Raw genomic sequence first — 56,343 nt, 5'->3', positions numbered from 1 at the left:
GGCCGGACTCGGCAGCCTCGACAACCTCCTCGACCGCCTGGAGCGCGACGAGTTCGACCTCGTCGCCGTCGGCCGCGCCCTGCTCCAGGACCCGCAGTGGGCGTCCAAGGTCCTGGCGGGGAGGACCGACGAACTGAAGCCGTACGACGCGGCCGCGCTGAAGACGCTGAGCTGAGGCCCGTCCCGGAGCTCCGCGCGGCGGGGTTCAGCCCACCTTGTCGCCCGGAGCCGTCGGATGCGCCTCCAGTCCCGGAGCGGCCAACAGATCGGCGATCAGTTCCCGGGAACCGCCGATGTAGGTGCTGACCAGGTCCACGTCACCGCCCAGGCACCAGGCGCGGTCCTGCGGCCACCACAGATCGGGCAGTTCGGCGAACTCGTCCAGGGAGACCGGCGAGACGGCGTCGGCCAGCGTCCCGGCGAGCAGCACCTCGTCCCGGCCGGGGGTCTCGAAGGAGGGGAACCGGTCGAAGTCCCATCGCCCGTATCCGTTCCACAGACCGAACCAGCAGTGCTCCGGGGTTCGGGTGTGCCGGGCGAGGACGGGGATCAGGGCTCGGGCGACATCGGGCGGAGTCGGGCCTTCCGCCGGATGCTCGTCCCAGACGCCGGGCAGACCGTACTCGGAAGCGTCGTGGTGGTCGCGGTCCGACCCGATCAGCTCGTGCCAGTCCGTGCCCGGCGTCATCCCGCGCCCGTAGGCGGCGGCCACCGTCTCCCAGCGTACCGCCCGCTCCTCCAGGGAAGCCGGATGCAGGATCCTCGCGTAGGCGGCGAATCCGGGCGCGGCGACCCCCGCCACCGTCCCGAAGGCGCCGTGTCCCTGGGTGCGTTCGGTGAGCCAGCGGGCCGGGTCGAGATCGGCGGTCCGCACGTGCAGGCGTCCGTAGCGTTCCGGGGCGGGGTCCCGGTCCACCGGTCGATAGTCGTCCATCCCGCACAGTCTGCCCGGTCGCGGCGGCCGGCGGGCCCGCCGGCCGGCAGCGGCGCCCCACCGGGGCCGACCCGCTCCCGGCCGTGCGGTCCGCGGCGGAGGACCGTCCGAGGGGGCGCCGGTGCGGTGGGAACGGCGGCTCGCGCCGGGCCCGGGCTCGCGCGGTTCGACCGGAGCGCGGGTCTTCCGGCATACCGCCAGGAGAGCGGATTGCGGTGCCCGGCGGCACGAGCGGCGTACTCCGGCGTGCGGAGGGAGGGCGACGCTGGTGGAGTCTGCAGTGTCCCCGTCCTCCACTTCCCGGAGAGAGATCATGCTGTCCTTCCGCAAGACCTTCGTGGCCGTCGCTCTCGCCGCCACCGCGGTGATGGCCGGTTCCGGCGTCGCCTCGGCCGACCACCACCTCGCACGCGGGGAGGAGTCGGCGCCCCACGGGCTGTGCAACGACTTCACCACGCAGGTCGGCGCGGTGAACGTCAACCAGGGACCGGTCTGCATCGACTTCGGCCCCCTCGACGAGGCGGGCGAGAACAGGGGTGGCGGTGAGATGGACCTCACCTGCAACGGCGCCGCCACCCAGGTCGGCCTGATCAACGTCAACCAGGGACCGGTCTGCATCGAGTTCTGAGCCGCGCCGGAGAACGGGCACTCCCGCGTCCCGCGCGGGGGTGCCCGTTCGGCGTGAAGGCGCTTCAGACCTCGACGACGATCTTCCCCGGGGTGTGGCCCTCCCGGCTGAGGTCGAAGGCGGCTCCGAGTTCGGAGAGCGGGAACGTCGCGGCGACGTCGACCGTGAGCCGGCCTCCGTCCGCGAGCCGGCCCAGGGCCGCGAGGTCCTCGCCGCTCGGCCGTACCCAGATCCACTGGCCGCCCGCGCCGGTCACGGCGTCGTCGGCGATGGAGGCGTGCCGTCCGCCCTCGGCCAGGACGGCCAGGGTGGTGTCGAGGACTCCGCCCACGAAGTCCGCGACGACGGTGACCCCGTCCGGGGCCAGGGCGCGGACGCGTTCGGCCAGTCCGTCCCCGTAGGCGACGGGCTCACAGCCGAACCCGCGCAACCGGTCGTGGTTCCGCGGGGAGGCGGTTCCGATGACCCTCGCGCCGAGCGCCCGGGCGAGCTGGACGCCGAAGGACCCGACGCCGCCGGCCGCGCCGTGCACGAGGACGGTGTCGTCGGCGTCCGTGCCCAGACGCGTGAGGAGTTGGTGGGCGGTCAGGCCCGCCAGCGGCAGTCCGGCGGCCTGCGCCCAGTTCAGCGAGGCGGGTTTGGCCGCGAGGGCGCGCACGGGCACGCTGACGTACTCCGCGAAGGTGCCGCCGTGCACGTAGTCCTTGCGGGCGTAGGCCATCACCTCGTCACCGGCCGCGAACTCGGGCACGTCGATGCCGACCCGCTCGACGGTGCCGCTGACGTCCCATCCCGGGACCACCGGGTGGACCACGTCCATCAGGGCGTCGAGCCCGCCCGCCATGATCTTCCAGTCGACCGGATTGACCGCGGCGCACCGAACCTTGACGAGGACCTCGCCGGGAGCGACCTTCGGCAGCGGCAGCCGGGTCTCGCGGAGCACCTCCGTCCCTCCGTAGGTTTCGTAGGCCATCGCCCTCATGGTGGCTTCGGACATCCCTGCGACCTTCCTGTGCCGTCGGCTGCGTCCGCCCATCTGAGCACGGTTCGACGGGGGTGCGCCGGGAGACTCGCCCGCGCCCGGCGGTTCGCTCCGTGCGGACCGCGCCCGCGCCGGGGCCGTCCTCCGGAGCCGCACCGGCGCGTCGGGGAGGCGGGCCGGCTGCCGCACAGGCCCGCAGGAGCCGTCGGCACCCTTCCGGAGAAAGAGCGCCGACGGAGAAAGAATGACAGGTTCATGGCATAAAAGCTCTTCAAGGCCTACCATCACAAGGCTCGGGGGGTGCTCGACGGTCGCGTCCGGTCCCGCCGGACGCCCGCGCCACCCCTTCGTTCACCCGCCTCCACCAGGTGGGTTCCCCCACAGATGAAGGAGCAGCGATGCCCCTCGGCACATGGCTCAAGGCGGGCACCTCCGCCGCCACGCTCGTTCTCGCCGTGGCGAGCGCGGCGACAGCCGCCCCCGCCCCGGAATCCTCCGCCACGGAGGCGGCGGTGGTGACCCTCCGCTATGACGACAGCCGCGCCGGAGGCTGGGAGGCGGCGATCGCGGCGGGGGTCGCCTCGTGGAACGCGAACGTGAGCAACGTCAGGCTGGTGGAGGCGGCGCCCGGTGTCCGCGCCGAGATCGTGATCGTCGCCACCACGGGTTGGCCGCAGGCCACGCTCGGTCCCGTCCGTCCGGGCCGTCAGGTGCGTGTCGAACTCGGCGCCCAGGCCGTGAGCCAGGGCTACGACAAGACGCGGATCGCCGCTCACGAGCTGGGCCACAGCCTCGGCCTGCCGGACACCAAGCCCGGCCCGTGCTCACAACTGATGTCGGGATCGAGCGCCGGTACGGCCTGCACCAACGCCGTCCCGAACGCGACCGAGCGGTCCCGTGTGCAGTCCGCCTACTCCGGCGGCCTCGCCGCGCTCGTGCCCGCCGACGGCCGGATCCTCGTCGACGCGCCCTGAGCACCTCCCCGCCGAGCCACCCGGGCTTCCGGGTGGCTCGGTCGAAGCTGGGGATCCAGGACGGATCGCGGTCTCGGCCCCGGTACTCGGCGCCGACGCGCGGGACGCGCTTCGCCCGCCCGCGCCGGCTCCCCCACCCGTTCACCCGCCGGGGCTCAGCCCGGTCGGCGGACGGCGAGACGGGGTGCCGATCGGGTCAGAGCGGCCACGGACAGGCCGATGGCGGCGCCGGCGGCGACGTCGGAGGGGTAGTGCGCCCCGCTGTGAACCCGTTCGACCGCCACCAGAGCGGCGGCAACGGCGCAGGCGGCTCCGGCCCAGGGCAGGGCGGGTGCGACGGCTGCGGTGAAGGCCACGGCGGCGGCGGTGTGCCCGGAAGGAAAGGAAGAGCTGTCGGGGCGGTCCTCGACATCGTCGTGAGGGATCCACTCCTCGGGCGGCCGCCGCCGCTCGACGAGCTTCTTGACCACCCCGTTGGACACCAGTTCCGCCACCGCCATCGCCGCGATCCCGGTCACCGCCGCCCTGCGGCCCCGCAGGCCTCCACCGGCCGCCATCACCGCGGCTGCCGCCCACCACAACTTCGTGTGCTCGGCCGCCTCCTCCACCGGCGGCAGGAGCCGACGGGCCCAGGCGGAATCCCAGGCGGCCATGTGCCGGGTCAGCCGGTGATCGACGCTTCGCGCTGCAACCAGGGTTTCCATGCTTCGCCGTCTTCCCGGTCGCGGCCGTACGACACGGGGCTCGTCGCGGGCGGCGGACGAGCCCGGTGTCCTGCGGCTGCCCGGAGATGACCGCGTCGACCGAACGCCGTTGGCACCTCACGCAGATGCGGTGAACGTCCGCCGTCCGCTCCCGGAGTCCGTCACGCCTTCCGCGGAACCGCTGCGGGACGGCAAGTCCGTGCGCCGCACCCCGTCCTGGTCGGTTGCGGTGCCGACGGGATTCGAACCCGCGAGACAGCTGGGAGCAGGCCCGCCCCGTCCCCGTCAGTCGCCGTGGGAGGGACCTCGCCCACGGCGATCGCAATGGACCGCTCTGCCACGGCACCGCAACCTGCGGAAACGCGCGCACTTCCGCTCCGGCCAAGCGTAGGGGCACCGCTCTCCGCGGACGAATCCTTATCCGGGACGTGGAGGACGCCGCCCGGGGTCCGCGGAAGGTGCGCCGGAGCCCCCTTCCGTGAACGGACCCGGGCACGTGGCGCGGACGGGGAACGGCCGTGTGCGGCGAGGCCGTCGCCGGAGGCCGCGCCTCCGGGACCGGCGTCGATCCGGACCGGATCGGGTGGCGGGACGACCTCGAGGATCCCGCCGGGGAGGCGGAGCGGGCGAAGCACCACCGCCTCCGGACGAGGGTGCGGAAGAAGAGCGGCTCTCGCGGCGCAGGTCGGTCGTCGGCCGACGACCGACCTGCGCCGCGAGAGCGTGGTCAGCGCGCCAGGAAGGCGAGGATGCGCCGGTTGACCTCCTGCGGCTTCTCCGCGAGGAGGTGGTGGCCGGCGCCCTCGATCATCGCGCCGTCCGACCCCGGGGGCAGCATGGCGATGATGTCGGCGAGGGTCGCCTCGTCGACCACGGGGTCCTCAGTTCCGTGGAGGTACAGGGTGGGCTGGGAGGGCAGCTTGTCCAGCACGCGGGCCATTTCCCACTGCGGGGTGCCGAACGTCGCGGCCGGGAAGTTCTGCCGGTAGAGCTCCAGGCCGAGGTGCAGCCTCTCGGGCGTGCCGAGGCCTTCCTTCATGGCCTTGCGGTCCTCGGTGGAGTCGTAGCCGGGGACGTTGCCCGTCCAGTGGTCCCAGAGCCAGTCGAGGTAGGCGAGGTCGTTGGCGGCGACGAGCCGGTCGGCCATGGCCATCTGGAAGAAGTAGAAGTGGACGTACCGCTCGATCCTGCTCGGATCCGCGCTGTCGCGATCGTAGAACTCCAGGGGCGGGACGTCGTTGACGACTATCCTGGCCCACCGCTCGGGCGCGGCCGCGGCGGCGCCCCAGGTGGTGAAGCCGCCCCAGTCGTGCCCGATGAGGACCGCGTCGGACCCGCCGCCGAGCGCCTCGTGCAGGGCATTGGCGTCGGCGATCAGGTCGGGCAGGCGCATGCTGCCGTCCGGCGGCACCTGGGAGGGCGCGAAGCCCCGCATGGTGGGGACCACGGCGTGGTATCCCGCCTCGGCCAGTGCGGGCATGAGGTACCGGTAGAGCCTGGGCGTGTCGAAGCCGTGCAGCATCAGGGCGAGCGGGCCTTCTCCTGCCTCGACGTAGGCAAGGTCCAGGCCGTTGGCGGTGATCCGCTTGTGTTCCATCTCCAGCTCCTCGTTTCCGAACGTCACTAAAACGAACGTTCTAACTAGTTCCGGAAGCTAGCACGGCGCATGCATGGACCACAAGCTAGAACGAACGTTTTATCCAGTAAGCTCGGCCGCATGGCGAACACACCACAGCCGGGCACCCGGGAGCGCATCGTCCGTGCGGCCTCCCTGCTGATGCAGCGGCAGGGGTACGAGGGGACCGGCATCAAACAGGTCGCCCAGGAGGCCCGGGCCACGCTCGGCTCGGTCTACCACTTCTTCCCCGGCGGCAAGCAGGCCGTGGGCGTGGCCGCGGTCCGGCATGCCGACCACGAGTTCGCCGAACTGCTGTCGGCGTCCCTGTCCGAAGAGGCCGACCCGGCGAAGGCCGTCGCCGTCTGCGCCCGCACGCTCGCCCACCACCTGCGCGACTCCGGGTGGGTGGACGGGTGCCCCATCAGCGCGACGGCCCTGGAGACCACCGGGCGGGTCCCAGCCATCGAGCACGCCGTCGCCCAGGCCTTCCAGCACTGGCGGGACCTGGTGGCGGACAGGCTCCGCGAAGCCGGATTCCCGGAGGGCGACGCGGACGACCTGGCCACCACCGTCATCAGCACCCTCGAAGGCGCCGAACTCACCGCACAGGTCCTCAAGAGCGAGACGCCGCTGACGGTCGCGGGCGAACACCTGGCCCGGCTCATCGACTCCTACAAGCGGTGAGAGCCCGCCGCCGCGCAGACCTCCCGGGGAAGCGGACCGGAGGCGTGCGGCGACCGGCCCCCTCGCCGCCCCGGACCGGCGGCCGGCCGGCAGCGCCGGCTCCGCTTCCCGTCGCACGGAACCCCGCTGGTCACGGGAATGCCGACGCGTGGGCCGCAGGGGCCCACGCGTCGGCGTGCGGGTGGTCACCCGCGGTCCACGGGACGGTCAGTCGTCGAGGGCGTCCATGACCCCGCCGAGGTCGACGAACTTGAAGTTGGTCGCGTCCCGGTCGCCGTCGCCCGGGGCGTCGTGCCCGTCCTGGACGACGAGGAGGCCGTTGGGGTACTTGGAGCCGAGCGGGGCGTTGAGGACGGCGGCGCCGTCGCACTCCTCGGAGCCGTCGAGGGCGTCGTTCGCGGCGGCGACCCGGAAGCCCCCCTCGTACTCGTTGGCGTCCTCCACCTCGCGGTCGTACGCGGCGAAGGTGTCGTCACCCTGGCTGGAGGCGAGGACGTAACCGTCGCCGTCGGGCTCCGTGAGCAGCGTCAGGCCCTCGACGTCGGCGGAGATCCTCGTGCCTCCGAAGCCGGGGTCGGTGCCCGGCGTGCACTCCTCGGTCTCCTCGTCGTAGGTGCCGGGAACCCCGTACTCGCGGACCTTGTCGATCAGCTTCGGCGTACCGGTCAGGTCGGCGCGCATCCGCCAGACGCCGATGTCCTCCTGACCGGCGTAGAGCATGCCGTTGGCCGGGTCGACGACCATGCCCTCGACCTGCGGCAGCTCGCCGGGCTCGGCGCACGGGGACCACGAGGTGCCGTTGGGCAGCCGGAAGACGGAGGGCAGGTCCAGGGTGCGGAGCTTGCGGTAGGTGACCTTGCCGTCCGCGGTCGGCAGCAGTTCCAGGAGGGCGACGGTGGTGCGCTCGCGGCGGCTGACCAGGGCGTAGGACTTCCCGGTCGCCGGGTCCGTCCAGGTCGCCAGGCCGTAGGCGGTCCGCTGGTCGTCGACCTCTGCCTGGTCCCGGGAGAACACGCGCGGCGCGGCGGGGTCGGTGACGTCCGTCAGCGGGCCGCCGGCACGGTCCCGGTCGACGCGGTAGAAGCGCAGCCGGTCGTGGCCGCGGTCGCTGGTGACGGCCAGGTCGGCCTTCCCCGAGGAGAGCCGGAGGCCGTGGACGAGGTCCACGTTGTTGAAGCGGCCCGGGGCGTCGTCCTCACCCGGGGCAGGAGGCGCGGCTATCGACTGCACCGGACGCGCGTCCAGGTCGTAGACGCGCAGGCCGCCCTCCTTCGCGGTGGCGACGACGAGGCTGCGGCCGGGGGCCGCGGCGTTGCGCCAGATGGCCGGGTCGTCCGCGTCGGCGTTGCCGCCCTCGTCGTCGTCGTGCAGCACCGGCGTCTCCGCGCGGGGCGTCACGACCGGCAGGGTGTCGGCGTACGGGCGGTGCCGGGCCTCGGCGGGCACGGCCAGCGCCGCCACCGCGAGAGCCGTGGTCACGGTCAGCACGGTCGATCGGACGATGGTGGAACGGGTCACGCGAGTCTCCTCTGCGGGCGGATGGTCGGACCTGCGAGAGCCTGGCTCCGAAGAGTGTCCTCACGGCGGCGGCCGCACGGCGGGTAACACCGGATTCCGGTGTACGTGCGGTGAACGATCGCGCGTCATACATCGTCCGAGCCCCGGGGCGGGGTCCCCCGCTCGCCCCGGTGACGTCGACGGGCTTCCCGCTGGTCCTCTCCCGTCCGTGGACATGCCGGCCGGGTGCGCGTCCTTCGTGCCTGCGCGGGGGCGTTCCCCGGCGGGGAGCAACGACTCAGCGTTTCCTTCGCGTTCGCGAGGACAGGCCCTGCGTCATCTCGGCGAACCACCACGTACCGGCCACCACGCACGCCATCAGGAACCCGCTCACCACCGCCGTACGCCAGCTCGCCTGCTCAACCCGCCATTCCACGAACGTCAGCACCACGCATCCGACCACCAGCACACACGCGACCCGTACACGTCGATGTTTGAACATGTCCACCCGCTACCCGAGACGCCATCGGTCACACCACCATCCCCTTCGTCGGCCGCCGCACCGGGGACCGGGTCCCCCGACCGTGCCGGGTCGGGTTTGTACGCCTGCGCATCTGCGCACCCGAAAGAGTGGTGACGGGCGCATCCGGATGGCCACCGCGACCGGTAGGGGGAAGTAGGAGAGGTCTGCGCGGCGAGGAAGGCGCGGGCACGGACCGTGAACGGATCCAGCCGACACAGGACGGAGACCAGCGCATGCAGGAAGCCCGGACCGCCCGGATCACCCATGCGTTCGAGAGCGGTAAAGGCTCCGCCTCTCATGCCCGGAGCATCGCCGCCGAGTTCCTCGGTCGGCTTCCCGGACAACGCGGCGCGTCCGTTCCGCGGCACGTGGTGGAGTCCACCGAGCTGGTGGTCAGCGAACTGGTCACCAACGCCTGCAAGTACGCCCCGGGGCCGATCGTGCTGGAACTGCACGTGGAGGGCGGCCTGCTGGAGGTCACCGTCCGGGACAGCGAGCCTTCCACACCGACCGTCCGCGCGGCGGATCCGGACCGTATCGGCCGGCACGGCCTGGAGATCGTCATGGCCGTCGCCGAGAGCTTCGAGGCCCGGCGCGAGCCCATCGGCAAACGGGTCACCGCCCGCATCGTCCTGGACGCCGCGGACCCCGCGCGGACGTCGGGCGGCTGAACCCCTTTCGTTCGCCGCCTTCGAAGGCGGCGAACGGTGATCCGGGGACTGACGACGCACCCCGTGTTCACCCGTCGTGAAGACCCCGGACGATGCTGTCGCCGGAGTGGTCGGGTTTGCCGTTGTAGGTCTGGAGGGACACGTCCACGACCGAGTACTCGTCCAGATCGATGGTCGCGGGGACGGGCAGGACCGCGCGGCCGTCGGGTCCGAGGACCCCCATGGAGACGAGCTTGGTGTGGGTGCGGTCCATGAGCCAGACCTCGAAGTAACCGGCCGTCTCGGGAAGGCCCCTGACGGTGATCTCCAGTGAGCGCCGTCCGGTGTCGCCTTTCAGGTGTGCGTAACCGGCCGAGTCGGCGCGCAGGGAGTCGAGCCGTCTGCCGTCGGCCACGGTCTGTTCCACCGGTGCGTCCGGGCGCGTGAGCCACCAGGTGAGCGCACTGCCGGAGGCGGCGCCGAGCAGGGCTGCGCAGGCGGCGAGAACCACCGCGAAGCGACTCGTGCGCCGCAGGCGGCCCGGACCGGGCCGGCGTGCCGGAGCGGTGGTGCCGTGTGCCGGAAGGGGAGCGGGGGGACCGGGGGACCGCAGTTCGGCGGCGATCGAGTTCCAGACCTCTTCCGACGGCAGGACCGGCTCGTGTTCCGCCGGGGCGGGCGTCCTCATGGCGGTCACGATGCGCCGCAGGCTGTCGTACTCCCTGCGGCAGTGGTCACATTCGTGCAGGTGGAGGGAGGCCGCGGGGTCGGTCTCCTCACCGAGGGCCAGCATCGCCAGGGTCTCTTCATCGGTGTGCTTCACGGTCCGCCTCCAACCGCTTCTTCAGGCGCATCAGGCCGCGTCGGGTGTGACTCTTGACCGTTCCGAGCGGCATTCCGGTGCGTTCGGCGATCTGCGTCTGGGACAAGTCTTCGTAGAAGGCGAGCTGAAGCACGAGCTGCTGCCGGTCCGGCAGGCCTTCCATCTCCCGTATCAGCACCATGTGGTCCAGCAGTGTCTCGGTCGCGGGCGCGGGCCGGACCGATATGTCCGCGGCCGCGGTGGCGGCATCGACGTCGCGCAGATGGCGGGAGCGCCTGTCGAAGGCGTCGGCGACCTTCTTGTGCGTGATGCCCATGAGCCAGGTCCTCAGGGAACCGCGACGGGAGTCGAAGGAGCCGCGGTTGTTCCAGGCGCCGACGAAGACCTGCTGGGTGACGTCCTTCGCCTCTTCCGGATCGGCGAGCCTGCGGGCGGCGACGCCGTGGACGAGCGCGCCCCAGCGGCGGTAGGCCTCGTTCAGGCATGCCTCGTCGCCCCTGGCGAACCCCTCACCCAGCTCCTCCTCCGTCGCCGCGGCCACACCGGCTGCCGGCGCTGCCGCACCTTCCCGAACAGCTGTCATTCGGATGCCTCCACTGCTGTGACGACCAGGTTGTTCTGGTATCCGCCGTTGTCGGGCAGGTAGGGACCGGCGCAGGTGATCAGCGTCAGCACGGGGGGTCCGCCGCGGCGGAACGCACCCGATCCGGCCAGGTCCTCCTTGCCCACGGTCCGCCGGGCGACGACCCTGTAGGCGACGGCGCTCCCGTCCCGGCGCGCGATCACCACGCGGTCGCCCCGGCGGACTTCGTTCAGGCCGTTCAGAACGCCCAGGCCGCGTCCTTCGGCGTCGACGTGGCCGACGACGACGGAGGACCCCTCGGGAGAGCCGGGCTCCGGCGAGAAGCGGTACCACCCGACACGGTCGGGGTCCGGCGGTACCTCCGTCAGGCCGTCGTCGTCCACTCCCACCGGATCGACGGGAGCGCGCAGGCCCAGCCGGGGGACGGACAGTTCCTCCGGCGGCGAGGGGTCCGCCGGGCCGGAGGGGCCGGAGTCCGCAGGTGCGGTGCTCGGCCACGACGGCGGTGAGTCCCGCGCCGGCGCCGCACGGGTGGGGTCGGACGACGACGGCTCCGTCGTCGGCACCGTGCCGAAGTCGGCGGCTCGTGTGGGGTGTCCGCGCAGCGCGACAAAGGCGAACACGCCGCACAGGACGGCCCCGACCAGCAGGGCGGCGACTCCGAGGATCGTGCGGTGTCCTGTCCGCTGCGGACTCATCACGGTCGGCCTTTCCGGCACGAGGATGCTCCGGGTGTGCCCGGCCCGGTGGACGGGACGGGCACACCCGGAGATCCGTCTGGGTGTCGTGTGCTCGCCGTCAGGCGGCGTCGTCGCGACGGCGCAGCAGGTAACCACCGGCGCCGAGGGCGAGGACCGCACCCGCGGCGAGGGCGCCCAAGGCCGCGTCGCTGGTCCCGCTCGCGGCCTGGCCCGTTCCGCCTGCGGGAACGCCGCCCGGTGCGGAGTGCATGCCGGTGATGGTCTGGGTCTTCAGCGCGAGGTTCTTGTCCGCGGCGCTGCCCCACGCGTAGACGATCGTGTTGCTGCCCTCGGCCAGGTCCAGCTTGGCCGGGCCGATCGCCACGGTGTCGGTACCGGCGAGGACGACGTCGGCGTTCACCGTGCCGGCCGCCACCTCGGCCTCGGCCTCCTTGGGGTTCTCCAGTCCCTTGAACACCGGGGTGCCACCGGCCCGGACGTCGACGGCGGGGGCGGCCGCGACGTGCCGGACGGTGAGCCTGGCCTTGCCGGCCGGCACCTTGGAAGTGTCGTTGACGAAGGCGTCGAGCGTCGGCTTGCCGTCGGCCGTCAGGTGCGCGACCAGCGTCGCGTTCGCCCCGGCCGGCACCTCGACGGTCTTCTGGATCGCCGGAGTTCCCTTGGGGCCCTCCCCGTCCTTGAAGACCTTGATGTCGTAAGAACCCGCGTCCAGCTTGAGCGGGTCGGTGAGCGTGCCCGGCTTGAAGTCGGGCAGCAGTTCCTTGTCCCCGGCGAACACGTCCACGGTCAGGCCCGGCACGGCGTGCAGCACCGAGACGGTGGCCTGCTCCACCTCGGCCTGGGACTGGGACTGGGCGAACGCGGGAGCACCGGCGGTGACGGACAGTGCGACGGCGACACCGGTTGCCAGGGCCGCGCCTGCGGTGCGAGCAGTCATGGTGATCCTCTCCTTCAAAGTCCGACAAGGTTTCGAACTCCTTGTGGAAATGGGTTCCGTCGCCGTGGACCGATCGGTTTCACCGGATACTTGAAATCTTTACCTCGTCTTGATGGACGCCTGTGAGGGCGACTTCGGGGTCCTCGGAGCACCACGCGTGTCCGGGGACGCAGGCCTTCCGGTCCGACCGCGCCTCGCGGCCCCCGGCGCGAGGACGGGGGCGACGACCCGGATCAGGTGCTCCGCCGTGCTCCACGGCCGGTGAGGGCACCTCTCCGGGTTCACCGCCCCTCCCTCGTACTACCGCGCAGTACGGGTGTCGCGCCGGAGGATCCGGGCGCGCTTGCGAGCGGGTCTCCTCACGCTCACGAAGGGATGCGTACGCGAGGGGCACCGATCGCGGGTCCGCCGTCGCTCGACCGGCGCTCCCGGTCCGTCACGTCCGCGTAGTGTTCGGCCATCACGCGAGCCATCGCCACGGACGAGTACGTGGTCCGGACGAGGCGCCGTGCGCGAGAGGTCATCACGGCGGCCTCCTCGTCGCCGATCCGCAGCAGACGCTTCAGTCCGTCGCCGAGGCTTCGCGAGGTGGACGTGTCGAGCAGCAGCCCGTTGTCCCCGTCGGTGAGGTAGTGCGGGACGCCGCCCCTGACGGGGCCGGCCGTGACCAGTCCGGCCTCCATGGCCTCCAGGACGGCGAGGCCGAACTCCTCCTTCGCGCTGGAGCAGACGTACCGGGCGCGGAAAGGCCGTGCCGGGTCGGCCAGAGCCCGTTCGAGAAGCCGCACCTCCGCGTTGGGGAGGGCCGGCAGCAGGAGCAGCCGTCGACGGGCCTCGGGGCAGGCGGCGACGGCCCGCTCGATCCGTTCGCGCATCGAGCGCTCCACGGAGTCCCCCGTCCGCGGACTGCCGCCGACGATCACGAGGATCGAGTCGCGGTGGCAACCCGACTCCGTCCAGGCACGGACCAGGACGTCCTGCTGTTTGACCGGATGAAGGCGGCCGACGTTCAGCAGCACCATGGGTGCGGGGTCCCCGCAGGAGCTCGCCACCGCGTCGACCGCGCCGAGGAGCAGCTCGCGGCGCCGTTCCCGGTCGGGCGGCGGCTGATAGGGGGCGACGCCCTCCGGTGGCGCGCCGGGCGCCGTGCCGTCGGTCCGTTCCGCGAGCTGCGGGAAGTGGCTCAGCAGCTCGTTCGTCCCGCCGGTGCGTCCGGCGATGCCCACGACCCGGTCGGCCCGCTCGACCAGGCGGTCGGCGAGGAAGACCCGGTGCAGGTCGTGGCGCACGTGGGCGGGGTTCGCGCCGGAGGTGTCGTGCCGCTCGCTCATCTGGCGGTGGGGGTCGGGCGTGGCGGTGAAGACGAGGGCCGCGCCGACCCTTCGGGCGGCTTCCGCCAGGGCGAGGGAGCCGTCATCGGCGTAACGGACGTGCAGGACGTCGATCGGGTGCCGCAGCGACCCCAGCAGTTCGGCGGCCCACCAGGCCAGTGCTTCCCGGTGCCGGCCCATTTCCTCGGGGCCCACCGGGCGGTCGCTGTCCAGGGGGAGCCTGAGGATCCAGTGTCCCCGGCCCCGGCGGTGCAGCAGGACCGGATCCTCCTCCAGTTCCGGACGGCAGGCCGTGACCAGCGTGATGGCGGCGGCGATGCCGTCGGTGCCGGCGAGGGCGTCGCCGAGTGAGCCGAGAAGGACGCTCAGGCCTCCGCTGAGCCCCTCCCCCGGGCTGTCGAAACGGCCCATGAGCATGGACTGGGCGACGAACAGGCCGGGGCGGACCCCTTCGATTCCGGCTCCCGTGAGCGGTCGCCGCCCCAGGGCCTCCAGCAGTACGCGCTCATAGGCGTCGGTGGGGCCGTGTCCCCCGGCCCCGGGGAGCCGCCCGCGGCCGTACGCCGCGAGGAGGCGCCAGGCGGCATGCCTGACCCGCCGGTCGTCCCCCTCCGCGAACCGGAGGACTTCCGCGGGCGGCAGGGGGCGCAGGCCCGTGGCGGCTGCCATGTCGAGCAGGAAGGCCACCGCGTCCGGGTCCTCCGTCGCGCGCAGCCCGGAGCGTACGGCGGCGGTGGTCCACTCGGCCCCGTAACGGCGTGCGGTGGCCGGCCAGCTTTCGAACAGCACGGCCCGCGTGAAATCGCTTCCGGCCGGCAGCCGCACGCATTCGTCGGGATCGGGCACCTGCCCCGCCCGGACCCGGTGCCTGATCCTCGCCAGGGCCGTGTCACGGGCCGTGGCCCCGTCGGTACGGGCCCGCGCCCGGTGGTCGAGGTGGTACTCGGCCGCGAGCAGTTCTCTCAGCAGGCTGGACGACGACGGATCGTGCTCGTGCGGGCCGTGCGACCTCCTTCCGCCGCGCAGACGGTTCCAGTAGGCCGTCCTGGCCTCGACGAACGGATCGCGCTCCCTCCGCCCTTTCCTCGGGGTGCGGAGGCTGTCTCGCGCGGCGGCGACGGACGGAAAGTGTTCCACGGGGGCTCCTCACCGAAGGCTCTCTGCCTGCGGTGTTTCGCCGGCGGGGTGGCACGCGGATGCACAGCGCGTCGCGGCGGGGCCCGGGGTCGGGGAGACCCGTACGGGACCGGGACCCGGCGCGGCCACCGGCCGGCGATCCCCCTTTCCCGCGCATCCGCCGCGCCCTCCGGAGACGAAGACACGGCATGATCTCGCCACGTCACACCCGCGCGGCAGGACGTCCCCCGCGCGTGGTGGTCGTCAGTCCCCCGTTCCACTCGCACGCCCAGCCCCTGTCGGTGCTCGCGGGAGCCCTCGAGAGGGCCGGTGCCCGGGTCCGCTTCGCCAGCGCGCCGTCCTTCGCCCCGATGGCCGAGGGGGCCGGCGTCGGCTTCGTGCCGTTGACGGTGACGAGGAACGCGAACACCGGTGTCGCGCGGAGCACGCGACAGGGTGCGCGGGAGGCGGAGCGCCTGGAGGAGTTCCTCGGCTCGACCCGGAGGGGAGCGGTCGCCGCTCTGCTCGCACAGGCGCGTCACCGCGGCGAGGACCTGCTGTCGGATCCGGAGAGGGTGATGGCCGAGCTGAGGGCCCTGCACGAACGGCTGGCTCCCGACTGGTACGTGGTCGACCAGCTGAGCTATCCGGTGACGCTGGCGCTGCACTGCCTGGGGCTGCCCTTCGCCACGTTCTGTCCCGGGCACCCGACCTACGTGCCCCACCGGCCCGACGCGTTCTTCGGGGTCCCCTACGCCTGGCCGCGGGCGGTCCGTCCCGCGGCGGGGGCGCTGGCGGAGCTGCGGCGCGCGGCCAGGGCCAACGACACGGCCTTCACCGAACGGTTCGCGGAGGTCGCACGAGCGCACGGCGCCTCGGTCGATCCGCCGGGCCGAGCGTTCGCCCTCACCTCTTGTCGTGCCGTGGTGTTCAACTACCCGCGGTTCCCCTGGCTTCCGGAACACGCTTCGACCGGGGCCGAGTTCCTGTACGGGGGCCATTGCGTTCCCGCCGCGGAACCGGATCCGGGCGAGGAGTGGGAGGCTGTCGTCCACCGCCTGAGGTCGGCGGCCCGCCGGGTGGTGCTGATCGCTCTGGGGACCTTCCTGTCGGCCCGCAGCGACGTGCTGGACCTCCTGGTGCGAAGCGTCCTCTCCGGTGTTCCGGACGCGGCGGTGGTGGTCGCGGCCGGTGACAGCGCTCCGGCCCTCGCCCGTCTGTCGGGTCCGAGGGTGCACGTCGCCCGTGTCGTTCCGCAGCGGTGGCTGCTGCGCCGGGTCGACGTCATGGTGCACCACGGCGGGAACAACTCCTTCACGGAGTGCGTGGCGTCGGGGACCCCCGCCTTGGTCCTCCCCTTCTCCAGTGACCAGTTCTCGATCGCGCACGACGCCGAGCGGGCCCGGTTGGCCACGTGCCTCGACCCCTCCCGCCTGGATCCCGGGGAGGTGGGCCGGGCCGTGCGCGAGTTGCTCTCCCGCCCTCCCGAAGGGATGTCGCGGTGGACGGGAGAACTGCGGGGCCTCGGGCCGGACTGGATCGCCGGCCGACTTCTGCGTGCCATGAGACGACGGGACGACGTCGGCGAACCCCTTTCGTCCTGCGCGGGAGGATGAAGCGGGCCGGTCGGTCGCCCTGCCGGCGTCCGCATCCCTCGTGACGGGGCGCGTCACCGCCGACGTCGGCTGTCGCCCCCTCGACCCCGGCGGCGTCCCGCTCAGGGGTCGGCTGGCCCGAGGGCGGAAGCGGAGAGACGCTGGTAAGAGGGCTTCGGGCACGCCCCGTACGCCCGGACCGGGGGCGCCGGAGCCGGGAAGGCGGTTGCCATGCGCATGTTGTTGAAGGTTCAGATGGACACGCAGACGTCCAACGAAGCCATCAGGCAGGGGACACTGGAAGGGACGCTGGGCAAGGCGATGTCGGTGATCCGGCCGGAGGCCGCCTACTTCACCACCGAGAACGGCTGCCGGACGGCTTACATATTTTGCGACCTGGCGGAGTCCGCCGACATGCCGAAGACCGCGGAACCCTTCTTCCTGGAGTTGGGCGCCAAGGTTTCCTACACGCCGGTGATGAACAGGGAGGATCTGGCGAAAGGTCTGGGAGCGATGGAAACCGCCCGCTGAACGGGAGTGCGCAGACGGCGGGCGGCGGGCCCCGGGGCTCCGGACCGCCGGTCGCGGGGCTGTCTGAGCCCGGCGACCTCTGACGACCGGGGGCGGGGCCCGCCGTCCGCCGGCTCAGGCCGCGGTGGTGAGCTTCACCGGTTCGGTGCCGGTCGCACTGTGCCGTTCGGCCCAGCTCTCCAGTGCCGTACGGCAGGCGTGGTCGAGGTGGTGCAGTCCCGACAGGTCGAGCTCGACCGGGCGGTCCTGCGGGAGGGACTCCAGCGTGTCGAGGATCTTCGGCAGGCGGAGGAACGTGGCGTTGCCCGTCAGGTGCGCCTCGACCGGGCCCGCGCCCTTGTCGACGACTTCCAGTTTGACGTGCGAGGCCTCCCAGGCGGTCTTGACGACTGCCAGGGCCAGACCGATCAGGACGCCCTCGAACATGTTGACCACGACGATGGCGGCGGCCGTGACCACCAGGATCGCCGCCTCGCCCCTGTGCTCCCGCCACAGCACGGCGACCTGGCGGAACGGGATCAGTTTCCAGCCCGCGTGGACGAGGATGCCGGCGAGCGCGGGCAGGGGGATCAGCGCCAGGACGAACGGGAACGCGGCGGCGAACAGCAGCAGCCACACACCGTGCAGGACCCGCGACGCCCTGGTCTTCGCACCGGCGTTGACGTTGGCCGAGCTGCGTACGATGACCGCGGTCATGGGCAGGGCGCCGAGCAGGCCGCAGATCGTGTTGCCCGTGCCCTGGGCGACCATCTCCTTGTCGTACTCGGTGCGCGGGCCGTCGTGCAGCCGGTCCACGGCCGCCGCACTGAACAGGCTCTCCGCCGAGGCGATCAGCGCGAACGCGATGATCGTGCCCCAGATGGCGGGACCGGCCAGTTCGCCGAAGGCCTCGGCGCCGGGCGGCTGGACGACACCGAGCAGGCCCTCCACCTCGACGGTGGCGACCGGCAGCCCGAGACCGAGGGTGACGGCCGTCGCCAGCACCACCGCGGCGAGGGCCCCGGGCACGGCCTGCATCCGCTCGGGCAGTCTCCTCCACAGCACGATGACGGCGATGGTGCCCGCGCCGATCGCGAGGGAGGCCAGGGCCTCGGCGCTCCCGAACGCGTCGGCGAACGCGCGGGGCAGACCCGTGATCTTCCCGAGGCCGGTCTCCGGAGCCTTCAGACCCGCCGCGGCGTAGATCTGCCCGGCGATGATCACCAGGCCGATGCCACAGAGCATGCCCTCGACGACGGAGACGGATATCGCCCTGAACCAGCGGCCGATGCGGAAGAACCCCATGGCGAGCTGGAGCAGGCCGGCGATCAGCACGATCACACCGAGCGTGCCCACCCCGAACTCGCTGACCGCCTCGAAGACGATCACGGTCAGGCCGGCGGCAGGTCCCGACACCTGGAGACTGCTGCCGCGCATGAGGCCGGTGACGATGCCGCCGACGATGCCGGTGACGAGTCCCAGCTCGGCCGGCACGCCGGAGGCGACCGCCACCCCCACGCAGAGGGGCACCGCGACGAGGAAGACGACGACGGAGGCGAGTAAGTCCTGTCGCAGATGGGGGAACTTGGACAGCATGGCGTTCACCTGTTCCCTCAGAGCGTCTCGAACGTGTCGGTGTCCGCGCGGTGTTCGCGCACGAGTCCGGTGTGGACCTCGTAGTACCAGCCGTGCAGGCGGAGTTCGCCGGCTTGCAGGCGTCGTCCGACGCAGGGGTAGGAGCGCAACCGCAGGAGCTGCGTCAGGACGTGGTTCTGCACGGCCTCGGCGACCGTCGGGTCGGTGGGGTCGGAGCACTCGGGTTCTTTCGCGGCGTGCGCGAGCCAGTCCCGTACGGCGGGAACCGAGTTCAGGTCGTCACCGCGCACCACGGCACCGACCGCACCGCAGTGGGAGTGGCCGCACACCACGATGTCCTGGACGCCGAGGACCTCCACGGCGTACTCGATGGTCGCCGCCTCTCCGGTGGGGGTGGTGGAGCCGTAGGGGGGAACGATGTTGCCGGCGGTGCGCAGTTCGAACAGCTCGCCGGGCCGAGCGCCCGTGATGAGGGCCGGTACGACCCGGGAGTCGGAGCAGGTGATGAACAGGACCTCGGGGGACTGGCCCGCGGCGAGGCCGGCGAACTCCTCGGGTCGCTGTCCGAAGGTGCGCGCGTTGTCGATGAGGGGCTGCATGGTGTGGTGATTCCTCCTGGCGCGCCGTGACGGCACGTCGGGCTTGCATGACGGAGATGTGGGGGGCCGTTCCGCCCGGTCAGCGGCGGAACATCCGGAGTGGGGCCTCGTAGGGGGCCCCGGATCTGCTCGACGCGCGGACGTGCACGGCGCCGGGTGCGGCGTGGCCGGGTCCGGTCACCCGTCCTCCGTTCGGGATCTCCGACGAACGACGGGCCGGAAGCGTCGAGGTCCCGCCGTGCGGCGCCGGACCGGACGGGGTGGTCCCGGCTCGGCTGCCGACGGCGGGGTGACCAGGGGCGTGGGCGTGCGTGAGGGAAGCCGCGACGGCGAGGAACGGGGACGCGGGCGACGGGACGGCACGGAACGCCGATGTGCTCCGGGTCGTCGTGGCTCGCAGCACGTTCTTCCCTTCCGGCAGGCTCACACCTATGGATCAGACAAAGAGATGCCCAATCAATGGTCAAGAAAACCATAGGCGAGTAAAGTCGCACGCGGGGTCAACCGCACGTGTCGGCCGGGAAAGAGCCCAGAAAGTGAGGGCCGTTTGGCCGGATCCGCGTCCGTACCCGTGTGTCGTGAGCCGCTCGTCGGTCCCTCGTCCCGTCGATCACGCGGCCACCGGTCGCCCCGTGGGCGTCGCCTCTCTTTCCGCGGGAGGCACCGTCCTGGAGGCGCCCGCGTCCCGGGCCGCGCCGCACCCGGGGCGTCCCCTCCGGGTCCGGCGGCATCACGTCGAGCGGCATCGCGTCCAGCAGCAGGTCGTGCCGCCCCTCTCGGAGGAGTTCGAGCCCGGTCAGCCCGTGGGCGGCGACGAGCACGCGGTGGTCGTGACGTTCCGGACCGTCGCGACGGACCGCCGGATCAGCCCGTCGTCCTCGACGAGCAGGACCGTCACGGGTGGTGACGCGGGCGCCGGACCTCTCGTGTCCTCACCCGGTCGTCCGGGCCTTCACGTCGTCCGCCTCCGGGCGGCGGCGCCGCTTGGCCGCGACCACGGCGAGGACCACCGCCAGGGCGAGGACCGCCGAGCCGCGCAGCCACACCTCGGCCTCGATCTGGGTGGCGAGCAGCACGCACGAGGCGGCGCCGAGGACGGGCAGCAGGGTCGGTGCACGGAAATGGCCGGGCTCACCCGGGTCGGAGCGCAGCACGAGAACGGCCGTGTTGACGATCAGGAAGACCACCAGGAGCAGCAGCACCAGGGTGGACGCCAGAGTGGCGACGTTGCCGGTCAGGGCCAGCAGCAGGGCGGGAGCGGTGGTGGCCGCGATCGCGGTCCAGGGTGTGCGGCGGCCGGGCAGCACCCGGGTCAGGACGCCGGGCAGCAGCCCGTCGCGTGCCATCCCGTACGCCAGGCGCGAGGCCATGATGCCCGTGAGCAGTGCCCCGTTGGCGACGGCGACCAGGGCGATGGCGCTGAACAGCTTCGGGGGGACGCCGCCGGCTTCGCGGACGACCTCCAGGAGGGGGCCGCTGGAAGAGGCGAGGACATCGGTGGGCACGGCGGCCGAGGCGGCGACGCCGACCAGGACGTAGACGGCCCCGGCGGTGGCGAGCGCGCCGAACAGGGCGCGGGGGTAGGAGCGCCGGGGGTCCCGGGTCTCCTCGGCGACGTTCACCGAGGTCTCGAAGCCGACGAAGGAGTAGAAGGCCAGGACGGATCCGCTCAGCACGGCCGCCGCCACGCCCTTCTCGGACGTGCCCAGCTGGACGAGACGTGCCGGGTCGCCCTCTCCGCGCAGCAGCAGGACGGCGCCGAGCACCACGACGACCACCAGACCGCCGACCTCGACCAGGGTGGCGACGGTGTTGGCGCGGGTGGACTCCTTGATGCCCCGGGCGTTGACCAGGGCCAGCAGGACGAGGAAGAGCACGGCGACCAGTGCGACGGGCAGGGTGACGAAGGCACCGAGGTAGTCGCCGGCGAAGCCACGGGCGAGCGCGGCGACCGAGACGATGCCGGCCGCCAGCATGCAGAATCCGGCGACGAACCCCACCGCCGGGCCGAAAGCCCGGGTCGCGTAGTGGGAGGCACCGCCCGCCCGGGGGAACTTCGTCGCCAGTTCCGCGTAGGAGGCGGCGGTCAGCATGGCCAGCACCAGCGCCACGAGGAGCGGGACCCACACCGCGCCCCCGGACGCGGCGGCGACCTGCCCCACCAGCACGTACACCCCGGCGCCCAGGACGTCGCCGAGGATGAAGAAGTAGAGCAAGGGAGTGGTCAGGGTGCGGCGCAGCCCGGACGGGGACGCACTGTCCGTTCCGGCGCTCACCGCAGGACCGTCACGACGTGGACGGCGGCGGCACGGCGCGGCCGTACCGCTTCCACTTCGCGGACGCCGCACCCGCCGGCCTGCTCGTTCTTCTCTCGCATCGTGTCCCGCTCTCCGGAAAGGGATGGTCGTTTCCACCGTCGCCCCTACCCCCTCCGGCCGGTGGCAGCGACTCTCCGGGGGAGGAATCGGCAAGGTGGTCGTCCAGGAGGCGAAGGCGCCGGCTTCCGAGGTCCGGGTGCGGATCCCGAAGCTCCTCTCGCCGGGCGTTCCCGGCGTGGCCACCGATCGGGAGCGCCGGTCAGGTCGGGGTGAGGATCGCAACGCACGAAGCCCCCGTGCCGTCGGGGGAGGTGTTCGGCGTCCGACCCGCCGGCCCGGGAGCCCGGTCGGTTTCCCGTCCTGCCGCACCCGGCCTCCCTCACGCCCCGGCCGGGTGGGTCACCGTGCTCGCCGTCCGCGAGGGCGACCGCCGCCGCAGGCTCCCGGCGCACCGTCGACCGGGCCCGGGTCGCGGCCCGGACACCGGTCGTGGGAGTGCTCGCCCGCGACCAGGACAGAGGTGACGCGGACCGGGAGCCCCTGCGCGGTGCGGGGCACCTCTTGGATGGTCCGGCGGGTGAAGCCGAGGGAGACGCCGGGAACGAAGGGGTACTCGGGCTCGGTCGTGTCGACGGTCCGGCCGCGCTCGGCCGCCCGCCGGAAGAGGTCCTCGGCGGGGGGGGCGAAGACGTCGGCGATGTACGTGTCGTGCGTGCCGTACTCGGTGCCGAACTCGCGGCGGCGTTCGTCGACGTCCGTCTTCATCGCCGGGTCCCACCGTCCCGCGCCGGTCAGCGCCTTCTGATCGGCGCGCCGCTCGGTCGGCTTGTGGCCCGATCCGGTGCCGGTCGTCTTGCGGTGATCTCCGTGTCGACGTCCGCTCGCTCGACTACCTCGCCCGGCGGGCCGGGGATCGTCCGGTCGGGTGTCCTCCGTCCGGACCGTTCGTGGGAGGGGCGGGGCCGGCGGGGGAAGGTGTGGTGGGGCATCCGCGCGCCACCGTCGTCGAGGAGTTCGCACATGGCCCGTACGCTCGCCCTGGTCCTGGTCGGCGCCACTGCGCTCGCCGTGGGGCCGGCCGCCGCCGGATCCGAGCCCGGCAGGGCGGCCGCGGACAAGGCGGTCGCCTATCGGGCGACCGCTCCGTACCAGCACCATGCGAACGGTGTGCGGGCCGGCTACAAGCCCGATCGGTACTGCGTCTTCGACCGGGCGGGCGGGACGGGCGCGCTCGGATACCCGCACTTCAACCACGCCCACGACAACTCGACGGACCCGGCCAAGCCCACCGCCCTCTTCTACGAGGACGACGGCAGGGGCGGCAAGCGGCTCGTCGGCGTGGAGTGGCTGGTCCACGACCGCGACCAGAACCCGAAGACGGACGACGACCGGCCGAGCATGTTCGGGGTGCCCTTCAAGGGCCCCCACCGCGGCAACTTCCCCGGGCAGCCCGTCCACTACGCCCTGCACCTCTGGCTGTGGAAGAAGAACCCCGAGGGCCAGTTCACCACGTACAACCCGGCGGTCACCTGCCTCCCGGGGACGACCCGTCCGTAACCGCGCGCGTCTTCCTGACGGCTGGTGAGGACCGCTCGCATCCGGTGAGCGCGGCCAGAAGGGACACGGTCCTTGTCACCCGCGTGCCGGCCGAGGTCACGGTGCCCGGGGTTACGGCAGCTCCTGGCGCACCAACGCACGCGCGAACGGTTCACCGGTCCTTCGCGCGTACGCGATCCGCTCGCGGACCTCGCCGAGTGTGCGGGGACGGTAGCCGGGGCCGCCACAGCAGCTCTTGTGGAAGCGGACACCGGCGTTCAGGAGTACAGCCAGGGTTCGCCAGGCGGCGGTGTCGCGTCGCCGCGGCGTTGCGAAGGCCGACCCCACATGGATCAGGGGCTCGGCACAGCGCGGGCAGATCCGGTCGTGGTCACCGCGGTAGGGCTGCTTGTAGGAGGCCCGGCAGGGCAGGCAGACGTAGGAGGTCTTGGCGTGGGCCATGCCGGTCACAGTACGGCCCGTCCGGGGTGAACTCGACGAGTTTTTGGTGGGGTTCGGCAAGGCCGAGGGGCGGCCCGAGGTCGGTCGGCGTCCTGTCCCGGTCCGCGACCGCCGTCACGCGTCGGCCGATGAGGCGCGCGTCCGGTCCGGCCGTCTCATCGGTCGCGCCTGACCGTGCGGCCTCCGCCGGTCGGTGCTCCGCGACCGATATCCGGGTGAGGGCCGGCGCACGGAGGTGGCACGGTCACCGTCGTGACCTTGACGAGCCTGCTTGTCGACTTCGCCCGGACGGGCCGGATCGGGCCCCTTCACTGCGGCATGCCGCTGTCCGAGGCCGAAGACCTCCTCGGCCCGGGGCGTCCGCATCCCGCCATCCGCCTCCTGGGGCCCGACGTCGACGGTTACCCCTACGCCTGGGGCGGTCTGGAGCTGGTCGTCACCCGGCACAGCGTGAGCGGACCGTGGATCAGGCTCTCGCCGGGCGCGGTGGTCAGGCTGCCGCCCCCGGTCCTGCCGGATTCCGAGTCGTACCCGTCCACGGTGCTCCGCGAGGAGCTGATCGCCGACCTCGACTCGGTCGGTTGCCGTCATGACGTCAACGACCTCCTCACGTTCGGGGAGCAGTCCAGCGTCCTCACCCGGCCTGCCGGCGTCTGCGCGGTGTTCTTCCCGCCGCGCCGGGGCGACCACGTGTCCGGTCCGGAGCAGCACTGTCTGGGTGTGCTCCACAAGCGCGGCGCGTGACTTCGTCGCCCCGGGGGTGTCCTGGCGGGCTCGACCCCGACGTCCCGTTCGAAGGAAACGGCTCAGCCCAGGTGTCGGGACACCGCCTCCTCGATCGCGGACGCGTCCTCCGCCGCCCAGGCCACGTATCCGTCGGGCCGTACCAGGACGGTCGTCCGGCGGTCGCCCGCCCAGCGCTCCACGGTCAGCCGCCCCTCGCGGACAGCGGGGCCTTCGTACGTCCCAGGTGTGATCAGTACGAACCGGCCGCCGCGCAATGCCTCATGGAGCCGGCCGCCCCTCAGGGCGACGTCGGGGACGCGGGTGCCGGTGAGACGGTGGGCGCCGCGGGGGGCCGGGTAGGCGTAGCCGATTCCGGTGATCCGGCCCAGGGCCTTGCGCTGGACGGGCGGGGCCATGGTGACGAACGCCGAGGTCAGGGCGCGGGCGGCGCGCAGGAGCGGGTTCCGCGTGCGGGCCAGCCGGACCAGTCCGCCGCTGCTGCGCAGTACCGACCTGCCGACCGGGTGGCGCTCGGTCTCGTAGCTGTCGAGGAGCCCTTCGGGCGCCCGGCCCCGGACGGTCATGGCCAGTTTCCAGCTCAGGTTGGCGGCGTCCTGGAGGCCGGTGTTCATGCCCTGTCCGCCGGCCGGGGAGTGGATGTGCGCGGCGTCCCCCGCGAGGAAGACCCGCCCGACCCGGTAGTGCGGTGCCTGGCGCTCGTCGCTGTGGAAGCGGGAGAGCCAGCGGGCGTCGTGCATGCCGTAGTCGCTCCCCAGGGCACGGCGGGTGATGTCCCTGACCTCGTCGAGGGCGAGCGGGGTGTCGTCGGGGACCTCGTTCCGGCGGTTCCAGCCCATGATCCGGTACCAGCCGTCGCCGAAGGAGGCGATCATCGCGAAGGCGTCGCCGCGTCCGTCGACGGTGAGGACTCCCTCGGGCTTCTCGGCCAGCCGGACATCGGCGAGGATCAGCGACCTGATGACGGAGGAACCGGGGAAGTCCAGGCCGATCGCCTCCCGCACGGCGCTCCGGTGGCCGTCGGCGCCCACGACGTAGGCCGCCCGGCGGGTGACGACCGTCCCGTCCGCGCCGCGTACGTCGAGGTCGACCCCCTCCTCGTCCTGCCGCAGCCCCACGACCTCGCTCTCGTACGCGAACTCGACCCCGGCCTGCCGGGCCCGCCGCTCCAGGAGCCGCTCGACCTCGTACTGCGGGGTGATGAGCAGGAACGGGAAGCGTGAGGGCAGTGTGCTCAGGTCGAGCGAGAGGCGGCGGAAGAGCCGCAGGCCGGTGATGGTGTCGCCGGTGGTGAGGAGTTCGTCGGCGAGGCCGCGCGCGTCGAGCTGCTCCAGGGTGCGGGCGTGTACGCCGAAGGCGCGGGAGAGATTGCCGATCCCGCGCGGCCGCTTCTCCACGAGGGTCACGGTGACGCCGGCCGCGGCGAGGTCACCGGCGAGGAGGAGGCCGGTCGGGCCGGAGCCTACGACGATCACGGTGCGGTGGGTGGCGGTGCCGTCCATGGTGGCCTCCTGTTGCCGGTGCCTGCTTGCCATCGCCCATGCGCCAACGAATGTTGGCCAACGCTCGTTGACCAACGTACCGAAGGCTCGGAGAGGCGTCAACGGATGTGGGCCAACAGTTGTGGGCCTCTGTTTGTCGGCCTACGCTTGTCGTCATGAACGGCGGCGACAGCACCCCCACGGTTCCCGGCTCCGGCACTCCCCGCCGCTCCGACGCCACTCGCGGCGCGATCCTCACGGCGGCCCGCGAGCGCTTCGCGACCGACGGCTACGAGCGCGCCACCATCCGCGCCATCGCCAAGGACGCGAACATCGACCCGTCGATGGTGATGCGGTACTACGGCAACAAGGAGGGCCTCTTCGTGGCGGCCGTCGCCGTCGACCTCCGGCTGCCGGACATGAGCGGGGCGGACCGCCGGCGGGAGGCGGGGCGGATCCTCGTCGAGCACTTCCTCGACATGTGGGAGGACAACGAGGTCCTCACCGCCCTGCTGCGGGTCGGCGCGACCAACCGGGCGGGGGCGGAGCGCATGCAGGGCGTCCTGCGGGACCAACTGCTGCCGGCCGCCCGGCAGGTGTGCCCCGACCCCGAGCAGGTCCCGGCGCGGGCGGCGCTCATGGCGTCGCAGCTCCTGGGGTTGGCGCTCACGCGGTACGTGCTGCGCATGCCGCCGGCGGTGGAGCTGACGCGGGCGGAGATCGTGGCGTGGCTGGCGCCGACGATCCAGCGTTATCTGACCGCGCCGGGGCCCTGAGCTCCTTCTTCCCGAGGGGCGTTCGGGGGCCGAGGGGGCCGGACGCCTGCCTCCGTGCCGTCAGCGGGATGCGCTCCTCGCGTACTCCGTCCCCTCCCCGGGGAACACGGTCCGGGCCCGCTCCTCCTTCCCGGTTCCGGGCAGCCAGCGGAGGGCCAGGAGTCCGAGTACGAGGTGCAGGAAGGCGGCCACCGTCACGGCGGCGTGCAGGCCGGTGACGAAGGCCGACTTCGCGTCCGTGACCACCGTGGCCGCGAGGCCGGGGAGTTGCAGGGTCTCGTCGAGCGTGGGAGCCAGGCCGGGGCCCTGGAGCCGGAAGAGGAGCGCGGCGAGGGAGCCGATGAGCGCGATGCCGAGGGCGTTGCCGATCTCGTTGCCGGTCTCGGCGATCGCACCGGCCGCACCGGCCCGCTCGGCCGGGACGGCGCCGACCGCGGTGTCGGCGACGACACTGAAGGAGATGCCGTAGCCCAGGCCCGCGACGGACGTGGAGGCGACGTACCAGCCGATCCCGCCGGTGACGGCGGTGGGGAGCAGGAACAGCAGCCCCGCCGCGATGGAGAAGTGGCAGACGAGGAGGATCGCCCGCTTGCCGACGCGGTCGACCACCAGGGGTGTGACGACGCAGGACACGATGAGGACCACCGCGCCGGGCAGGGCCAGAAGCGCCGCCCGCAGGACGGGCAGGCCGAGGACGGACTGGAGGTAGACGCCCGACAGGTAGGCGGTCGCCGACCAGGCCGCCAGGGGCAGCAGGCCCGTGACGATCGCGATGGTGAAGACCCGGTCGCGGAAGAGCGAGAAGTCCACCAACGGGTGCTCCAGGTGCCGCTGCCGGCGCACGAACAGGGTGAGGAGCACCAGGCCGCCCGGTCCCACGAGGACGGAGAGCGGCGAGGGTCCTTCGGCGGCGGCGTGCTTGAGGCCGTACACGAGGGCCAGGAGGCCGATGGAGGAGGCCGCGACGCTGAGGGCGTCCACGCGGCCGGGGCGGGTCGTGCCGACCTCGCGGAGCAGGACGGGCGCGAAGACGAGGAAGAGGGCGATGACGGGCAGGTTGATCAGGAAGACCGAGCCCCACCAGAAGCGTTCGAGGAGGAAGCCGCCCACGACCGGGCCGATGGCGAACCCCGCCGCGAAGGCCGCAGCGAAGACGCCGATGGCCTGCGCCCGGCGCCGCGGGTCGGTGAACAGCTCGCTCAGCACGGCCAGGGCCGACGGCAGGAGGGTCGCTCCGGCCACGCCCATCAGCGCGCGGGACGCGATGAGGAGTTCCGGACTCGGGGCGAAGGCGGACGCCGCGGACGCGAGGCCGAAGACGGTCGCTCCGATCGTCAGGAGCTTCAGACGGCCGTACCGGTCACCGACGGTGCCGAACGCGATCAGCAGCGAGCCGACCGCGAAGCCGTAGACGTCCAGGGTCCACAGGGCCTGGTCGGCCGTGGGGGTGAGGTCCTGGCTGACCCGGGGCATCGCCAGGTACAGGATGGAACCGTCCATGGAGACCAGCAGGACGGGGCCGAGCACGACGAGGAGTCCCAGCCAGGCGCTCGGGCCGGAGGGGGTGCGGGGTGCGTGCCGTTCGGGTGTGTGCCGTTCGGGTGTGTGTTGTTCCGACATGCCTCGACCGTCGGTCGTCGGCCGGCCGGCAGCCAGTCCCCTGCCGTGGGTACACCCGGCAGGTATACCCGGCGGCGGAGGCGATCGGCTTACGCTTGCGGTCGTGGAGAGCCTCGGAGCGTTCTTGAAGAGCCGGCGTGACCGGGTCACGCCGGACGAGGTCGGGCTGCGCGCCCACGGGAACGGGCGTCGTGTCCCCGGGCTGCGGCGGGAGGAACTCGCCCAGCTCGCCGGAGTGAGTGCCGGCTACTACACGCGGCTGGAGCAGGGGCAGGCGGAGACGGCTTCGGGACAGGTGCTCGACGCGCTCGCCAGGGTGCTGCGGCTCGACGCGGACGAGACCGCGCACTTGCACAACCTCGCCAGGCACTCGTCGACGCCGCGGCTCGCCGAGCCTCCGGCGGAGGAGCCCCACAAGCGCGTCCTCGCACTTCTGGACTCCCTGGGCGAGGCGACGCCGGCGATCGTCCTGGGGCGTCGCGGGGACGTGCTCGCGTGGAACCGCAGCGGGCACGCCCTGCACGCCGAGCACATCGCCTTCGAGACACCGGACGATCCGGAGCGCCGTCCGTCGATCCCCCGGATGTTCTTCCTCGACCCGGTGACGCGTGATCTGTACGGCAACTGGCACGCGCTCGCCCGCGCCCACGTGGCGTACCTCCGGCTGACCGCCGGCCGCTACCCCACCGACGCGCGCCTGGCGGAGCTGATCGGCGAACTCACCATGCGCAGCGACGACTTCTCGGCGCTGTGGGCGAACCGGGACGTGGCGGACTGCACTACGGGGACCATGCGCATGCGGCACACGACCGTGGGCGCGCTGAGCGTCGACTACCAGGTCTGGCTGCAGCCCGACAGCCCTGACCACCGCCTTGAGGTCTACACCCCGAACGGTCCGGGTTCCGCCGACGCCTTGCGGGTCCTGTCTCGATGGAACGAGGTTCCACGGTAACGGTTGTCCGGCTGTCCGGCTGTCCGGCTGTCCGGCTGTCCGGCTGTCCGGTTGTTCTGACTTCTCCGTGACGGAGCGGCAGGTCGGGGGCGCGGAAGCGGGTGGTGCGGGGCGGGGCGACCGGGCCCGATCCGTTGGCACCGGCGTTGTCGGTCCCCGGTGTTAACGTCGCCGTCATGGCGAACCGTTCATATCTCTATTCCGCTGACTCGATGCCGAACGAGACGGAGATCCCCCAGGGGATCCGTTGCATATCCGAGCACAACTGGGACATTCCGCTCGCGCACAAGCTCATGGTGGGACGCGGGACGACGATCGTCCCGTCCATGATCTGGAACCCTCCGATCGGCATCGCCGCGGACTACGCCGGCGGGGCGGCCCTGCTCCTGGACCTCCTGGGTGCGGTCGGCAAGGGCCTGGAGGGCGATGCCGAGTTCGCCGAGTGCGTCGCCAGGACCACGGCGCACCTGGAGAAGCAGCAGGCGAAGCACTTCGTCCTGGAGACCGGGGAGATCGTCTCGATGACGGACGACGATCCGGTGGAGAGCGTGCGGCGTCTGGTGTCCGCGGACATCCCCGACGCCGTCGCCCGGGCGGAGGCGGCGATCGCCGGCCGGAACGACCACTGGCTGGCCGCGGTCCGAAACGACTGGCAGAGCCACTTCGCGTCCTTCTACAGCGAGGCGCTCTACTTCTCCTTCCCCGGCAACTGACGGGGCGTGGGGTGGGGTGCCGGGCGGTCACCGCCCGGCCCGAAAGGCATCCCCTGGGTCCCCCTCGCCGGTGTTGCCGGCGAGGGGCATGAACGTTCCCCCTGCCACCCGGAGATCTCCTTGAGCACAGACCCTTCTTCGCCTCTCCGAGGCAGTGCACCGGTCACGGCTTTCGAGGCGCCCGTCCGTACACGCGTCATCAGAGACTGGGCCAACGCCAACGGGTACGACCTGCCCGAACGCGGGCGCATCCCGATCGCCATCGTCGAGGCGTGGAAGCAGAGGGAGCGAGGGGGGCGGAGCGCCACCCGGTGAGAACCCCGGTCTGCGCCTCGGCGGCCTGAAAACGGGATCGCGGGCTTCGGTGTGGCTTTGGGGGGCGCCTGCTGATGGGATCACCTCATGGTGATACTTGTGCTCCTCGTCGTCCTGGCTCTCGTGTGCTTCGGGCTCGCCGGATACGGTTTCGGTCGTCTCGGGCAGGTCGGGGTGCGCCGGGCCGACCGGCAGACCCGGTTGAAGTGCGCGGCCGCGCTGACGGGCGCGGCCGCCGCGGCCGTGTACGGGTGGGGGCTGCTGAACCTCGGCCTGGCGGTGCTCGTCACCGAGGACAGTGGCGCCGACGCCTTTCCCGTCCAGCCCTGCCGTACGGCGGACGCGCCCCGGGCGGCGGACGTCGTAGGCCATCGGGTCGAGTACCTGCCGCCGCGGTACGTCTGTCTGCGGCAGGGCGGTGGGAGTGACACGACCGACGACGTGCCCGCCTTCGTGGGGCCGGGAGCGCTGGGGCTCGCGGCAGCCGCGGGCGTCTGTGTCCTTCTCGCCAACGCGGTGCCCTCCGCGTCGACCCCGGAGCGGAAGGCCTCCGCGAGGTGATCACGGGACATGCGGAGCGCAGGGGTCGTACGTGGTCGTCCGGAGCGCGTGACGGGGAGGTGCGGCGGCCGTCCTCTCCCCCCTCGGCCACACCCTCACCCTCGGCCACACCCTCACCCTCGGTCTCACCCTCACCCTCGGTCTCGCCCTCACCCTCACCCTCGGCCTCACCCTCCGCCACGCCGACGTCGTACGTGCTCGGGCCGTGACGGAGGACGGCAACCGGTTCTGTGCTCGTGCACGGCCCCGGCCCCGGCCCACGAGCGGTTCGGCCGCCGTACCGGGGAAAGGGAAACCCGTGGCCCGTACCCGTAGCACCGACGCCCGGAGGAGACCGCCGATGACGCCCGGCACCGTGACAAGGAAGGACGACGCGTGGTGGAGGTCCGCGGTCGTCTACCAGATCTATCCCCGCAGCTTCGCCGACTCCGACGGCGACGGCATCGGTGACCTGGACGGCATCACCGGCCGCCTGGACCATCTCGCGGAGCTCGGCGTGGACGTGCTGTGGCTCTCGCCCGTCTATCCGTCGCCGCAGGACGACAACGGCTACGACATCAGCGATTACCAGGGCATCGATCCCGTCTTCGGGGATCTCGCGGCCTTCGACCGCCTGCTCGCGGCGGTGCACGGGCGCGGCATGAAGCTGATCATGGACCTGGTCGTCAACCACACCTCCGACGAGCATCCCTGGTTCCGGGAGTCGCGGGACCCCGGGAGCCCCAAGCGGGACTGGTACTGGTGGCGGTCGCCGCGCGACGGCCGGGAGCCCAACAACTGGGGTTCGTTCTTCTCCGGCCCGGCCTGGACGCGCGACCCCGCGAGCGACGCGTACTACCTGCACCTGTTCTCGCCGAAGCAGCCCGACCTCAACTGGGAGAACCCCGAGGTGCGCGAGGCCGTGTACGCGATGATGCGGTGGTGGCTGGATCGGGGCGTGGACGGCTTCCGGATGGACGTGATCAATCTCGTCTCCAAGGACCCGGCGCTGCCCGACGGGGAACTGCGCGGTGACGGCCCGTACGGCGACGGGTCGCCCTCCTACGTCTGCGGTCCGCGCATCCACGACTACCTCCGGGAGATGCACCAGGAGGTCATGGCCCGCCACCCCGGCCGGCTGCTGACCGTCGGGGAGATGCCCGGCGTGACCGTCGAGCAGGCCCGGCTGTTCACCGACCCTGACCGGGCCGAGCTCGACATGGTGTTCCAGTTCGAGCACGTCGGACTCGACCACGGCGCCCACAAGTTCGATCCGCGGCCGCTGCGGCTGACCGACCTGAAGGCGTCCCTGGGCCGCTGGCAGGCCGGCCTCGCGGACGTCGGCTGGAACAGCCTGTACTGGAACAACCACGACCAGCCCCGCGTGGTCTCCCGGTTCGGCGACGACGGCCCCCGGCACCGGACGCGGTCCGCGACCATGCTGGCCACGGTGCTGCACCTGCACCGCGGCACCCCCTACGTCTACCAGGGGGAGGAACTGGGGATGGCCAACGCTCCCCTGCGCACCATCGAGGACTTCCGGGACATCGAGTCCCTCAACCACTACGCACAGGCGCTGCGCGCGGGGGCGGCGCCCGAGGACGTCCTGCCCGGGCTGCGCGCCATGGGACGGGACAACGCCCGTACGCCCATGCAGTGGGACGCCTCCCCGGGGGCCGGCTTCACCACGGGCACCCCCTGGCTCCCGGTCAACCCGGACCACACCGAGGTCAACGCCGCCGCGGCCCGTGCGGACCCCGGCTCCGTCTTCCACCACTACCGGCGGCTCATCGCCCTGCGCCACGCCGAACCGGCGGTCGTGCACGGCGACTTCACCATGCTGCTGCCCGACGACGAGCGCGTGTACGCCTTCACCCGTCACCACGAGGGGACCACGCTGCTCGTCGTCGGCAACTTCACGGGCGACACCGTGGCGGTGGACCTTCCCGGTGGGTGGGAGGGTGCCGAACTCGTCCTGGGCAACGGGCCGTCCCTTCCGGCGGAGGACGGACGCACGGTCCTCGCGCCCTGGGAGGCGAGGGTGCACCGGCGGGTCGGGTGAGGTGCCGTCACCTCGCGGAACGCGCCGTCTGTTCCCCGCACCCCGGGGTACACGCGGCCCATGACCGTCTACGGATTCCACGCCTCGCACGAGCAGGTGCCGCCCGCGGACCTCCTGGCCGCGGCCGTCCGCGCGGAGGAGGCCGGCTTCGGCGCCGCCATGTGCTCGGACCACTTCTCGCCCTGGAGCGTCCGGCAGGGCGAGTCCGGCTTCGCGTGGTCCTGGCTCGGCTCCGCCCTCCAGGCCACCGACCGCATCCCCTTCGGCGTCGTCAACGCGCCCGGGCAGCGCTACCACCCCGCGATCGTCGCCCAGGCCGTCGGCACCCTCGCCGCCATGTACCCGGGCCGCTTCTGGGCGGCCCTGGGCAGCGGCGAGGCGTCCAACGAGCACATCACCGGCGACCGCTGGCCGCGCAAGGACGTGCGCAACGCGCGGCTGCGCGAGTGCGTCGACGTCATCCGGGCGCTGCTGCGCGGCGAGGAGGTGAGCCACGACGGTCTGGTGACCGTGGACCGCGCCCGCCTCTGGACGCTCCCGGAGACGGTGCCGCCGCTGATCGGCGCGGCGTGCAGCGAGGCCACCGCGGCCTGGTGCGCCGACTGGGCCGACGGGCTCATCACCGTCAACGCCCCGCACGAGCGGCTGCGCCGGATCGTGGACGCCTACCGCTCCGCCGGGGGCGCGGGCCGGCTGCACCTCCAGGTCCATCTGAGCTGGGACCCGGACCCGGACACCGCGCTCGCCGTCGCGCACGACCAGTGGCGCACCAACGTGCACGGTCCGCCGGTGAGTTGGGACCTGGACACGGCCGAGCTGTTCGACCAGGCAAGTGAGCACGTGACGCCGGAGCGGGTCGCGGAGGCGGTCAACGTCTCGGCCGACCTGGGGCAGCACGCGGCCTGGCTCCAGGAGTACGCCGATCTCGGCTTCGACACGGTCATGCTGCACCACGTCGGCCCTGAGCAGAGCGCGTTCGTCGACGCGTTCGGGGAGAAGGTGCTGCCCCGGCTCGACGCGGCTCCGGCGGGGCCCGTGCGCGCGGAGGACGTCCGATGAGGCTGACCCGGACCTCCGACCTGTGGTGGAAGAACGCGGTCGTGTACTGCCTGGACGTCGAGACGTACCAGGACGGCGACGGGGACGGGATCGGGGACTTCGCGGGCCTGATCCAGCGGATCGACCACCTCGTCCGGCTCGGCGTCACCTGCGTGTGGCTGATGCCGTTCTATCCGACCGCGGAAAGGGACGACGGCTACGACATCACCGATTTCTACGGCGTCGACCCGCGCCTCGGCACCCTCGGGGACTTCACCGAGTTCGTGCGGACCGCCCGCGACCGGGGCATCCGTGTCATCGCCGACCTGGTGGTGAACCACACCTCCGACCGGCACCCGTGGTTCCGGGAGTCCCGCTCCAGCCGTACGTCCGCCCGCCGCGACTGGTACGTCTGGTGCGACGAGCCGCCCGAGGACGGGCCGAAGGGCGTCGTCTTCCCCGACGCCGAGCAGAGCCCGTGGGAGTACGACGAGGAGACCGGGCAGTACTACCTGCACCGCTTCTACCGGCAGCAGCCCGACCTCAACGTGGCCAATCCCGCGGTACGGGACGAGATAGCCCGCATCATGGGCTTCTGGACGCAGCTCGGGCTCTCCGGCTTCCGCGTCGACGCTGTCCCCTTCCTCCTGGAGACCGACGGCCAGGAGGACGCGGGACAGTTGCCCGATCCGCACGACTACCTGGCCGATCTGCGGTCCTTCCTCGGGCGCCGCAACGGCGAGGCGGTCCTGCTCGGCGAGGTCAACCTGCCCTATCCCGACACCATGAGGTTCTTCGGCGATCCGGAGGCCGGCCGGTGCGAGGAACTCGACATGTGCTTCGACTTCATCGGCATGCAGAAGATGTACCTGTCCTTCGCCCGCGGGGAGGCCGGGCCGCTGGCGGCGGCCCTGCGCGAGCGTCCGGAGGCCCCGCGCGACGGGCACTGGGCGACCTTCGTCCGCAACCACGACGAGCTGACGCTCGACAAGCTGGACGACGGCGAGCGCGCCGAGGTGTTCGCGGCCTTCGGCCCGGACGAGGACATGCGCCTGTACGGCCGGGGGCTGCGCCGCAGGCTGCCCCCGATGGTCGGCGGCGACCGGCGCCGCGTGGAGCTGGCCTACAGTCTGCTGTTCACCCTGCCCGGCACGCCCGTGCTCTTCTACGGCGAGGAGATCGGGATGGGCGAGAACCTGGCCGCCGAGGGCCGGCAGGCCGTCCGCACCCCCATGCAGTGGACGGCGGACGAGGGCGCCGGGTTCTCCACCGCGCCGGGCGGCGACTTCCCCAATCCGATGACCGAGGGCGCGTACGGGCCGGAGCGGGTGAACGTGCGCGACCAGGCGGGCGACCCGGATTCGCTCCTCAGCCGCGTGCGGTCGCTGGTCGAGCGGTACCGCGAGGCCCCCGAACTCGCCTGGGGCCGGACCGATGTGCTCGACGCGGACGACCCCGGCGTCCTGGCCCACTTCAGTTCGCTTCCGGAGGGGGCGGTGCTGGCGCTGCACAACTTCTCGGACCGGCGGGTCGCCGCGGCCACGACCGTGCCGGGCCTGGAGGGCGGCCGCCGGCTCACCGACATGTTCACCGGGGACGTGGTCGAGGCGGCGGCCGGCGGCCGTGTCGGCGTCGAGCTGGCACCGTACGGCTACCGCTGGCTGCGGGTGGACACCCCGCTGGACGATCCGGAACGCACGGGCGGCGTCTGACCGGGGCGCGGGGGCTTCCGGGTCCGCCGCCCCCGGGACAGGGCGCGGCACGACACGCCCGCTCGCGCCGACGCCGTCGTCCTCGGCCCGCCGCATACCGTTGCACCGGCTGTGCCGGAGGCGTTCGCCTCCCGGACGGAAGGTGGATGACGTGCGAGTACTTCTCGTGGGTGCGGGCGGCGTCGGTACCGCCATCACCCGTATCGCGGCCCGCAGGGGGTTCCTCAGCCACATGGTGGTCGCCGACTACGACCCGGCCCGCGCCGAGGCCGCCGTCGCCTCGCTGGGCGAGTGGGGTGAGCGGGGTGAGCGGGGCGGTGGTCGGTTCAGCGCGCTGCGGCTCGACGCCTCGGACCGGGAGGCGGTGGGCCGGGCCCTCACCGAGCAGGACTGCGACGTGCTCCTGAACGCCACCGACCCGCGGTTCGTGATGCCCCTGTTCCGGGCCGCCCTGGACGCCGGCGCTCACTACGTGGACATGGCGATGTCCCTGTCGGTGCCGCATCCGGAGCGCCCGTACGAGGAGTGCGGCGTCAAGCTCGGTGACGAGCAGTTCGAGCTGGCCGGGCAGTGGGAGGGGGCGGGCCGTCTCGCGCTGGTCGGCATGGGCGTGGAACCCGGCCTCTCCGACGTCTTCGCCCGGTACGCCGCCGACGAGCTCTTCGACGGGATCGAGGAGATCGGCGTCCGCGACGGGGCGAACCTCACCGTCGAGGGGTACGGCTTCGCCCCGTCCTTCAGCATCTGGACGACGATCGAGGAGTGCCTCAACCCGCCCGTGATCTACGAGAAGGACCGGGGCTGGTTCACCAGCGCGCCCTTCAGCGAGCCCGAGGTCTTCGACTTCCCCGAGGGCATCGGGCCGGTGGAGTGCGTCAACGTCGAGCACGAGGAGGTGCTGCTGATCCCGCGCTGGGTGGAGGCGCGCCGCGTCACCTTCAAGTACGGGCTCGGTGACGACTTCATCGCCAAGCTGAAGACGCTCCACGAGCTGGGGCTGGACTCCACGGCCGAGGTCACGGTGCCCGGCGCGGACGGCCCCGTACGGGTCTCCCCGCGTGACGTCGTCGCCGCCTGCCTGCCCGACCCGGCGAGCCTGGGCGACCGGATGACCGGCAAGACCTGTGCCGGCACCTGGGTCAGGGGCACCAAGGACGGTGCGCCGCGGGAGGTGTACCTCTACCACGTGGTCGACAACCGGTGGTCGATGCGGGAGTACGGCTCCCAGGCCGTCGTCTGGCAGACCGCGATCAACCCGGTGGTCGCCCTGGAACTCCTCTCCACCGGTGCCTGGCGCGGTACCGGCATCCTCGGCCCGGAGGCCTTCCCGCCCCGCCCCTTCCTCGACCTGCTCACGGAGTACGGGTCGCCGTGGGGGCTGCGCGAGGGCGCGTGACGGGCGGCCCACGACTCCCCCGTACGGCCCCCCGCCCCGCCCGCGTCAACTTTGGTTGACGCAACCGGGATGTCAATGTAAGTTGACACCATGACCGACGCAACCGATCTCGCCGAGCAGGCCGGCGACCGCGATCCACGGGTGGGACTGCGTGCCGTCGCCGCGCTGCGGCGCCTTCTGGAACAGCTGGAAGCCGTTCAGGTGCGCAGCGCGCGCGCCCGGGGCTGGTCGTGGCAGGAGATCGCGGCCGAACTGGGCGTGAGCCGCCAGGCCGTCCACAAGAAGCACGGGAGGCATTGATGTTCGAGAGGTTCACGAAGGGGGCCCGGGCGGTGGTGACCGGGGCCGTGGCGGTGGCCGGGCGCGAGGGCGCGCCCGCGGTCACGGAGGAGCACCTCCTGCTGGCACTGCTCGACGCGGAGGACACCGGGGCGGCCCTCGCGCTGCGGGCGCTGGGGGCGACGGAGCGGCGCGCGTCGCTGGAGGCCGCGCTCGCGGCGGCCCGCCGCAGGGGCGGCCTCTCGGCGGTCGAGGTGGACGCGCTGGCGGATCTCGGCATCGACGTGGCGCGGATCGTCGCCCGGGTCGAGGAGACCCACGGCCCGGGCGCGCTCGCCGCCGGGTCCGACATCCGGTCCCGGAGTCCGAAGCGGCGGCCCTTCACCCGGGAGAGCAAGAAGGTCCTCGAACAGTCGCTGCGCGTCTGCCTCGGCCGGCGGGAGAAGGAGATCGGTGACGAGCACCTGCTCCTGGCCCTGACGGCCCGCCCCGGGATCGTCTCCGAGGCCCTGGCGGACCACGGGGTCACCTACACGGCGGTGGAGCAGGCGCTCGATCGGCCCCGAGCCTGAGGGGCCGGGGCCCTGAGGGCCCTGCGCCAGGCGGGTCGGCGGATGCCCGGGAGCGCGGCCGTCGTCGGCTTCGACGCCATCGGGGCCGCCGCGTACACCGCGCCGGCACTCGCCTCCGTACGCGGCCCGGCCGATCCGGTCGTCGCCGCGGTCCACCCCCCTCCCCGGGCTCGTCGAGGGCGGGCCCGGGAAGCCGGTCGGCCTCCCGGACGAACCGGTGGTCCGCGAGCCGGCCTGATCACGCGTCGCGCCGCCGACGCGGCCGGCCGGCCGGCCCTGTCCCGTCCTGTCCGACCCTGTCCTGCCCTGCCCTGTCCTGTCCGGTCCGGTCCGGTCCGGTCGAGGGAACCCCCGCAAGATGCCGACTCGCCTGTGCGCGGGCGCTCCAGGTGCCACTATGTCCTCCTGGTCCGGCGATGGCACCACTTCGCCGGTCGTGCGCGAGGGGGAATGACGATGGCTGACGGGCCGTCCGCGGCGCTGGACGTCGGCGCCTTACTCGACGGGCCGAGGCTGCCCCTCGGCAACGAACGGGCCCGGGCCCGGCAGGAGCTGCTCTCGGCCTCGCAGCCCGCGCTCGCGTACCTGTGCGCGCGGGTGGCCGCCGAAGACGTGGCCGCCCTCCGCGTCCTGCGGGACGGACGGACCCAGGTGCACGCGCTCCTGACGCCCCGGGCGGCGGCCCGGACCGGCGTCCTCGCCCTGGCGGACCATCCTCCGTACCGTCCGGCGAGGGAGTCGGAACCGGGCCTCTCCCAGGCGCTGCGGGCCTCCGCCGCGATGGGGCTCGCCCTGGTGGACGACGCCGACCGCGCCCCGGAGGAACTGGCCGTCGGTGTGCGCTGGCTGCGGCACTCCTGGACGGTGCTGCCGTCCGCCGACGGCTCGGCGTCCGCGCTGCTCGACCGCGTGCTGTCCGGTCCCGGCCCGGGTGCGGCGGCCGGACACCCGGCGCGGATCCGGCGCCTGGTCGAGGGACTCGGCGCGGAGGACCGGGACCTGGCGCTGCCCGTACTGCTCCGGCTGCTGACGCTCGACGGGGCCCTGCCCGGACTCCGGCCCGTGGCGTCGGCGGGCGTGCTCTTCGACGGCGGGAACACCGGGGTGCGCGGCACGCTGGGCGTGGCGGTGCTGCCGGAGGGGCCGCCCGCGCTCGTCCCGGACCCCCGGACCATGTCGGGTTTCCGCGCCGAGGAGAAGTTCCACGGCTCCCTGCGGAACGCCTGGGCGGCGGCGGGCGGCAAGATCCGCGGAACCGTCCTCTGGTCGCTCACCGACAACGAGGGCGTCACCGCGATGGTCTCCGACTCCTCCCTGGGCTGCGCCTTCGCCGTACTCCTGGACGAGGTCCGGAAGCAGGGCGGAGGACGCGTCCGACGCGCCGTGGCCGTCCGGCGGATCAACCCGCGGACCGCGCTGGTCGGCGCGGTCGACGGGTCCCCCGAGGGCCGGCTGGTCGGCGTCGGCGGCTACGAGCAGAAGCTCCGCGTCGCCGCCAACGGCCAGACCGTCGTCCTCCCCGAGGACGACCTGCCGAAGGCCGGGGAGGTGTGGGAGGACGACCGGGCGGCCCTGCTGAAGGGCGCCGGGACGGTCGCCGAGGCCGCGAAGGCCGCCCGTGCCCCGGACCTGCGCGCCCTCGTGCGGTCCGGGGCGTCGGCCATCGCCGTCCTCGTCGCCCTGGTCCTGGTCGTCGGCTCGACGGCGTACTGGTTCTGGGACCGCGGCAGGGAGCGGGAGCGGCGGGCGCTCGCCGCCGACCTCGTCGCCGAGGCCCTGACGCGGCGCGCCACGGAACCCAGGCTGGCCGGGCTCCTCGCGCTGGCCGGGCAGCGGATCGACCCCGGGACCCCCAACGCCGAGCAGGCCATGCGGGACGTCCTGGAGACCAACTCCGGTCTGCGGCTGGCCTGGAAGGCGAGCCCCGGCAGCGTGGACAGCGTCGCCGTCGACGACGAACGGCACCGGGTGTACACCACCGGGGACGACCCGTACCTCAAGTCGTGGGACCTGCGGACCGGCAAGGCGCTGGGCCGGGTCCCCGGCCGGGTCGGCGGCCTGGTGTACAGCCCGGAGGCCGGGCTGCTGGCCGCCGGGGCCGAGGACGGCATCCGCCTGTACTCGGCGCAGGGCCCCGTGCCCGAGCCGATCGCCACCCTGCCGGAGCCGAGCTGCGCGGGCCCGGACACGCACCGGGTGGCGACCGCGTTCACCGAGCGCGGGGGCCGGCTGGTCGAGGTGCGCAACGACGGCACGATCGCGCAGTTCGACGTGCTCACGCGCGAGGAGTCCGACTGCCGCAGGGCGGGACCCGGCGGCTCGTCACGGGCCCGCTGGCGGGTCGTCGACGCGGCCCTCGCACCGGCCCCGTGGCACTCCGGCCGGCTGCCGGGCGAGGAGCGGGCCGTCCTGCTCCTCGACGAGAACCGGGTGGTCTCCGTCGGCCTGGACACCCACGGGGTCGAGTCCGAGATCGGGAGCGAGGACGTACCGGGCCGGGCCTCCGCGGTCGGGGCCGACGACGAGCTCGTGGTGCTCGCCACCCCGCGCGGCGTGTTCGCCTGGGACCGGCAGCGGAAGCGTCCGCTCGACTACCCCGTCGGCGGACTGGCCGACCCCCCGAAGGTCATGATCGAACACAACGGGAGCGTGGTCGTCGCGGGTGACGCCGGCACCGCCCTCGTCCCGCTGGGCACCGGGGGCAGCGCGGCTTCGAGCCGGGGACTGGAACGGCCCCGCGGCGGAGCGGCGGGCGCCGCCGCGGTCGGCGAACTGTTCACCGTCGTCGCCGCCGGACGCGACGGCTGGGTCGGCGTCCTGGACCGCCGGCCGGGACCGCTCGGCATGCTGCCCGGCGAGGCGTCGAGCACCGCCACCTTCGACGCGGACGGATCGCTGCTGCTCACGGACGTCAGCGGGAACCTGTCCCACGGGCTGCGCAGGGTGCGCCCGGATCCGCTCGCCTACCAGCGGAACCCGGCGACGGCGGAGTACCCGGTCCTCACGGAGTACAGGTCGAAGGGCCACTACATCAACGACGCGGCCTCCTCCCCCGCGTACGTGGCCGCGGCCGGGCAGCTCGGCGGGGCCGCCAAGATCGTCGTGTGGCGGAGGGACGGGACGTTGCTGCAGGGTCTCGAACCGCCCGGCGCCGACCGGGGCACCGCCTCCGGCGCCCATCGCATCGCCGTCGGCGTCGGGTTCGTACCGGGTGAGGACCTGCTCGTGGCCCGGCACGTCGACGGGCCCCTGTACCTGTGGTCCACCCGCACCTGGAAGCCGGTCGGCACGATCCCGCTCGGCGCGAGCGAGGGACTCGGGCTCACCCTGCACGAGAGCCGGCCGCTCGCCCTCGCCCTGGAGCGGCCCGGCGCCGACGACGCCCGTCTCGTCCTCGTGGACCTCGTCACCCGCACCACCAGGGCGGTCGACGCGCCGGGGGTCCACCGGTTCGCCTGGAGCCGGGACGGTTCCCGGGTGGCCCTCCTCGGTCTGGACAACACCGTACGGCTCCTCGACGCCGACCTCCGCGACACCGGGGCGCCGCTGCGCCTCACCGGCGCGGTGAACGCGCCGTCCTCGATCGCGCTGTCGCCCGACGGCGGCCGGGTCGCGGTCGGGTACGCCGACCGGGTCACCGTCCGGGACACGGCCACCGGCGACCTCGCCCTGCCCGAGCTGCGGGTCTCCGGCGCGGACGGGATCATCCACCTGCGCTGGTCGCCGGACGGCGAGGTGCTGGCCGGGATCACCCGGACCTCTCGCGGCCGCGAGGGCGACCGCCCGCCCGGGCCGGTCGAGTTGTGGCGGGTGGGCACCGTCGACTGGGGCGAGGTGCTGTGCCGCTGGACCGGGTCGGGGCTCACGCCCGAGGAGTGGAACGAACACGTCGGCCCGACCGAGGACTACACCGATCTGTGCGAAGAGAAGAAGTGAGGCCGCCGCCGTGCCACGTGTCCGCCTTTTCCGTCTTTCCGGCCTCCTCCCTCCGCCGCCTCCGCGTCCGCCGGCCGGGCGCCGGGCCGGGCGCCGGTCGGTGCTCCTCCTGCTCGCCGGGGTGATCGCCGCCGCGGGCTGCACGGCGACCGGTGACACCGCCGGCCCCCGGCCGTCCGGCGGTGTCACCGGTCCCGGGCCGGACCGCACCCGTCCCGTCCTCGCCTTCGTCCAGCCGGAGGAGCGGGCCGTGATGCTGGCCGACGCGGCCGGCCGCACCTGGCGCGCCGCCCCGACCGGCGCGGTCCCGCCCTCCGAGGTCGTGTGGTCGCCCGACGGGCGCCGTCTGGCCTGGCTCGACGAGGAGGACGAGAGCGGGACGGGCGAGCTCCACGTCTACGACGTGGCCAAGGGCACCCTGCGCTCCGAGGCGTGTCCCTGCCACGGCATCGGCTTCCTCGGCGAGGACCTGGCGACCCTGGCCGTCGACGGCGCCTCCCTCGCCCTCTTCCCGCCGGGCTACCCCGCCGAGCGCGCGCGTCGCGTCCCGCTCGGCAAGAACAAGGGGACGTACGCCCGGCTCGCCACCGGCGGGTCCGACGACGTCGTCGTCTTCGGCGTGCTGCCCGAGGGCCCCGGTGTCTTCCGGGGCCAGGGCACGGTGTCCGCCGTCGACCGGCGCGGCACGGTCCGCGAGCTCCTCCCGCCGGGGAAGCCCTCCACGTTCACCGACGCCCTGCGGGCCCCCGACGGCAAGGCCCTCGCCTGGGGCACCTCCGACAGCGGCGGCGCCTGCTGGACGAGGTCGACCCTGCTCACCCACTCCGGCGGCACCGCCGGGGAGCCCGTACCGCACCTGCCGGACGACGCCGCCTTCCGGCGGGCCCTGATCGGCGACCGGCAGCGCTCCCTCACCTCCTTCGCCTGGGCGGGCGACGGACTCACCGTCACCTACGGGCCGTTCGGAAGCTGCCAGGTCCTCTCCCCCGAGCGGTTCGTCTCGTACTACGTGCGGGACGGGGTCCGCACCTTCCTCGGCAGCGGCATGCTCGGGATCGCGCTCGGCGCGGACGGGCGCGTGGCCAGGCTCACCGGGAGCGTACCGACCACCGGCCTGCCCCGGTCGCCTTCCGGCGTCGCCTACCACACCGGGACGCTGACCCTGACCTCGGAGGGCCGGGAACTGCCGCTGGGGAAGGGGGTGTCCGTCTTCGTCTTCACCCCCGCCGAGAGCGCCGCGGCCCGGCCGCCGGCCGCCGCCCCGCAGCCGCCGGGCGCGGCCGTGACGACCGTGGACGACCACGGCGGGAAGCTGCCCGAAGCCGTGGTCCGGCTGGCCCGGCAGATCGAGGAGGCGGCCGTACGGGGGGACACCGAGCGCCTCGTCGCCCTGTGCGGCACCTGCCGGCCGGGGGTGCACGAGTGGATCCGCGGCGAGGGCGGTGCGGCGGCCGTCCTGCGCGCCGTCCGCACGCATCCCGGGCGCAACGGCGCGGAGGGGCTGATGTATCCCGCCCTGAGCAGTTGCGTGGACCAGCCCGGACAGGACATCACCTGTACGCCGCAGCAGCTCGGCGACGTCGCCCTGCTCGGCCTGCGGCCCGACGAGGACAACGTCGATTACGACGGTGTCGTCTACGGCACGTGGAACGGCGGCCCCGCCATGGTCCCGCTCCTGGTGCGGATCGACGCGAAGGGGGAGGCGCTGTGGACCGGCCTGGCGGCGGGATGAGCGACCGGACGGCGACGGGCTCCGCGGTACCGGCGCCGAGGGGGGCCGAGGCCTGCTCCCGGCGGACGGACGGCGGGCCGATCATGACCGGCGACCTCGTGGACGGCCGTCGCGTACTCGGCTTCGGCCATGCCGACGGGACCGTGTCCTGGGCGGACGGCACCGGGACGGGTGGCGCCGGAAGGAGCGGTGCCGGAGGGGGTGGTGGCGACTCCGGGGACCGGTTGCTGCTCGACGGCGACGAGCGGGCGAGCGGGCCGCCCGCGCGGAGCGCCGACCCCGACCGCCATCCCGCCCTGGAGCGGACGGGCCCTCCCCCGTACCGGCAGATCGACGCCGGGAACGTGCACCACGCGGACGCCCTCGCCCCCGGGCTCGTCGCCGCCTTCGAAGGGCTGCTGTACGGGCCGGACGCCCCCGGCTACCTCGGTGCCCTCCTCGACCGGCTCGACGCCGAGGGCCACGGCGTCTGGCTGGTCGGCGGGGTGCCGCGCGACCTGGTGGCCGGAGCCGCCGTCGGCGCGGCGGGCGGCCCGGCCGCCGAGGGCGGGACGCACGACCTGGACACGACGGGCACCGCGCCGGCCGGCGTCTTCCGCACCGTGGCCGACGAGGTGCTCGCCCTCGACGGCGCCAGCGCGGAACTCCCCCGGCTCTTCAGTCCGCGCTCCCTCGTCTGCTCCGTCCTCGCGGTCCGGCGCGGCCGGCGGACCCTGGACTACCGGGGCCTCGGCCTCACCGGCATGCCGTACCCGGCGACCGGGACCGACCTGCTCCAGGACGCCCGGCAGCGCGACCTCACGGTCAACACGCTGCTGTACGACCCCGTACGGCGGCTCGTCCTCGATCCCCTCGGGTGGGCCCTCGCCGATCTCGGGCACGGCAGCGGGGCCGCGCCGCCGCCGCTCCGGATCGCCCTGCCGGAGAGCCCGACACGGCCCGACGTCTGTGCGGAACTCCTGCTGCGGGCGGCCAAGTTCCTCATCCGCTGGGAAGCACGGCCCGGTCTGGACACCGCCGCGCTGCGGTCCTGGGCCGCCGCTCTGCCCGCGGACCTCGCCGTGCGGCTCGACGGCGGCCCGGAGGGGTGGTCGCGGCTCGCGGAGCTGTGGAAGGCGTGGGTGCCGGGCGGGCCGACGGCCGCCCAGGCGAAGTCGCTCCGGGAGTACGGGCCGGCCATGTCCGGCCTCCTCGACCGGCTCGGCGCACGGGAGCGGTCCGACGTAAGGGGAGAGCCCGATGTACGGGAGCGGTCCGGCGTAGGGGAAGAGCCCGGTGTACAGGAGTGGTCCGACGTACGGGAAGAGCCCCATGTACGGGAGCGGTCCGACGTACGGGAACGGCCTGACGTACGGGAACGGTCCGGCGCGCAGGGGCTGTCCGGCGGGTCCTTCGGGTCCGGTCCGGCCGACGGGGGAGGCGCGTGATGTCCGGAGCCGGCCCCGACGTCCTCCCCGCGCACCGTCCCCTGAGCGGCTGGGTCGCCCGGTTCGAGCCGGGCGGTGCCCCCGGCGCGCCCGGCCGGCTCGGTCCCATCAACGACGGCGACGAGCGCGCCGACGCGAGGGCGGCCGCGCGCTTCCGCGCCCACGGCTGGACCCGCGCCGACGCGACCGTGCGGCGGACGGCCGGCGATCCCGTACGAGCGCTCGCCCTGCGCGCGCCGGACGGCTCCCTCCTGGTCGAACTGGACGACCGGGGCGCCCCCGTGGAGGTCTCGGCGGACGGCGCGGAGCTCGTCGCGCGCCTTGAGGAGCGGTGGGCCGACGTCCCCGCCGATCCCGCGACCGTGGAGCGGCTCGCCCGCGAGAGCCTGGAGCTGCGGTACTTCCTGCTGCACCGGCTCGACCTGGAGACCGACGCCCCGGCGGCCCTCTTCCACTGCCTGCCGTGGCAGCGGGTCGAGGCCGCCGCCCGTGCGACGGCGGCCCTCCTCGACGCGCCCGGTCCCGGGGCCGGGCAGGGGCCGCGCACCGCCCCGTACGGCGAGCTGCGCCACTGGTTCACCCCGGCCGCCACCTCGCTCGCCGGGCCGCTGTCCGTCCTCGAAGCCGGACTCCGCACCGTACGCCCCGGTCCCTGGTTCGGCCGGGAGGCGTCCGCCCTGCTCGCCGGGCTGCTGGCGGTGGATCCGGAGCGGCTGCCCGCGCCGGCCCGCGCCGCGCTGGCCGGGCTCGCCCTGCGGATCGGCGCGGACCCGGCGCTCCACCACAGCGCGCGGCTGGCCGCCGCCCGGCTGACCGCCCCGGAGCCCCGGGCCGCGGTCGACGCCCTGGCGCTCACCGCCCGGCTCGACTCCGCCTTCGTCCTCCGCGCCGCCGACGGCGAGGACGACGGGTCGGCGGCCACGTCGCTGGGGCGGGGGCCGGTCGAGGCCGAGGTGACCGTCACGCGCGGCGGACGGGTGACCGTCGAGATGGAGATCGACGTCTTCGCGGCGGAGGCGTCCGGGGCCGGCGGCGGCCGGGCCGTGGACGCCGCCGAGGGCCCGCCGTGCCAGCCCGTGCGGTTCGGGCCGGTGGACGGGGCGGCCGGAGCTCCGGAGGGCGAGCGGTACTGGATGCTGCTCGACGATGCCGGTCCGGTGCTCCACGGCCGGATCGCCGTGCCCGCTCCGACCGGGCAGTTCGACGTGGACCTGGACGGGCCGCCGGTTCCGCTGCTCTTCCTCGACCGGGTGCCGCCCGCGGAGCTGCTCGCCTCGCTGCGGGCCAACGAGCGGATCGGGCCGGCCCGTTGGCACGAGCTGGTCGACGGGCTGCCGCCGCGCCATCCCGCGCACGTGGCGCTGGCCGCGTACGAGGAAGAACTCCCGGCGTAGAAACGGGCATTCCGCCCCGCCGGTGCCACCGGCCCGGCTACCGTGGGCGGGTGGACACCACACCAGCCGACACGGCGCCGGACCCGGCCTCCCCCGCCCCGGAAGTCCCGTCGGGCGGGGCCTCCGCGCCCGGTGCCGACGGCGGGGCGAGCCGTCGTCAGGCCCTCGACGCCGAGTTCCGCCGGCTGGAGGAGAGCGCCATGTGGAGCGCGCAGTGCCAGTTCGAGGAGGGCAAGCGCTGGCGGGCGACGCACTGGGCACTCGGCCTTCCCGCGACCCTGCTCGCCGCCGTGGCGGGGACGACCGCGCTCGTGGAGTCCACCGGCGCGACCGCCGCCGGCATCCTGGCGCTGCTGTCGGCAGGCCTCGGCGCGGTCCTCACCACGGTGAACGCGCCCCAGCGGGCGAGTCAGGCGGTCGCCGCCGCCAACGTCTACCTGTCGATCCAGACGGCGGCCCGGCAGCACCGCGAGATCGACCTGCCCGACTGGTCCCCCGCCGAGGCCCGCGAGGCCCTGGCCGCGCTGACCGCCCGCCGCGACGAGCAGAACGCCGGCGTCGACCCGCCCAGCCGCCGCGCCTACCGCAAGGCACGGGCCAACCTGGACGCCGGCGGCCAGACCTACGCGGTCGACGGGTCCGTGTCCCCCTGACCGGGCCCCGGGCGCCTCGGCGGCGCCGGATGAGGTGCGGGCGGCGTCTCCTGCGGGCAGAGTAGGGAAGGTCCTGTACCCGTAGAGGTGGCCCCATGGTCCTGTGCGCCGAGAACGGAGCGAATCGATGCGAGGGACTCTCGCGACGCCGGAGTGATCGATGTTCCGCAGATGGCCGGCCGACAGCAGCGACGAACTGCTGCTCAGACTCGGGTCCCTGACCGCCCGGGCGAGGGAGCTGGCCGAGACGCAGCGCTCCCGCGTCGAGCTCGCCGTCGCCCTGCAGCGCGGCATGCTGCCCCCGGACCTCCCCAGCCCTCCGGGCGTCCGGCTGGCCGTCGGCTACATGCCCGCCAACCACGGGCTCAACGTGGGCGGTGACTGGTACGACGCCTTCACCCTGCCCGACGGGCACATCGGCATGTCCATCGGTGACGTGCAGGGGCACAACATCGAGGCGGCCGCCTTCATGGGGCAGGTCCGCGTGGGGCTGCGCGCGCTGGCCTCGGTCACCGGGGACCCGGGGGAACTGCTCAGCCGCACCAACGACCTGCTGGTCTCCCTGGGCGCCGACCTCTTCGCCACCTGCACCTTCCTGCGGCTCGACCCCGCCGCCGGCACCCTGGAGTGCGCCCGGGCCGGTCACATCCCCCACATCTGGGCCACCGCCGACGGACGCTCCGGGATCGACGACGGCGAGGGCGGGCCCCCGCTCGGGGTGCTCCGCGGGGTCGACTACCCCGTCACGTGCCACCGGCTCACCACCGGCGGTGTCTTCGTCCTGCTGACCGACGGGGTGGTGGAGGGGCCCTCGCTCCACCTCGACGACGGCCTGGACCAGGTGGTGCGTCTCGCCGGGATCACCGCCGTCGCCGGACTGGACGTCGACGCGCTCGCCACCGCCGTCATGAAGCTGGCCGGCACGGTGGGGCACGAGGACGACGCCGCCGTGCTGGTCGTCGGGCACGACGGCGGTACGGCGTGGCCGAAGAGGAGGCCGGGGGAGGGAGAGTAAGGGAAGGGAAGAGGGGGCGCGGTCCTGCGCTCCTGCGGTCGTCGCCCCGTACGGCTCGCCGCCGAACGGGTGACGGCCGGTGGCGGTGCCGGGAGCGGGCCGGGAACGTTCCGGGCGGCGGCGTCCGACACGCAGGGGGTTCTTGCCCTGCCGGGGCGGCCCGGTCGGTGTCTGATGGCCGGTGTGTTGGTTACTCGGCAGTTCCGGCCCTCGACGGAAGCGGTCCTGGCCTCGCTGGCCGTGGCCGCCTGCTACTACGCGGTCGGACGGCTCGGCCTGCTGGGCCGCCTCGTCGTCGAAGGGGTGGTCGTCACCCCGATCTGGCCGCCCACCGGTGTCGCCGTCGCCGCCCTGCTGCTGCTCGGCGTGCGGGTCTGGCCCGGTATCGCCCTCGGTTGCTTCCTCGTCATCGCCTCCCTCACCACCCCGGGGCTCACCACGGTGGTCACCGTCGTGAGCAACACCGCCGCGCCGCTGTGCGCCTTCCTGCTGCTGAGACGGGTCGGCTTCCGGCTGGACATGGCGCGGCTGCGGGACGGGCTCTGCCTGGTCTTCCTCGGCGGCTTCGGCGCCATGCTGATCAGCTCGACGGCGGGGGTCGGGCTGCACGTGGCGACCGGCTCCCTGGAGAGGAGCGAGTTCTGGCCCGTCTGGCTGGCCTGGTGGGCGGGTGACACGATGGGCGTGCTGCTCGTCGCCCCGCTCCTGCTCGCGTTCGCGGGGGCGATCGGACGGTTCCGTACGCGGCGCTGGGCGGAGGCGGTCTGCCTGGGTGTCGCGGTCCTGGTCATCGTGCCGGCGGCCGTGCTCAGCCCGATGAGCCTGCTCTTCCTCGTCTTCCCCCTGCTGATCTGGGCGGCGCTCCGCTTCCAGCTCGCCGGGAGCGTGCTGTGCGCGCTCTTCGCGTCCGTGCTCACCACCTTCGAGGCGACCGGCGGGAAGGGCGCGTTCCTCCACCTGTCGGACGTCGAGATCATGGTCAAGCTCCAGGCGTTCAACGGCTCCGCCGCCCTGACGGCCCTGCTTCTCTCCTCCGTCATCACCGAGCAGCGCGCGACGCGCCGGTCGGTGCGCCGCGCCTGCGAGGAACTGGCGGAGGTCCTGGAACACCTCGCGGCGGGCGAGCCCTCGCCGGCTCCCCCCGCCGCCGGTCGTCCGCCCGGCGGCGGGGGGAGCCGGGCGGTCTCGCCCAACGAGCGCCGGGACCCGTGAACCGGCGCCCCGGAGCCGTGGTGCGTCCCGCGTCCCGTACGTTTGCCCGCGGGGAGCGGTGGAAGAGTTGATTCCGACGACCGGTCGGCCGGGGCGCGGTCGGGGCGGCCGGACTTCCCCGCCGCCACGACTCGAACGGGAGCCCTCCGTTGCGCTTCTACGCCCAGACGCCCGTACGCCGGAACCGCCAGGTGCTCGTGGACCTTGTCGCCGTGGCCCTGATCGCCGTGGCGGTGTGGGTGGCCCTGGCCGTCCGCGAGACGATCATGCTGCTGGCCGAACCGGGACGGAAGGTGGAGAGTTCCGGCGACAGTCTCGCCAGGGAGCTCGACCAGGCGGGGGACGCGGCGTCGGACCTGCCGCTGATCGGCGGCGTCCTGGAGAGGCCGCTCCGGTCCGCGGCCGACGCGGGCTCCGGGTTCGCCGACGCGGGCGCCTCGTTCCAGGAGACCGTCGGCCAGGTCGCCGATGTGATCACGGCCGCCCTCATCGTGATCCCGGTGCTCTTCGTCCTGCTGCTGTGGCTGCCGCCGCGCCTGCTCTGGATCCGGCGGAGCAACGCCCTGCGCCGTCTCGCCGGGGCTCCCGGAGGCGCCGATCTGCTCGCCCTGCGCGCCCTCACCGGGCCTCCGGGCGTGCTCGACGGGCTGCCGGTGCCGCCCGGCGGGTGGGCCGACGCCTGGCGTCGCGGTGACCCGCAGGCCATCACCGATCTCAGTACGGTCGCGCTCGAACACGTCGGGCTCCGGCCTTGAGGCGATCGGAGGCCGGGGGAAGTACGGCGGGCGGCCGGAGAACCACGGCGGCCTCGTTCCGCCGCCCCGGTGGAGGTGATACTGATCGTGGTGGGCGCCCCGCCGTCGCGCCGGTCGTGGGTCCGGCCGGTGGGGTCCGCCCTGTCGATGCCTCCGAGGGGAGCCGTTCATGAGCACGGCGAAAGACCTGTTCCTCATCTCCGTGGATCCGGGGCCGGAGCGTGACGTGGGGCAGGGAGACCTGTCGCTGGCGCTCGCGGGAGCCGAGCTGATCGACCTCGTCGGCGCGGGGGCCGTCACCGTGGACGACGACCGCGTCGTGCCGGGCGGGCCGTCGGAGCCGGGCGACCGGCTCCTGGCCGAGGCCGAGGCCAGGCTCGTCCGGCAGCCGCCCTACGAGCTGGTCGAGGACTGGTTGTGGCGCCGGGGCCGGGACCTCGCGTCCGCGTACCGGACCGCGCTGGAGGAGGACGGCGAGCTGAGGCGGAGGCGTAGCGGTCGGCTGCCCTTCGGGCCGGAGCGCGTGGAGCCGGTCGACACGCCCGCCCACCGTCGGGCGGTCGGCCGCCGGGAGGAGGGGGAGCCGGTTCTGGCCGCCCTCGCCTCGGCGGTGGGGATCGGCGGCGGGCAGCCGGGCGAGGAGCCCGGTTTCGCCGACGAGGCGGTGACGAGCGTGGTGGCCGCCGTCCACGACGCGGTGATGGAGCTGGAGGCCGTGCGCCAGCGGCGGACCATCGAGAACACGGCCTTCGCCAACATCTGGCGCGGGCCGTGAGCCGGGGCCCCGGCCGGGACCGGTGACGCCGGGTCTCCTCCGGCCGCGCCGGGGGAGGTCAGTCCGCGTACAGCAGGAGCAGGTACAGGGCCGCGAACGGCACCAGGGACGCGGCGAGCAGGGTCAGCGCCGCCGGGGCCGCCGCCGTCAGCCGTTCCCGTCCCTTGCGCCGGCCCGAGCGGAACACGGCGCGGGCCGGAACGAACAGCAGCAGCAGGAGGGCGAGGAGGAGCAGCGGCACCAGGAACCGGCTGAACGCGGTGGTTCCGGGGTCGGTGGCCAGGTGCCAGGCGGTCGTGCCGAAGACCGTCACCGGGCCGGCGAGGAGGCCGAGCGAGAGGACCGAGGCCGCCGTGACGGCCAGCCCCTCGGTCAGCCGCTCGGCGCGTGTGCGCTTTCCGCGTGGTTCCCCTGCCCGACCGTGTTCCACGTCCGCTCCCCCGGTGCCGCAGCCCGGTGCCGGAAAGGTCCCGGGGGCCGCGGGTGCGATGGTCTCACGGCCCGTCACCCTGCCGATTCGCCGGGCGGGGTCGGGGCGCGCAGACCCGCCAGGAGCCGGTCGAGCGCCTGTTCCGCGGCCTGCGGGTCCCCTCCCCGCGCGATCCAGAGCGCGGCCTCGTTCATCGCCCCCGAAAGCAGTCGGGCCAGGGGCTCCACCGGCTGGTCGGCGAGGGTCCCGGCCGCGACGAGCGCCTCCAGGGCCTCCGCGAGGTGCCGGGCGGAGGACTCCTCGTCCAGGGTCCGCCATTCTTCCCAGCCCAGGACGGTCGGCGCGTCGACCAGCAGGATCCGCCGTACCGCCGGATCGGTCCCGGCGGCCAGGAAGGCCCGGGAGCCGGCCCGGAGCTGCTCCCACAGGTCCTCGTGCCGGTCGGCCTCGGCCGCGACCCGCTCGCCCAGTTCGTGCTGGACCTCGGAGACGACGGCCCGGAAGAGCCCCGCCTTGCTGTCGAAGTGGTGGTAGGCGGCCCCCTTGGTGACCCCGGCGGCCCGCGCGACGTCGGCCAGCACCACGTGGTGGTAGCCGTCGGCGGCGAACCGCCGCCTCCCCTCGGCCAGCAGCGCCCGCCGCGTGGCCTCCCGCTGCTCCGCCCGGTTGACCGCCATCGTCCGCACGTCCTTCCCGTTTCGCGTACCGAGGGTATGCTAACGCCGAAATTCGCGTACCCTGGGTATGCGAAACGGATACGGAGGAACTCGACCATGACGAACGGACCCACCCCTGTGCCCACCACCGCGCCCGCGACCCGGCTCGGTGGCTTCTACCCGGTGCTCGCCACCCGGGACGTGGCGGCCTCCCGGGACTTCTACACCCGCCACTTCGGGTTCGAGACGACCTTCGAGGCGGACTGGTACGTCAGCCTGCGCCGTCCCGACGCCCCGCAGTACGAGCTCGCGCTCCTCGACCACGCCCATCCGACCGTCCCCGAGGGCCACCGGGCCGCGCTCCGGGGCGGCCTGCTGCTGAACTTCGAGGTGGACGACGTGGACGCGGAGCACCGCCGGCTCGTGACGGAGGCCGGTCTGCCCGAAGTGCTGTCCCTGCGCACCGAGGAGTTCGGCCAGCGGCACTTCGTCGTCGCCGCCCCCGACGGGGTGCTGGTCGACGTCATCACCGTCGTCCCGCCCAGCGGGGAGTACGCCGCCCAGTACACCGGCGCCTGACACCCGGGCGGGACGCGGCCACGGCACCTCTCCTCGGCCTCTCGGCCTCAGCCCAGGCGTACGACCGCCTTGTGGGTGGCCGCCAGGGTCCCCGGGGTGACGCGGAGCCGGAGCGCGGCGCCCGTGCCGAGGACCCGGACCGCCGGGTCGTGGGAGAGGACGGCGGAGACGGGCCGGTTCCACGTCAGGTCGATCGCCGCGCCGTCCCGGAGCGGGCCGGAGACGCAGACCGTGGCCGTGGTGCCCGACTCGCGGATCAGGACCGACGCGGGCGCGCCGGTCGTGACCTCGCCGACCGTGCCGGCGAACCAGAGGTTGACGCCGGTGAAGCCGAGGGAGGGGACGCGTACGCCCTGCTGGTCGTCGGTGTTGGCGAGGACGGTGAGCCATCCCCGGTCGGCCGCGCGGGCCGCCGTCCGCTCCCGGCTCGCGCCCGGCATGAGGACGTACGCGTACGTGGCCCGGGTCGGGTCGGTGCCGTGGTCGAACCAGAGCGTCAGGTACCGGCGCGTGACCGGGTCGGTGACGGCGCCCAGGTTGATCTCCGACCACCGGCCCGTGCGCGCCTGGCGCAGGGCCTTGAGGGAGGCGGGCGCGCCGCCGGGGAAGACGTAGCCGGCGTGCCCCGCGAGGTGCGCCCAGCGGGCCCCGGTGAGCGTGGCGCTCCAGCCGGGTGCCGTGGACTGGGCGGCACCGTCGACGGTGAAGGCGTGGACACCGTTTTCGCCGAGGTTGCGGTTGTCCGCGGTCGACTCGACTCCGGTGCCGTCGCGGCCGTGGATCCCGGCGCCCAGGCAGACGATCGCGTCGTCGAGGAAGAACCAGGACTTCTTGGCCAGGAGCGTGGAGGAGAGCCCCTTCAGGTACTGCCCGACCGCCGCGTACGTGCCGTCCGTCGTCCCGCCGACCCAGCGGACGTCGGGCCGCGCGGCGCCCCAGGCACCGCCCTCGCCGTCGGCGAGCGGCTTGCGGGAGGCGGTGGTGCCGGGCAGCCGGTAGGGGTCGACGGTGGGCCAGAAGTCGTCGCTGTACTGCCCGTTGGCGAAGGTGTCGCCCCACCAGTAGAGCATGCCCGAACCGCTGTGCCAGGCGCGCAGGTTCTCGCCGTTGCCGTTCTCGTAGTACGTGATCCGCTTCGAGGCCATGGAGAGCGAGGCCGCCCAGCCCGGCCGCCGGTGCACGGCCCGGTCCATGCCGGGGAAGAGCCGGTGCCCGACCGGTTCGGGACTCGGCGCGGCCGGGCCGTCGGCGGTCTCCTCGAGGCGGGCGAGCGCGGCGACGCCGAGGGCGGGACTCGTCAGGAGCGGGCTGTAGGAGGCACGGGCGATCCAGCCCTTGACCATGCCGTCCCAGCGGGTCTTCTCGGCGGTCGAGGCGCTCCGCGCGAGCAGGGCGACGCAGGCGATGATCCCGTGGCCGCGCAGGTGGTCGTCCTGCCGGACGGCCCGGGTGTCGGTCTTCTGCACGCCCCGGCTGACCGCCCGGCCGGAGACGGCGTCCATGGCGAGGCCGTTGAAGAGGAAGGGCGCGTACGCCTTCTCGACCGAGTCGAGCACGACCTGCCGGCCGCTGTCGGTGACCTCCCAGGCGGAGCCCTTGAGCAGGGCGAAGAGGTGGGAGAGGCCGCCGAGCATGACGGCTCCGTACGAACCGGCGTAGGGGACGTAGGTGTGCTGGACGAAGCTGCCGTCGGCGTAGAGGCCGTCGCCGGAGGTGACGTACGGGAAGACGGGCGAGAGCGCGTCGCGGGCCAGAGAGAGCTTCTCCGGGGACTTCCCGAGGACGCCGCGCAGCGCGAGCACCCGGCAGAGGTCGACGCGGTTGGCGCCGGTGGAGGTGCCCGTGTAGCTCGCGACCGCGCTGTCGGGGACGAAGTGGTCGACGGCGGCGCAGTGTTCGGCGACGCGGGCGGCGCCGAGGTGGTCGTACAGGAGGACGTCGATGTCGAGCAGCGCCTGCGGGGCGCCGATCTGCCAGCTGTACCAGTTGCCGTACCGGGCCCGGCCCGCGCGGTACGCCTGGTCGTGGAGGTGGTCGAGGCCGGCCAGGATCTCGTCGCGCAGTCCCGCGTCGCCGGTGAGACCGGTGCCGGGCTGCGCGTGGGCCTCGGCGAGGGTGCGCAGCCGCGCGTAGCTGGTCTGGAGGTTTCCGGAGTACGTGTACGACTCGGGGTCCGTGTCCGGGTCGGGGTCCGCGTAGGGAAGGTCCGGCCAGAGGGAGCCGTTCGCCGGCGCCATGGCGGCGCGCAGGTCGCGGGCGGTGGCGCCGAGCGCGGCCAGCTTGGCGGCGAAGGGCTCGGCGCCCGGGTCGAATCCGGTGCCGAGGAGCAGGTCGCGCCAGGTCAGGCGGAGGGCGTCGTAGGCGTCGGCGGCGTGCGCGGGGGTCGGTGCGGCGAGCGGGAGGGCGAGGGCGGCGGCACCGAGCGCGGTGGTGCCGAGCGCGGCGCGCAGCAGGCCTCGGCGGGAGAGGAGGGAGGCGGGGACGGCGGGGTCGGGGGCGGAGGCGGAGGGGTCGGGGGCGAAGGCGGGTTCGGGCGATGAGGACATGGCGGGGCAGACCTCTCGGGGACGCGGGAAGGAAGCCCGGGCGGGCACCCGGCGGTGGCCCGGTGGCCGACAGCATGCCCGCGACAGAAAGCGATTTCTACCCCTGGGCGAGGGAGGAGTTCCGTTCTCTCGGGAGCGGGCCTCCCTGCCGGTGGGGACCTTGAAGCTCCCGGCGGGGTCCTTCCGCTCCGGCCCCTCCCCGGGCACGGGAGCGATTCAGGGGGCGCCCGCTCTGCGGGCGGCGCTCAGCCGCACCCGGTGGCGCCGCGGGTCGACCTCGGTGACCTCGACCGCGATGGACTCGCCTTCCCCGACGAGTTGTTCCGGGCTCTCGGCCGTCTCGCCGGCGGCCAGTTCCGAGAGGTGGAGGAAGCCCACGACCTCCGGCGCGAGCCGTACGAACACGCCGAAGGGCACGACCCTGACGATCGGCCCGGTGAGGGTCCGGCCGACCTGGTCCGCGAACCGCACGAGCGGATCCTCCCGCAGGGCCTTCAAGGAGATCGCCACCTGTCCGGAGCGCGTCTCGGCGATGATCACCTCGGCGGTGATCCGCCGACCGGTTTCGACCACCTCGGAGGGGTGGGCAATCCGGTCCCAGGTCAGGTCCGGCACCCTGATGAAGCCGGTGCAGAGGCCGTCCGGTTCGCCGTCGAGGTGAACGAAGACCCCGAAGTCGTGCACCCCGGCGACCGTTCCGGCGACGACGTCGCCCGGTTCGAGCGCGAGCAGGAAGGACCGCAGGGCCGGGTTCTCGCACGCCCTGGCGGAGAGGAGGAGCCGGTCCTCGTGCCAGCGCCCGATCTCCTCGGCCTCGATCTCCTGGCCGACCTCGAACAGTTCGGCCGGATGCGCCGTCGAGCGCGTCGACGCCTCGTGACGGGGGATCCGGGCGGTCTCGCCCTCCTCCCCCACGGCGTCCAGGAGCCGGACCAGGACGTCCTCTCCGTCGAAGCCGGTGACCCTGACCCTTCTCACGGTTCCCGGCAGAAGCCGGTCGATCAGGAACTGCATGCGGGGATCACGGGACGGCTCGGACATGGGGTGACCCTGGTCGGCGGGGGTTGCGTTCGGGAGACCGGGCTTGTTCGTTGGGCATGACGTCACTCCCGACACCCCTTTCCGGAGGCCTTCGTGCACGCTTCGCCCCTTGCCCGGTCCGCCCGCCGCCCGGGAGGTGCCCGTTGAGCGCCGGTGGACGGCACACGGTGCCGGTGGACGTGCATCTGATCGCCGTACGCGACGGGGAGGAGGGGCCGGAGGTCCTGCTGTCGCGGCGGGCCGGTGACGTCTACGCCTCGGGGCACTGGCACTTCCCCTCCGGTCATGTCGACGGACCCGCCGAGGACGTCGTCACCGCGCTCGTCCGCGAGACGCGGGAGGAGACGGGCCTGGTCGTGGAGCCGGACGACGTGCGCGCCGCCGTCGTCGTGCACCACCGCGCGCCGGCCGGGAGCGCGCGGGTCGGGTTCTTCTTCGAGGTCCGCCGCTGGGCCGGCACGCCGACGGTCATGGAACCGCGGGTGTGCGACGGCATGGGGTGGTTCCCGTTCGGCGCCCTGCCGGAGCCGATGGTCGCCTACTGCCGTGCCGGACTGGACGCGTACCTGGCGGGTGCCGGGGTCGCGCTGCACTTCCAGGAGCCGGGCGACCCGGTCGGCCATGCCCCGGAGGCCGACCGGCTCCGCTCCGTCCCCGCGTCGGGTTCCGCCGGTGCGGCTCCCGGCCCCGC

At 73.5% G+C, this 56,343-nt stretch carries 53 protein-coding genes and 1 tRNA gene (2 of these 54 running past the window's edge); 31 read left to right on the top strand and 23 right to left on the bottom strand.

Going from position 1 to position 56,343, the window contains the following annotated elements:
* Positions 1-175, top strand: partial view of an NADH:flavin oxidoreductase gene (locus OO47_RS17335; protein WP_030217678.1) — the final stretch only. The gene continues 953 nt to the left of window position 1, outside the view; the window shows 175 of its 1,128 coding nt (coding positions 954-1,128); the start codon falls outside the window, past its left edge; the stop codon is at positions 173-175.
* A 30-nt stretch (positions 176-205) separates the two neighbouring features.
* On the opposite strand, the gene OO47_RS17330 is transcribed toward OO47_RS17335, so the two are convergent.
* Positions 206-934 carry a hypothetical protein gene (locus tag OO47_RS17330; RefSeq protein WP_030217675.1) on the bottom strand — a complete coding sequence of 243 codons (729 nt, stop codon included), beginning with the start codon at positions 932-934 and terminating at the stop codon, positions 206-208.
* A 313-nt stretch (positions 935-1,247) separates the two neighbouring features.
* Here OO47_RS17330 and OO47_RS17325 point away from each other — a divergent pair, with 313 nt between their 5' ends.
* Positions 1,248-1,562 carry a hypothetical protein gene (locus OO47_RS17325; protein ID WP_051716195.1) on the top strand — a complete coding sequence of 105 codons (315 nt, stop codon included), beginning with the start codon at positions 1,248-1,250 and terminating at the stop codon, positions 1,560-1,562.
* 64 nt (positions 1,563-1,626) lie between these two features.
* Here the strand turns inward: OO47_RS17325 and OO47_RS17320 are convergent, their stop codons facing one another.
* Positions 1,627-2,544, bottom strand: a complete 918-nt coding sequence (locus tag OO47_RS17320) for an NADP-dependent oxidoreductase (protein ID WP_199812310.1) — start codon at positions 2,542-2,544, stop codon at positions 1,627-1,629.
* Positions 2,545-2,942: 398 nt separating this feature from the next.
* On the opposite strand from OO47_RS17320, the gene OO47_RS17315 reads away from it, so the two are divergent.
* A complete protein-coding gene (locus OO47_RS17315) occupies positions 2,943-3,518 on the top strand; it encodes a snapalysin family zinc-dependent metalloprotease (protein WP_030217668.1) in 576 nt (191 codons plus the stop codon).
* Between the two features lie 155 nt (positions 3,519-3,673).
* Here the strand turns inward: OO47_RS17315 and OO47_RS17310 are convergent, their stop codons facing one another.
* The 3 genes from OO47_RS17310 to OO47_RS17305 all read right to left on the bottom strand — a co-directional run bounded on the left by OO47_RS17310 (position 3,674) and on the right by OO47_RS17305 (position 5,846).
* A complete protein-coding gene (locus OO47_RS17310; protein WP_030217665.1) occupies positions 3,674-4,222 on the bottom strand; it encodes a phosphatase PAP2 family protein in 549 nt (182 codons plus the stop codon).
* A gap of 227 nt (positions 4,223-4,449) precedes the next feature.
* Positions 4,450-4,569: transfer RNA gene (locus OO47_RS36890), tRNA-Gly, on the bottom strand.
* A gap of 380 nt (positions 4,570-4,949) precedes the next feature.
* Entirely contained in the window at positions 4,950-5,846 is an 897-nt protein-coding gene (locus OO47_RS17305; protein WP_051716193.1) for an alpha/beta fold hydrolase, read from the bottom strand.
* Positions 5,847-5,939: 93 nt separating this feature from the next.
* On the opposite strand from OO47_RS17305, the gene OO47_RS17300 reads away from it, so the two are divergent.
* The gene (locus tag OO47_RS17300; RefSeq protein WP_030217659.1) at positions 5,940-6,524 is read left to right on the top strand and encodes a TetR/AcrR family transcriptional regulator; all 585 of its coding nucleotides are present in this window, start codon (positions 5,940-5,942) and stop codon (positions 6,522-6,524) included.
* Between the two features lie 207 nt (positions 6,525-6,731).
* On the opposite strand, the gene OO47_RS17295 is transcribed toward OO47_RS17300, so the two are convergent.
* Together OO47_RS17295 and OO47_RS36885 are read right to left on the bottom strand one after the other, a co-directional pair.
* The gene (locus OO47_RS17295) at positions 6,732-8,042 is read right to left on the bottom strand and encodes a phytase (RefSeq protein WP_106969410.1); all 1,311 of its coding nucleotides are present in this window, start codon (positions 8,040-8,042) and stop codon (positions 6,732-6,734) included.
* A 277-nt stretch (positions 8,043-8,319) separates the two neighbouring features.
* A complete protein-coding gene (locus OO47_RS36885; RefSeq protein ID WP_158708667.1) occupies positions 8,320-8,472 on the bottom strand; it encodes a hypothetical protein in 153 nt (50 codons plus the stop codon).
* A 305-nt stretch (positions 8,473-8,777) separates the two neighbouring features.
* Between OO47_RS36885 and OO47_RS17285 the strand changes: the two genes are divergently transcribed.
* On the top strand, positions 8,778-9,215 hold the full coding sequence (locus tag OO47_RS17285) for an ATP-binding protein (protein ID WP_033209357.1): 438 nt from the start codon (positions 8,778-8,780) through the stop codon (positions 9,213-9,215).
* Positions 9,216-9,282: 67 nt separating this feature from the next.
* On the opposite strand, the gene OO47_RS17280 is transcribed toward OO47_RS17285, so the two are convergent.
* The 5 genes from OO47_RS17280 to OO47_RS17260 all read right to left on the bottom strand — a co-directional run bounded on the left by OO47_RS17280 (position 9,283) and on the right by OO47_RS17260 (position 14,706).
* Entirely contained in the window at positions 9,283-10,017 is a 735-nt protein-coding gene (locus tag OO47_RS17280; RefSeq protein ID WP_030217648.1) for an anti-sigma factor, read from the bottom strand.
* On the bottom strand, positions 10,001-10,558 hold the full coding sequence (locus OO47_RS17275; protein WP_234323214.1) for a sigma-70 family RNA polymerase sigma factor: 558 nt from the start codon (positions 10,556-10,558) through the stop codon (positions 10,001-10,003). Before OO47_RS17275 ends, OO47_RS17280 begins: the two co-directional genes overlap by 17 nt.
* A gap of 38 nt (positions 10,559-10,596) precedes the next feature.
* Complete coding sequence (locus OO47_RS35110; RefSeq protein WP_078489704.1) at positions 10,597-11,298, bottom strand: class F sortase; 702 nt, start codon at positions 11,296-11,298, stop codon at positions 10,597-10,599.
* 100 nt (positions 11,299-11,398) lie between these two features.
* On the bottom strand, positions 11,399-12,238 hold the full coding sequence (locus OO47_RS17265) for a DUF4397 domain-containing protein (protein ID WP_030217640.1): 840 nt from the start codon (positions 12,236-12,238) through the stop codon (positions 11,399-11,401).
* Between the two features lie 365 nt (positions 12,239-12,603).
* Complete coding sequence (locus OO47_RS17260; RefSeq protein ID WP_051716192.1) at positions 12,604-14,706, bottom strand: glycosyltransferase family 4 protein; 2,103 nt, start codon at positions 14,704-14,706, stop codon at positions 12,604-12,606.
* Between the two features lie 233 nt (positions 14,707-14,939).
* On the opposite strand from OO47_RS17260, the gene OO47_RS36235 reads away from it, so the two are divergent.
* Both OO47_RS36235 and OO47_RS17250 read left to right on the top strand, forming a co-directional pair.
* Positions 14,940-16,301, top strand: coding sequence for a glycosyltransferase (locus OO47_RS36235; protein WP_234323213.1), 1,362 nt, complete (start codon positions 14,940-14,942; stop codon positions 16,299-16,301).
* A gap of 210 nt (positions 16,302-16,511) precedes the next feature.
* Positions 16,512-16,811 (top strand): hypothetical protein, encoded by a 300-nt coding sequence (locus OO47_RS17250; RefSeq protein ID WP_030217631.1) that lies wholly within the window; start codon positions 16,512-16,514, stop codon positions 16,809-16,811.
* Positions 16,812-16,925: 114 nt separating this feature from the next.
* Here OO47_RS17250 and OO47_RS17245 read toward each other — a convergent pair whose 3' ends face one another.
* From OO47_RS17245 to OO47_RS37285, 4 genes are all read right to left on the bottom strand, one after another.
* Positions 16,926-18,386 (bottom strand): SulP family inorganic anion transporter, encoded by a 1,461-nt coding sequence (locus tag OO47_RS17245; RefSeq protein WP_030217628.1) that lies wholly within the window; start codon positions 18,384-18,386, stop codon positions 16,926-16,928.
* Between the two features lie 17 nt (positions 18,387-18,403).
* Entirely contained in the window at positions 18,404-18,985 is a 582-nt protein-coding gene (locus OO47_RS17240; RefSeq protein ID WP_030217625.1) for a carbonic anhydrase, read from the bottom strand.
* A 932-nt stretch (positions 18,986-19,917) separates the two neighbouring features.
* A complete protein-coding gene (locus OO47_RS17230) occupies positions 19,918-21,261 on the bottom strand; it encodes an APC family permease (RefSeq protein WP_030217618.1) in 1,344 nt (447 codons plus the stop codon).
* 441 nt (positions 21,262-21,702) lie between these two features.
* A complete protein-coding gene (locus OO47_RS37285; RefSeq protein WP_199812308.1) occupies positions 21,703-22,068 on the bottom strand; it encodes a hypothetical protein in 366 nt (121 codons plus the stop codon).
* Positions 22,069-22,323: 255 nt separating this feature from the next.
* Here OO47_RS37285 and OO47_RS17220 point away from each other — a divergent pair, with 255 nt between their 5' ends.
* Positions 22,324-22,860: a hypothetical protein gene (locus tag OO47_RS17220; protein WP_030217616.1), complete on the top strand. Its 537-nt coding sequence runs from the start codon at positions 22,324-22,326 to the stop codon at positions 22,858-22,860.
* Positions 22,861-22,971: 111 nt separating this feature from the next.
* Here the strand turns inward: OO47_RS17220 and OO47_RS17215 are convergent, their stop codons facing one another.
* The gene (locus OO47_RS17215; RefSeq protein WP_030217614.1) at positions 22,972-23,301 is read right to left on the bottom strand and encodes a hypothetical protein; all 330 of its coding nucleotides are present in this window, start codon (positions 23,299-23,301) and stop codon (positions 22,972-22,974) included.
* 252 nt (positions 23,302-23,553) lie between these two features.
* Between OO47_RS17215 and OO47_RS17210 the strand changes: the two genes are divergently transcribed.
* A complete protein-coding gene (locus tag OO47_RS17210) occupies positions 23,554-24,045 on the top strand; it encodes a hypothetical protein (protein ID WP_030217611.1) in 492 nt (163 codons plus the stop codon).
* A gap of 62 nt (positions 24,046-24,107) precedes the next feature.
* Here OO47_RS17210 and OO47_RS17205 read toward each other — a convergent pair whose 3' ends face one another.
* Positions 24,108-25,547, bottom strand: coding sequence for an FAD-dependent monooxygenase (locus OO47_RS17205; protein WP_033209353.1), 1,440 nt, complete (start codon positions 25,545-25,547; stop codon positions 24,108-24,110).
* A gap of 155 nt (positions 25,548-25,702) precedes the next feature.
* On the opposite strand from OO47_RS17205, the gene OO47_RS17200 reads away from it, so the two are divergent.
* Positions 25,703-26,302 carry a TetR/AcrR family transcriptional regulator gene (locus OO47_RS17200; protein WP_030217605.1) on the top strand — a complete coding sequence of 200 codons (600 nt, stop codon included), beginning with the start codon at positions 25,703-25,705 and terminating at the stop codon, positions 26,300-26,302.
* A 60-nt stretch (positions 26,303-26,362) separates the two neighbouring features.
* Here OO47_RS17200 and OO47_RS17195 read toward each other — a convergent pair whose 3' ends face one another.
* Positions 26,363-27,922, bottom strand: a complete 1,560-nt coding sequence (locus OO47_RS17195; RefSeq protein ID WP_078489700.1) for an MFS transporter — start codon at positions 27,920-27,922, stop codon at positions 26,363-26,365.
* A gap of 103 nt (positions 27,923-28,025) precedes the next feature.
* Here OO47_RS17195 and OO47_RS17190 point away from each other — a divergent pair, with 103 nt between their 5' ends.
* From OO47_RS17190 to OO47_RS17105, 19 genes are all read left to right on the top strand, one after another.
* Positions 28,026-28,874 carry a helix-turn-helix transcriptional regulator gene (locus OO47_RS17190; RefSeq protein WP_030217599.1) on the top strand — a complete coding sequence of 283 codons (849 nt, stop codon included), beginning with the start codon at positions 28,026-28,028 and terminating at the stop codon, positions 28,872-28,874.
* A gap of 212 nt (positions 28,875-29,086) precedes the next feature.
* A complete protein-coding gene (locus tag OO47_RS17185) occupies positions 29,087-29,587 on the top strand; it encodes a DUF7822 domain-containing protein (protein ID WP_234323212.1) in 501 nt (166 codons plus the stop codon).
* 6 nt (positions 29,588-29,593) lie between these two features.
* The gene (locus tag OO47_RS38445; RefSeq protein ID WP_078489699.1) at positions 29,594-29,902 is read left to right on the top strand and encodes an Lsr2 family DNA-binding protein; all 309 of its coding nucleotides are present in this window, start codon (positions 29,594-29,596) and stop codon (positions 29,900-29,902) included.
* 87 nt (positions 29,903-29,989) lie between these two features.
* A complete protein-coding gene (locus OO47_RS17180; RefSeq protein ID WP_030217592.1) occupies positions 29,990-30,463 on the top strand; it encodes a hypothetical protein in 474 nt (157 codons plus the stop codon).
* 340 nt (positions 30,464-30,803) lie between these two features.
* Positions 30,804-32,504, top strand: a complete 1,701-nt coding sequence (locus tag OO47_RS17175) for a glycoside hydrolase family 13 protein (RefSeq protein WP_030217589.1) — start codon at positions 30,804-30,806, stop codon at positions 32,502-32,504.
* A gap of 60 nt (positions 32,505-32,564) precedes the next feature.
* The gene (locus OO47_RS17170; protein WP_051716190.1) at positions 32,565-33,563 is read left to right on the top strand and encodes a TIGR03885 family FMN-dependent LLM class oxidoreductase; all 999 of its coding nucleotides are present in this window, start codon (positions 32,565-32,567) and stop codon (positions 33,561-33,563) included.
* On the top strand, positions 33,560-35,254 hold the full coding sequence (locus OO47_RS17165) for an alpha-amylase family protein (RefSeq protein ID WP_030217585.1): 1,695 nt from the start codon (positions 33,560-33,562) through the stop codon (positions 35,252-35,254). The genes OO47_RS17170 and OO47_RS17165 overlap by 4 nt, the downstream gene beginning before the upstream one ends.
* Positions 35,255-35,405: 151 nt before the next feature.
* Positions 35,406-36,650: a saccharopine dehydrogenase family protein gene (locus OO47_RS17160; RefSeq protein WP_030217584.1), complete on the top strand. Its 1,245-nt coding sequence runs from the start codon at positions 35,406-35,408 to the stop codon at positions 36,648-36,650.
* Positions 36,651-36,740: 90 nt separating this feature from the next.
* Positions 36,741-36,950 (top strand): helix-turn-helix domain-containing protein, encoded by a 210-nt coding sequence (locus OO47_RS17155; RefSeq protein ID WP_030217583.1) that lies wholly within the window; start codon positions 36,741-36,743, stop codon positions 36,948-36,950.
* On the top strand, positions 36,950-37,501 hold the full coding sequence (locus OO47_RS17150; RefSeq protein WP_030217581.1) for a Clp protease N-terminal domain-containing protein: 552 nt from the start codon (positions 36,950-36,952) through the stop codon (positions 37,499-37,501). Before OO47_RS17155 ends, OO47_RS17150 begins: the two co-directional genes overlap by 1 nt.
* A 456-nt stretch (positions 37,502-37,957) precedes the next feature.
* Complete coding sequence (locus tag OO47_RS17145) at positions 37,958-41,437, top strand: WD40 repeat domain-containing protein (protein WP_030217575.1); 3,480 nt, start codon at positions 37,958-37,960, stop codon at positions 41,435-41,437.
* Between the two features lie 100 nt (positions 41,438-41,537).
* Entirely contained in the window at positions 41,538-43,169 is a 1,632-nt protein-coding gene (locus tag OO47_RS17140) for a TolB-like translocation protein (RefSeq protein WP_030217572.1), read from the top strand.
* Between the two features lie 83 nt (positions 43,170-43,252).
* Entirely contained in the window at positions 43,253-44,596 is a 1,344-nt protein-coding gene (locus tag OO47_RS17135) for a tRNA nucleotidyltransferase/poly(A) polymerase family protein (protein WP_158708666.1), read from the top strand.
* Positions 44,596-45,990, top strand: coding sequence for a hypothetical protein (locus OO47_RS17130; RefSeq protein ID WP_030217567.1), 1,395 nt, complete (start codon positions 44,596-44,598; stop codon positions 45,988-45,990). Before OO47_RS17135 ends, OO47_RS17130 begins: the two co-directional genes overlap by 1 nt.
* Before the next feature lie 50 nt (positions 45,991-46,040).
* Positions 46,041-46,643 (top strand): SLATT domain-containing protein, encoded by a 603-nt coding sequence (locus OO47_RS17125; RefSeq protein WP_234323211.1) that lies wholly within the window; start codon positions 46,041-46,043, stop codon positions 46,641-46,643.
* 160 nt (positions 46,644-46,803) lie between these two features.
* Positions 46,804-47,658, top strand: coding sequence for a PP2C family protein-serine/threonine phosphatase (locus OO47_RS17120; protein WP_030217561.1), 855 nt, complete (start codon positions 46,804-46,806; stop codon positions 47,656-47,658).
* A gap of 174 nt (positions 47,659-47,832) precedes the next feature.
* Positions 47,833-48,870 (top strand): MASE1 domain-containing protein, encoded by a 1,038-nt coding sequence (locus OO47_RS17115; protein ID WP_051716189.1) that lies wholly within the window; start codon positions 47,833-47,835, stop codon positions 48,868-48,870.
* A gap of 149 nt (positions 48,871-49,019) precedes the next feature.
* A complete protein-coding gene (locus OO47_RS17110; RefSeq protein WP_030217559.1) occupies positions 49,020-49,625 on the top strand; it encodes a hypothetical protein in 606 nt (201 codons plus the stop codon).
* A gap of 169 nt (positions 49,626-49,794) precedes the next feature.
* Complete coding sequence (locus OO47_RS17105) at positions 49,795-50,400, top strand: GOLPH3/VPS74 family protein (protein ID WP_030217558.1); 606 nt, start codon at positions 49,795-49,797, stop codon at positions 50,398-50,400.
* A 58-nt stretch (positions 50,401-50,458) separates the two neighbouring features.
* Here OO47_RS17105 and OO47_RS17100 read toward each other — a convergent pair whose 3' ends face one another.
* On the bottom strand, positions 50,459-50,830 hold the full coding sequence (locus OO47_RS17100; RefSeq protein WP_030217550.1) for a hypothetical protein: 372 nt from the start codon (positions 50,828-50,830) through the stop codon (positions 50,459-50,461).
* 74 nt (positions 50,831-50,904) lie between these two features.
* Positions 50,905-51,507, bottom strand: coding sequence for a TetR/AcrR family transcriptional regulator (locus OO47_RS17095; RefSeq protein ID WP_030217540.1), 603 nt, complete (start codon positions 51,505-51,507; stop codon positions 50,905-50,907).
* A 96-nt stretch (positions 51,508-51,603) separates the two neighbouring features.
* Between OO47_RS17095 and OO47_RS17090 the strand changes: the two genes are divergently transcribed.
* Complete coding sequence (locus OO47_RS17090; protein WP_051716188.1) at positions 51,604-52,065, top strand: VOC family protein; 462 nt, start codon at positions 51,604-51,606, stop codon at positions 52,063-52,065.
* Positions 52,066-52,112: 47 nt separating this feature from the next.
* On the opposite strand, the gene OO47_RS17085 is transcribed toward OO47_RS17090, so the two are convergent.
* Entirely contained in the window at positions 52,113-54,611 is a 2,499-nt protein-coding gene (locus tag OO47_RS17085; protein WP_051716187.1) for a polysaccharide lyase 8 family protein, read from the bottom strand.
* Positions 54,612-54,827: 216 nt separating this feature from the next.
* Complete coding sequence (locus OO47_RS17080) at positions 54,828-55,652, bottom strand: S1 RNA-binding domain-containing protein (protein ID WP_234323210.1); 825 nt, start codon at positions 55,650-55,652, stop codon at positions 54,828-54,830.
* A gap of 173 nt (positions 55,653-55,825) precedes the next feature.
* On the opposite strand from OO47_RS17080, the gene OO47_RS17075 reads away from it, so the two are divergent.
* A protein-coding gene (locus OO47_RS17075; protein ID WP_234323209.1) for an NUDIX hydrolase crosses the window boundary here: on the top strand, positions 55,826-56,343 show its 5' portion. It continues 61 nt past the right edge of the window; the window shows 518 of its 579 coding nt (coding positions 1-518); the start codon lies at positions 55,826-55,828; its stop codon lies beyond the right edge, outside the window.

Source organism: Streptomyces bikiniensis, assembly GCF_000716625.1.
Lineage (GTDB): Bacteria > Actinomycetota > Actinomycetes > Streptomycetales > Streptomycetaceae > Streptomyces > Streptomyces bikiniensis.
This window is presented reverse-complemented; position numbering and strand designations above follow the sequence as displayed.

What these genes read in the sequence shown, in the direction of transcription:
- OO47_RS17330 (WP_030217675.1), bottom strand. Translation starts at nt 934, where the DNA reads ATGGACGACTATCGACCGGTGGACCGGGACCCCGCCCCGGAACGCTAC.
- OO47_RS17325 (WP_051716195.1), top strand. Translation starts at nt 1,248, where the DNA reads ATGCTGTCCTTCCGCAAGACCTTCGTGGCCGTCGCTCTCGCCGCCACC.
- OO47_RS17320 (WP_199812310.1), bottom strand. Translation starts at nt 2,544, where the DNA reads ATGAGGGCGATGGCCTACGAAACCTACGGAGGGACGGAGGTGCTCCGC.
- OO47_RS17315 (WP_030217668.1), top strand. Translation starts at nt 2,943, where the DNA reads ATGCCCCTCGGCACATGGCTCAAGGCGGGCACCTCCGCCGCCACGCTC.
- OO47_RS17310 (WP_030217665.1), bottom strand. Translation starts at nt 4,222, where the DNA reads ATGGAAACCCTGGTTGCAGCGCGAAGCGTCGATCACCGGCTGACCCGG.
- OO47_RS17300 (WP_030217659.1), top strand. Translation starts at nt 5,940, where the DNA reads ATGGCGAACACACCACAGCCGGGCACCCGGGAGCGCATCGTCCGTGCG.
- OO47_RS17285 (WP_033209357.1), top strand. Translation starts at nt 8,778, where the DNA reads ATGCAGGAAGCCCGGACCGCCCGGATCACCCATGCGTTCGAGAGCGGT.
- OO47_RS35110 (WP_078489704.1), bottom strand. Translation starts at nt 11,298, where the DNA reads ATGAGTCCGCAGCGGACAGGACACCGCACGATCCTCGGAGTCGCCGCC.
- OO47_RS17265 (WP_030217640.1), bottom strand. Translation starts at nt 12,238, where the DNA reads ATGACTGCTCGCACCGCAGGCGCGGCCCTGGCAACCGGTGTCGCCGTC.
- OO47_RS17250 (WP_030217631.1), top strand. Translation starts at nt 16,512, where the DNA reads ATGCGCATGTTGTTGAAGGTTCAGATGGACACGCAGACGTCCAACGAA.
- OO47_RS17245 (WP_030217628.1), bottom strand. Translation starts at nt 18,386, where the DNA reads ATGCTGTCCAAGTTCCCCCATCTGCGACAGGACTTACTCGCCTCCGTC.
- OO47_RS17240 (WP_030217625.1), bottom strand. Translation starts at nt 18,985, where the DNA reads ATGCAGCCCCTCATCGACAACGCGCGCACCTTCGGACAGCGACCCGAG.
- OO47_RS37285 (WP_199812308.1), bottom strand. Translation starts at nt 22,068, where the DNA reads ATGAAGACGGACGTCGACGAACGCCGCCGCGAGTTCGGCACCGAGTAC.
- OO47_RS17220 (WP_030217616.1), top strand. Translation starts at nt 22,324, where the DNA reads ATGGCCCGTACGCTCGCCCTGGTCCTGGTCGGCGCCACTGCGCTCGCC.
- OO47_RS17215 (WP_030217614.1), bottom strand. Translation starts at nt 23,301, where the DNA reads ATGGCCCACGCCAAGACCTCCTACGTCTGCCTGCCCTGCCGGGCCTCC.
- OO47_RS17205 (WP_033209353.1), bottom strand. Translation starts at nt 25,547, where the DNA reads ATGGACGGCACCGCCACCCACCGCACCGTGATCGTCGTAGGCTCCGGC.
- OO47_RS17200 (WP_030217605.1), top strand. Translation starts at nt 25,703, where the DNA reads ATGAACGGCGGCGACAGCACCCCCACGGTTCCCGGCTCCGGCACTCCC.
- OO47_RS17195 (WP_078489700.1), bottom strand. Translation starts at nt 27,922, where the DNA reads ATGTCGGAACAACACACACCCGAACGGCACACACCCGAACGGCACGCA.
- OO47_RS17185 (WP_234323212.1), top strand. Translation starts at nt 29,087, where the DNA reads ATGCCGAACGAGACGGAGATCCCCCAGGGGATCCGTTGCATATCCGAG.
- OO47_RS17180 (WP_030217592.1), top strand. Translation starts at nt 29,990, where the DNA reads ATGGTGATACTTGTGCTCCTCGTCGTCCTGGCTCTCGTGTGCTTCGGG.
- OO47_RS17175 (WP_030217589.1), top strand. Translation starts at nt 30,804, where the DNA reads ATGACGCCCGGCACCGTGACAAGGAAGGACGACGCGTGGTGGAGGTCC.
- OO47_RS17170 (WP_051716190.1), top strand. Translation starts at nt 32,565, where the DNA reads ATGACCGTCTACGGATTCCACGCCTCGCACGAGCAGGTGCCGCCCGCG.
- OO47_RS17165 (WP_030217585.1), top strand. Translation starts at nt 33,560, where the DNA reads ATGAGGCTGACCCGGACCTCCGACCTGTGGTGGAAGAACGCGGTCGTG.
- OO47_RS17155 (WP_030217583.1), top strand. Translation starts at nt 36,741, where the DNA reads ATGACCGACGCAACCGATCTCGCCGAGCAGGCCGGCGACCGCGATCCA.
- OO47_RS17150 (WP_030217581.1), top strand. Translation starts at nt 36,950, where the DNA reads ATGTTCGAGAGGTTCACGAAGGGGGCCCGGGCGGTGGTGACCGGGGCC.
- OO47_RS17145 (WP_030217575.1), top strand. Translation starts at nt 37,958, where the DNA reads ATGGCTGACGGGCCGTCCGCGGCGCTGGACGTCGGCGCCTTACTCGAC.
- OO47_RS17135 (WP_158708666.1), top strand. Translation starts at nt 43,253, where the DNA reads ATGACCGGCGACCTCGTGGACGGCCGTCGCGTACTCGGCTTCGGCCAT.
- OO47_RS17130 (WP_030217567.1), top strand. Translation starts at nt 44,596, where the DNA reads ATGTCCGGAGCCGGCCCCGACGTCCTCCCCGCGCACCGTCCCCTGAGC.
- OO47_RS17120 (WP_030217561.1), top strand. Translation starts at nt 46,804, where the DNA reads ATGTTCCGCAGATGGCCGGCCGACAGCAGCGACGAACTGCTGCTCAGA.
- OO47_RS17115 (WP_051716189.1), top strand. Translation starts at nt 47,833, where the DNA reads ATGGCCGGTGTGTTGGTTACTCGGCAGTTCCGGCCCTCGACGGAAGCG.
- OO47_RS17105 (WP_030217558.1), top strand. Translation starts at nt 49,795, where the DNA reads ATGAGCACGGCGAAAGACCTGTTCCTCATCTCCGTGGATCCGGGGCCG.
- OO47_RS17095 (WP_030217540.1), bottom strand. Translation starts at nt 51,507, where the DNA reads ATGGCGGTCAACCGGGCGGAGCAGCGGGAGGCCACGCGGCGGGCGCTG.
- OO47_RS17090 (WP_051716188.1), top strand. Translation starts at nt 51,604, where the DNA reads ATGACGAACGGACCCACCCCTGTGCCCACCACCGCGCCCGCGACCCGG.
- OO47_RS17085 (WP_051716187.1), bottom strand. Translation starts at nt 54,611, where the DNA reads ATGTCCTCATCGCCCGAACCCGCCTTCGCCCCCGACCCCTCCGCCTCC.
- OO47_RS17080 (WP_234323210.1), bottom strand. Translation starts at nt 55,652, where the DNA reads ATGTCCGAGCCGTCCCGTGATCCCCGCATGCAGTTCCTGATCGACCGG.